Here is a 54,799-nt window from a genome sequence, read left to right on the forward strand (position 1 = left end):
CTGGGCGCCGACCGGCCGCTGCGCGTGGCGGTGCTGGGCGGCTATTTCGACCACTGGGCCGGCCCCGAGGCGCGCCGCGCAGTGCGGCTTGCCGCGCAGGCGCTCGCGGCGGCCGACACCGTCGAACTGGCCGGCGCCGAACAGGCCCGCGCCGCGGCCTTCATCATCACCTCGGCCGAAGGCGGCGCCCTGCACCGCCGCCGCCTGATCACGAACTACGACGACTACGAGCCCTACTCGCGCGACCGCCTGGTCGCCGGCAGCCTGGTGCCCGCGGCCTGGGCCCAGCAGGCCCAGCGCATCCGCCATCGCGTCTATCGCGAGGCGCTGTCGCTGTTCGAACGCTACGACGTGCTGATCGCGCCCGCCACGCCGGTGCCGGCCACGCCCATCGGCACCACCAGCCTGACGCTGGCCGGCCAGACCCTGCCGGCGCGCGCCAGCATGGGCCTGCTGACGCAGCCCATTTCATGCATCGGCCTGCCCGTGTGCGCCGCACCCGTGTGGCCCGGCATCGGCGCCGACGCGCACCTGCCGCTGGGCGTGCAATTGATCGCCGCGCCGTGGCGCGAGGCCGACTGCCTGCTGGCCGCGCAGCGGCTGGAACAGGCCGGCGTCGCCCTCGTCCGCCCCGTCTAGTCCATTCATCGAGGCCAGCCATGGACTCCGCATTCGCCGTCATCGACACGCCCCGCAGCCTGGCCGATTCCGCCTACGGCACGCTCAAGCGCGACATCCTCGATTTCCGCCTGGCGCCCGGCGACCGCTTCACCGAGACCGAGATCGCCGAGCGCCTGCGGGTCAGCCGCACCCCGGTGCGCGAGGCGCTGTTCCGGCTGGAACGCGAGGGCTACCTGGAGGTGCGCCAGCGCAACGGCTGGCTGGTCAAGCCGCTGGACTTCGACACGCTCGATCATTTCTACGAGCTGCGCAGCGTGCTGGAAATCGCGGCCGTGCAGGCCCTGTGCGCGCCCGGCCAGGTGCCGGACCCAGTGCGCGCCCTGCAGCCGCTGGTGGACCTGTGGCTGGTGGACAGCGCCCGCCAGTCGCACGACGGCGAGTGGCTGGCGGGGCTGGACGAGCGCTTCCACACGGACCTGGTGGCCGCCGCCGGCAACCCCGAGATCGCCCGCGTGCATCGCGCCGCCACCGAACGCATCCGCATCGTGCGGCGGCTCGACTTCACCCAAGCCGAACGCATCACCCGCACCTACGCGGAACACGGCGCCATCCTGCAGGCGATCCTGCGGCGCGACGCCGAACAGGCCACCGCGCTGCTGCGCGCCCACATCGGCGACAGCCAGGCCGCCGTGCGCAAGATCACGCTGCACCGGCTGTACGCCAGCCGGCGCGCGCAGGCGGCGTAGCCGGCATGGCCGCGCCCCGGCGCCCGCCCGCGTCAGCGCGGCCGCAGCCAGCGGCCCAGCCGCCGCGTCACGAACGGAATGCAGACGAACACCATCACCGGCGTCATGGTCACGCTGGTGATCAGCGCGCGCCAGAACACCGGCAGCGCGCTGAGGTGTTCGCTCACCAGCAGCGTGAACGCCAGCAGCACCGGAAAGTACGCCAGCCAGATGCTCACGGCCTGCTTCCAGCGCGGCGGCGCGCCGGTGCCGCCCTGCGGGCCGAACCAGCTGTCCATGCCGCTCACGCGGCGCGCATGGCTGGCCCGCACCAGCGCGGCGCCGCGCTCCAGCCACATGCGGCGCGGCAGCGATTGCTCCCAGCGGTTGAGGCTGGCCTCGTCAACGAAGCGCAGCACGATCTGGTACTGGTCGCCGCCCTCGGGCGGTTGCAGCACGCCCGAGCCGAGAAAACCGGGAAAGCCCGCGGCCAGGATCTCGCCCTGGCGCATCCAGGACAGGAAATCGCTGTAGCGTTCGGGCGTGATGTGCCGGGTGACCAGCATGGTGACCGGGGCGGGAACGGCGGAACTGGACATGGTGAAACTCCTGGGGCGGCGTGCAGCGTGTTATGTGGTGTAAACCCTAGCAAGCCGCGTGCCAGCCTTGCACCGCAGCATCCGCCCGTGCGCAGCGTGATGGCCGCCCGCTGTCGCCGGATTTGCGCACCGCAACACACACCATATTGGTGATTACCCTAAATAACGCACCATCGTGGTGCATTCAACCCGGAGCCCGCCGCCCGCCATGGATATCAACCTGCCCGACGTCGTCGCCGAAGTCACCGTGGCCTTCGCCCGCTATGAGGCCGCCCTGGTCGCCAACCACGTCGAGGTGCTGGACGAACTGTTCTGGAACAGCCCCCACACGCTGCGCTACGGCGCCGGCGAGAACCTCTACGGCTACGACGCCATCCGCGCCTTCCGCGCCGGGCGTTCGCCGCAGGGCCTGGCGCGGCGCGTGCTGCGCACCGCCATCACCACCTATGGCCAAGACTTCGCCACCACCAACATCGAGTTCCAGCGCGACGGCAGCGACCGCATCGGCCGCCAGAGCCAGACCTGGATGCGCACGCCGCAGGGCTGGCGCGTGGTCTCGGCGCACGTCAGCCTGATGGGCGCGTGACCATAACCTTATGGGGCCGCCGCCATTGAGCCGTCATGAGGACAGGTCTACACTGGGCCTTCCCCCGTCCCCAGGAGCACCCGCCCCATGAGCACCTACAAGATCGCTGTCTTCGTCGGCAGCCTGCGCGCCGCGTCGATCAACCTGCGCCTGGCCCGTGCGCTGGAAAAGCTGGTCCCCGCGGACTTCAAGTTCGATTACGTCAGCCTCGGCGATGTGCCGCTGTACAACCAGGACAACGAGAACAACCTGCCCGCCCCGGCCGCCAAGCTCAAGCAGCAGATCCTCGACGCCCAGGGCATCCTGTTCGTCTCGCCCGAGCACAACCGCTCGGTGCCCGCCGCCATCAAGAACGCGATCGACTGGGGCACCCGTCCGTGGGGCCAGAACTCGTGGGCCGGCAAGGCCGTCGGCATCCTCGGCGCCTCGCCCAGCGCCGCCGGCACCGCGCTCATGCAGCAGCACCTGCGCAACATCCTGGCCGCCGAAGGCGCCAATGCCCTGACCACGCCGGAAGTCTTCCTGCAGTACACCGATGGCCTGGTCGATGACCAGTACAACATCACCAACGAAGGCACGCGCAAGTTCCTCCAGGGCTGGATCGACCGCTACGTTGACTGGGTCAAGAAGTTCAATAGCTGATCGCCGCCGTTGCCGGGTCAGGGGCGCCTCCCCGCCCGGCACCGATCGCCCGTCTACCTCCGGGCGATCAAGCCCTCCGGCTCAAGCCGGAGGGCTTTTTTTACGCGCGAAGCCCGCACCATCAACACCCCGATCCCTGCGCCAACGAAAGCGCCCACCCTCCGCAAAAACAGCCGCCCGGCCGCCCGAAGGCCGGGCAGCCCCCTCGGGGGGCAGCAAGCGCGCAGCGCGCCGCGTGGGGGCCCACATATCCCCGGCAACTGTGGAGAAGCTTGAGGACAGCCATGGGGAAGCTGCAAAAAAACCCATGGCAACAAGCACTTGCGGAATGCGGTCAAAAAATGCGCAATCCACCCGATGGATGATTTTTGGCGCACTTATCCACCGTCAAAGGGCGCAAACCGACGGTTCCCGGACGGCCGGCGCCACCGCCCGGCGCGCTTGTGCATTTGTCCCAGCATTCTGTGGACAAGCATGAGGACAGAATGAGGGCAGGTCCGCTTTTCCCTTTCGCATCAATGACCTGCGAGGGGTGGTCAAGAAAGGCCCAACGCGGAGAAAAGCGGCGCCGGGTTGTCCCCGGGAAATGTGGATAAGGCTGAGGACAGCCTGCGGGCAGCCGCAAAAAACCCTTTGCCGCCAAGGCCTTGCGGGCGGCGGGCAATAAACGCCCAGGTCCGCTCCGCCGGCGCAGCCGCCGGGGCGGACCGACGCGGACCCTTCGGGACCGCCGGGTTTGTCCCCACGAAATGTGGACAAACCTCTGAACAGTCTCATGACAAGCTGAAAAAAGCCTTATCCGGCAATCACTTGGAAGGGCCGCTCAAAAAAGGAGCAAAGACCTCAGACGTCGTTGCCTTCCAGGCGCATGCCGATCTTCAGGCCGACCTGCCAATGCGCCACCTTGCCGTCCTTGATGTGGCCGCGCACCTCGGTGACCTCGAACCAATCCAGGTGCCGCAGCGTCTCCGATGCGCGCTCGATCGCCTTGCTGATGGCATCGTCGGTGGACTTGGTGGAAGAACCCACCAGCTCGATCTGCTTGTAGACGTGATTCGACATGGCTCATCTCCGTTGAGGGGGAAGCGTTGCGAATCGTCGGCCGCGCACGATGTTCCGGCGCTTACGACCGGCAATCCATTCGAACACACAGGATACCGCGTGGGGCATAGAGTGGTGTTACGAGTTCCGTCCACGCGGCCTCGGCCGCGGCCCGGAACCCGCTTTCCGCAACGCAAGCCAGGAGGTTGTCATGCCTGAACGAAAAACGCTGCAACGCGCCGAGCGCGACAGGAAGCAAGGCAAATCCGCATCCACCCAGGCGGGCGAATTCGTCCGCGAGGAAATCGAACACGTGCGCGAGGGCAAGCATGGCGTGCGCTCGACCAAACAGGCCATCGCCATCGGCCTGTCGAAGGCGCGCCGCGCCGGCGTCGATCTGGCGACACCGAAAAAGGCCAGCGCGTCCACCCGGCGCAAGGCCGAACAGGACAGCGAGGCCGCGCACGACGGCCATGCCAAATCCGCCACGCGCGCCCGCGCCACCACCCGCGCCCTCAAGCGTGAAAGCGCCAAACCGGCATCCAAATCCGCGCTGTCGCGGCATGCGTCCAAGACCGCCGCCACGCGCACGGCCGCGGATCGGTCCGCCGCCGCGAAGAAGGCCGCCGCCACCAAGGGCGCGGCGGGACGCTCGGCCGCGGCCAAGAAGGCCGCCCGCACCCGAGCAGCCAACCGCGCCGCCGCGCACCACTGAACGAGGCGGTCCGACGCGGAGTGACCTGCGCCTCAGGGCGCGGCGGCGCCCGCCTCGAACTCGCGCAGACGTGTCTGCAGGAATTCACGCAGGCGCTTGACCGCGGGCGACAGCAGCATGCGGTGCACGCACAGCAGGTACAGCGGCGAAGGCTCGCCGGTGTAGTCGGGCAAGGCCTGCACCAGCCGGCCCGCGCGCAGGTCGCTCAGCACGTCGAAGCGCGACTTGTAGGCCACGCCATGGCCGGCCAGCGCCCAGCGCCGCACCAGGTCGCCATCGTCGCCCACCCGGTCGCCCTTGACCGGCACGGTCAGCGCGCCGCCCTCGTGCTCGAAGGCCCAGCGGTCGTGCAGCGATTCGCCCAGCACGAAGCACAGGCAGTTGTGGCGCCGCAGGTCGGCCGGTGTGCGCGGCATGCCGTGGCGCGCGAAATAGGCCGGCGAGGCGCACACCACCCGGCGGTTGTGCTCGCTCAGCGGCAGCGCCACCAGGCCGGAATCGCCGGGCGTGCCGTAGCGCAGCGCGATGTCGACGGGCTGCCGGTACAGGTCCGCCAGGCGGTCGCTGATGCGCACCTGGAAGTTCACGCGCGGATGCTGCTGCTGGAAGTCGTCCAGCCACGGCAGCAGCACATGGCGCCCCAGGTCCGACGGAATCGCCACCGACAGCGTGCCGGAGATCGCCGTCTTGTCGCGCGCCAGCGCGCTCTGCCCGGCCTGCAGGCTCGACAGCGCGGCGCGCGCATACTCCAGGTAGCGCTCGCCATCGCCGGTCAGCCGCAGGCTGCGCGTCGAACGCACGAACAGGCGGGTTTCGAGCGACAGCTCCAGCCGCTTGAGCGCGGCGCTGGCCACCGCCGGCGTCAGGTCCAGCTCGCGCGCGGCGGCCGAAAAACTGCCGTGGTCCGCCGCGGCGACAAAGATGCGCAGGTCTTCAAACCGAACCATGGGCAACCCATTTTCAAAGAAATATTGAAACTGAGTCCGATGCTAGCCGGTTTTTCATCGTCCGCCACTGGGTAATGATGGCGTCATCCCCGCAACGCTTTTGGAGTCCCCCATGAAAATCGAACTCGACGGCAAGAAAGCCCTGGTCACCGGCTCGTCCGGCGGCATCGGCCTGGCCATCGCCCAGGGCCTGGCCGAGGCCGGCGCCCAGGTGGTGCTGCACGGCCGCAACGCCGACAAGCTCAAGCAGGCCGCCGACACCGTTGCGCGCCAGCATCCAGGCGCCCAGGTCCACACCGTGCAGGCCGACCTGTCCACCGCCGACGGCGCCGCCTCGATCTGCGCCGCCCATCCCGACGTCGACATCCTGGTCAACAACGCCGGCTACTTCGCGCCCAAGTCCTTCACCGAAATCACCGACGACGACTGGCGCTACATGCTCGACACCAACGTCATGAGCGGCGTGCGCCTGTCGCGCTATTACCTGCCGCGCATGCTGGCCGCCGACTGGGGCCGCATCGTCTTCATCTCCAGCGAATCGGCGCTGCACATTCCCGCCGAGATGATCCACTACGGCGTCAGCAAGACCGCGCTGCTGGGCGTCTCGCGCGGCCTGGCCGAGCTGACCGCCGGCAGCGGCGTCACCGTCAATGCCGTGCTGCCCGGCCCGACCCGCTCCGAAGGCGTGGTCGACTTCTTCGCCGAAATGGCCAGGGAACAGGGCCTGCCGCAAGAGCAGATGGAACGCGACTTCATCGCCCAGCACCGCCCCAGCTCGCTGCTGCGCCGCCTGGCGACGGTCGAGGAAGTGGCCAACATGGTCGTCTACTCCTGCTCGCGCCAGTCGTCGGCCACCAACGGCGCCGCCCTGCGCGTCGACGGCGGCGTGGTCCGCACCATCGCCTGATCCCCTTTTCCCGTCCAGAGATCCCCCATGAAAGCCATCGCCTACTTCCAGAACCTGCCCGCCACCGACCCGCAATCGCTGCAGGACATCACCGCGCCCGAGCCCGTGCCCGGCGACCACGACCTGCTGGTCGAAGTCAAAGCCATTTCCGTCAACCCGGTGGATGTGAAGATCCGCGCCAACCGCAAGCCCAAGGACGGCCAGCCCGAGATCATCGGCTGGGACGCCGCCGGCATCGTGCGCGCGGTCGGCGCCAAGACCAGCCTGTTCGCGCCCGGCGACCGCGTCTGGTACGCCGGCGCCCTGACCCGCCCCGGCGCCAATAGCGAACTGCACGTGGTCGACGAACGCATCGTCGGCCGCATGCCGCAGAGCCTGGACTTCGCCCAGGCCGCCGCGCTGCCGCTGACCACCATCACCGCCTGGGAGCTGCTGTTCGACCGCCTGCGCGTGCTCGACAACGCCGCCCCCAGCCAAGGCACGCTGCTGGTCGTCGGCGCGGCCGGCGGCGTCGGCTCGATCCTGGTGCAGCTGGCGCGCCAGCTGACCGGCCTGACCATCATCGGCACCGCCTCGCGGCCCGAGACTCAGGCCTGGGTCACCGAGCTGGGCGCGCATCACGTCATCGACCACACCCGCCCGCTGGCCGAGGAACTCAAGCGCATCGGCCATCCGCAGGTCGGCTTCATCGCCGGCCTGACCCAGACCGACCAGCACTTCGCGCAACTGGCCGAGTCCATCGCGCCGCAGGGCAAGATCGCGCTGATCGACGACCCCTCGGCCATTGACGTGCGCCTGCTCAAGGGCAAGTCGGCCTCGCTGCACTGGGAATTCATGTTCGCCCGGCCGCTGCACAACACCCCCGACCTGATCGCGCAGCACGAACTGCTGAACCAGGCCGCGCGGCTGATCGACAACGGCACCCTGCGCACCACGCTGGGCGAACACTACGGCCGCATCAACGCCGAAAACCTGCGCCGCGCCCACGCCTTCATCGAGAGCGGCAAGGCGCGCGGCAAGGTGGTGCTGGAAGGCTTCTGAGGCGCCCTCCCCGTCCCCCGAAAAAATTGGGACGGGCGTCTCGCATTACAGCGAAGAAAGAGGTAAAAACTCGACTGCGCGCCGCGGGCTGCCAGCCCGCCGCCGCGCTTTCGGGAGTTGGCTCTGATTTCTCACCTGTTCGAACAAGCGCTGGAACCGATGCTCTGGGGCATGGTGGCGGTCGCCCTGCTGATGCTGCGGCTGGTGCCGCTGCAAGGCTGGAAGGCCGTCATCGTCGCCGGCATCACCGCCGGGCTGGTGTTCGACACCATCCAGTTCCGGGTCGGCCCGCCGCGCCTGTGGGATGCCCTGGTGCTCGGCTCGATCCTGGCCGCCTTGCTGGTGGCCGCGGTGCAGGAACTGCTGGTGCTGGTGGCGCGGCGCGTGCGCGCCGCCCTGGCGCGCGCCCGGGCCGGCGCCTGACCCCTCCCCGAGCCGCCGTTACATCCTGTCGGCGCCGCTCTACGTTTCTTCACACAGCTCGATCAAATGGCGCGAAGCCTGGCGCGCCGCTGGCGCCAGAATGGCACGTGTCCGGCCGGCCGGCGGCCCGCGACGCCTCCAGGAGATCGATCCATGAAAGTAGCCAGAGCAGCCATGCTCATGTCGATGGCGGCCCTGTGCGCCGGCTGCGCCGACGGCACCGCCATTCCCACCGGCAACCGCCATGCGCCATCGCTGGCGTCGGCGGTCAGGTTCTATTCTGATCCGCCGCATGCGCCGTATGAGGTGGTCGGGCTGGTCAAGGCCGAGAGCTCGGCCGGCCTCACCGCCCAGGAATCGATGGAATACGCCATCGAGGAACTGAAGAAGCAGGCCGCCAGCCTGGGCGCCAACGGCGTGCTGCTGACCGGCAACGGCGCGCGCACCACCGGCACCGACATCACCTACAACAAGGACTCGGGCCAGATCTCCAGCAACAGCACCACGGCGCAATTCGTCGAAGGCCGCGCCATCCTCGTCAAATAGGCATGGCATCCTCCGCGGCAACGCCGCCGCGCCGCCAGCTCAGGCCGCGGGCAGCCCGGGCAACACCAGGTCGTCGACCTGATAGGTGTGGAATTCGCTGGTCGATACCGCATCGAGCTTGCGGAATTTCTCCAGGAACACCGGATCGGAAAAGAATTCGTCCACCTTGCCCGCCCCCGAGATCGCCTCGATGTTCACCACGGTCTTGCCGTCCGTGCTCTTGGCCAGGTTGCTCCACAGGAAACCCGGCTTGGTGCGCGCGACGTAATGCACCACGTCCTGGATCGCCTGGAAGGCGTCCTCCTGCCGGCCCGGATGGGCGTGGATCACATTGACGATGAATACCGTGCCATCCGGCGCGGGCTTGAAGGTGGCGGAAACGGGAAAGGCCATGTCGGCTCCTGCGGTGAAAAACAGGCAACACTATGGCCCGGCGCGACGCCGCGAAAAAGAGGCCGGCGGGCGCGAGAGTACGGACATGGCCGTCCGCAATCGCGCAGCGTCCTTGCCAGGCCTCCCGGCCCGGATCAGGCGTTCCCGTCGCGCTTGGCGCGGGCGTGCGGATCGCGGATCTCGTCTTCCAGTTGCGCGATCAGCCACGCGAACCAGCCGTTCTCGGTGCGGGCATACACCGCCGCGGCCGGCGTCTTGCCGTCGCGCCAGCCCGGCTGGTGCGCGTCCATCCAGGCCGACAGGCTCTTGTGCGGCGCCAGCAGGCCCGACAGCCACGACCAGACATAGTCGGGCACGGTCCGCCGGAAGCCCTTGGCGCTGGCGTAGATGGTCGGCTCCAGCGGCAGGCTGCCCGAACGGGCCAGCCTCGCCTGCACCCGGCGCAGCGTCTCGGCGGCCGCCTGCAATTGTTCGGTGCTGAGCTTTTTCACGTAACGACTCCTGGATTGGGTTTTGCCGGATTATCGCCGGAGCGTCCGGCCGTTGCCAGCGGCGCGCGCGCCTGCCTCAACGCCGGCCTTGGCCCGCCTCAACGCGCGCCGCGCGGCGGCCGCAGCGCCAGCAGCAGCGTCGCGCTGAAACGCTCGCCCGGCGCCAGCACCTGCAGCCCGGTGCGGGTCTCGCCCGCCGCCGCCAGATTGAAGGCATCGGCCACGTTGGTCACCGGCTCCACGCACAGGAAATCCGAGCCCGGCGCGGTGTAGACCACCAGGTGCGCGAACGCCGCATCGGCGTGCAAGGCCAGTTCGTGCCCGTCCGGCCAGTGCAGCGTGGCGCGTCCGCCCCACTGCGATAGATAGGTATCGCAGCCTTCGGCCGACTGCCCCAGCTCGCGCACGTGCGTGGTCTGGCTGGCGCCGGGCAGGCCATCGGCGTCGGTCGGCCAGATGCGCCGCGCGTGCAGCGCCACGCGCGTGGCGGTGAAATACGGATGGATGCCGCAGCCGAACGGCATCGGCGTCTCGCCCTGGTTGATCATCAGCAGCGTGAGCGACAACCCGCGCGAATCCAGCCGGTAGCGCTGCACGCATTCATACGGCCAGGGCCAGCCCAGCACGCCGGCCGGCTGCTGCAGCACCAGGTCGACCGCGTCGTCGGCCGCGTGGCGCACCTGCCAGGCCTGGTACAGGCCGCCGCCATGGATCGCCTGCGGGCGTCCCGGCAACGATTGCAGCGCATGGCGCGCCCCCTCGAAGGCGAACACGCCATCGCGCACCCGGTTCGAGTACGGCGTCAGCGGGTACGATCCGGCGCGCGGCCATTGCGCCGGCGGCCAGCCGGTCTCGGCCAGCGGCACGATCCAGTCATGCTCGCCAGTCGACAGCCGCGTCAGGCGTCCGCCCCCGCCCGGCGCGAACTCGGCGCGGTGGGAACCGTGGGCAATGGTCACGCGTTCGCTGGCGTCCAGCGTGGCGGGAAAGGGCAAATCAGGCATCGGGCGCTCCCGCGGCGCTGCAAACGGCCGCGTGGCGCCATTGTGCATGGCGCGGTCCGGCGCCAGCAAGCCGCGCGCGCCGGAGCCCGCGTCAAGCCGTGGCGGGCATCGCCGGCAGCGCTTGGGGCAGGCACCCCAGTCCGCGCAGCGTCGCCTCCACCGCCACGTCGAGCGGCGTGTGCGGCTCGGCGCCCAGCACCCCGACCAGGCGCGCGTTGTCCATGCGCAGCGGCTGGCGCCACAGGTAGCGCATCTGCATCAGTTCGCGCAGCGTCTCCGAGAACGGCGCCGCCAGCCACAGCAGTCCCCACGGAAACGCGCCCACCCGCGGCGCGGCCCCATGCCGGCGCGCGACCCGCACGATCGCCTCGGCCATCCGCGTGCCGTCCGCATCCCAATGCCCCGCCATGTGGAACGTCGCGAACGGCGCCAGCGCCTCGCGCCGCCCCAGCAGTTCGACCAGCGTCCGGCCCACGTCCGGCAGGTAGCTCCATTGATGCCCCACGCCGGGCGCCCCCGGCACGCTCACCCGCCGCAGCGGCCGTCCCGGCTTGACCAGCCCTTGCGAGAACCAGTTGTTGCCGGCGCGCGGCCCGAAGAAATCACCCGCCCGCAACACCACGGCGCGCGCGCCCTGCGCGCTGGCCACCTGCAGGCGGCGTTCGAGCTCGACCCGGATCGCGCCCTTGCGCGTCAGCGGCTGCTGCGGCGAGGTCTCGCGCAGCAACGGAAAGGCGTCCGGCCCGTAGTTGTAGATCGTGCCCGGCAGCACGATCGTCGCGCCCTGCGCGGCCGCCACCGCGATGGTGTTGTCGATCATCGGCAGCACCAGCTCGCCCCAGCGGCGATAGCCCGGCGGATTGACGGCATGCACGATCACCTCGCACCCCAGCGCCGCCCGCGCCACGTCCTGGCGGTTCATGGCGTCGCCGCGCAGCCACGTCATGCCGTCGCGCGCCGCAGTCTCGGTTTCCAGCCCGCGCGCCAGGGCGCGGATGCCCCAGCCCGCGTCACGCAGCTGGCGCGCCGCCTCGCCCCCCACGCCACCGGTGGCGCCCAGCACCAGCGCGGTGCCCGGCCGGCTCGATTCGATCGTCGTCATGGTCATCTCCCGTGAATCCATGACGCCCATTCTGGCGCTGCGGCCATACAAAATAAATTGCCGAACTCAGCCTTGCAGCTATATATTTATGCATGACCAAACCGATCGGTTGGGAACTCTACCGCAGCTTTCTCGCCGTGCTCGCCGAAGGCTCGCTGTCCGGCGCCGCGCGCGCGCTCGACATCACCCAGCCCACAGTCGGCCGCCACATCGCGGCGCTCGAACGCGCCCTGGGCCAGGTGCTGTTCACCCGCTCGCAGACCGGCCTGCTGGCCACCGACGCGGCCCGGTCGCTGCGCGGCTACGCCGAAGCCATGCACAGCCACGCCGCCGCCCTGGAACGCGCGGCCGCCGCGCAGGGCCCGGGCGTCGCCGGCACCGTGCGGGTCTCGGCCAGCGAAGTCATCGGCATCGAAGTGCTGCCCCCGGCGCTCGCGCGCCTGCGCCAGGAACACCCGCGCCTGACCATCGAGCTGGCGCCCACCAATCGCGTGCAGAACCTGCTGCTGCGCGAGGCCGACATCGCCGTGCGCATGGCCCCGCCCCGGCAGGAACAACTGATCGCGCGGTCGGTCGGCCAGGTCGAGATCGGCCTGTACGCCCGCAAGGACTACCTGCGCCGCTGCGGCACCCCCGCCACCCTGGCCGACCTGGCCAGCCACGCCCTGATCGGCTACGACACCGAGACGCCCTTTCTGCGCGGCGCCAGCAAGCGCTTTCCGATCCCCTGGGGCCGCGAACGCTTCGCCCTGCGCGCCGACAGCGACCTGGCGCAACTGGCCCTGATCCGCGCCGGCGCCGGCATCGGCGTCTGCCAGGTGGCGCTGGCCCGCCGCGACAGGCAGCTGGTGCGGGTGCTGCCGGACCAGGCCGCGTTCCAGCTGGACACCTGGATCACCATGCACGAAGACCTGCGCGCCAGCCCCCGCTGCAAGACGGTCTTCGACGCGCTGGTGGCCTGTCTGCTGGCCCATACCGGCGCGGCAGGCTAGCGTTCCCCCCAGACCCGCAACGATGCGACATTCCCGACGGGAATCGGTCCGACGTTCGGATATACTGTTCATCCATACAGTTATCCGACCGCAAGGGAACCCCGCCCCATGACCAGTCTGATCAATTCCCCGCCCAGCCGCAGCATCTGGCTCAGCGCCTTTCCGCGCCTGTCCGGCGTCAAGAACGGCGACTACCTGCCCCTGGACCGCCTGTGCGAAGCCACCGGCCTCGAAGGCGGCCAGAAGCTGCGCGAGGTCCTGGCCGCCGCCGAGCGCGAAGGCCTGCTGCTGATCGACCGCGGCGCCACGCCCGCCAGCTACCGGGCCACCTACGCGCTCGAGCGCCAGGTCACGCTGTTCGCGGCCGACTAGGGCCTGTTCAGGGAACGGCGTCCCGCCCCGGCTCCTGCGCCGAGCGAGTGCTAACGATCCCTTGCAATGCTGTTACATCTGGGGAAATAGAATTTCCCCGGAAATGCACGACACGGAGAAAAACATGCAAGAAGACACCGCCAAGCCCGAACCCACCCGCCGCCGCTGGCCCTTCGGCTACGGCCAGGAAGCGTAAGACCGGCGCCGCTGGCGCCCTTGCCGCCCCGGGGCACCGGAATTCCTCCCGTCCCCCGCCTGCCTCCCGCTCGTAGCAGACCCTGTCGAAGAACTTATGTCGGCTGCCGCGGGCCCCCCCTCCCGCGATCAGGTGCAGGCGCAACAGGCCGTACAGGCCCTTCTGCTCCTGGCCCCACGGGTCATAACGCGTGGTCAGCGGCACATTCATGTCGGGATTCCAGGCATTGCGAGACGCGTGTGGCGGCGGCGGTTCCGCTACAGCATCTCGTCCCGCGCCTTTTCCGCGCGCGAAGCGCCAATGGCGGTTGCGACTTTTTTGACTTCCTCGGGCGGCGGCAGCACCGCCGGAAAGCCCAGTGCTTCGATCCACAACTCCCGCGTCCACCCTTTCGAGTGATACAGGTGGTGGTCTTCGTCCTGTTCCACCGCGTCGTGGGCCTTCTTCAGGATCTGCGCCACCTTTCCCGTCAGCTTTTCCGCCACCAGGCCGATCAGCTCCCAATTCTGGTGATCTTTGGTTTCGGCAAGCACGACGCATTCGCCCGCCGCGATCTGCGCGGCCGCGGGATCGCTCCCGCTTTTCGCCAGCGCGATGGCCGTGACCAGCGATTCCCCGTGGTGCCGGACCACGTGGCGGCTCGGCACGTACGCCATGGCGTCCAGGCCCAATTCTTCAAAAACGGTAAGCAGGACCTGCTTGTGGGTTTTGGTTTCCTCGAGATAGCCACGCCATTCCTTGGCCAGGTCCTCGTTGCTCGCGCAGGCGATTGCCGCGGTGTAGACATTGATGCCGCCTAGTTCGGTCTCCAGGGCCTGATACAGCAAGTCATGGATCATCTCCATGTTTCCCTTCGCGTTTGCAGCCATTTGTGGCTCCTCGGTGTGATGCGTGGGCGCGCGTCCAGGAACAGGACGCGCGCGCTGTCCCGGCGTCAATCCGTCCGCTGGTTGGCGGCCGGATCGCCGACAGGCTCCTCGGGCTCGAGGTCCTCCAGGTCCTGCTGCGCGTCTTCGTCCGCGTCGGGCGCGAGCGGCGTCGTGCCGGGTTGCTGTCCCGGCGGCTGGGTCGAATCGGACCGCGGGTCCTTGGGGGGCCGGTTGGTCTCCGGCAACGTGGATTGCGATTGCGATTGCGTCATGGCATCACCTTTAGACGGCCACCTGGCCGCCTCCCCTTACCGCAAGTGCCGCTCCCAAAACAGCGCCCGATCCAGGCACCGCGCGGCCTCCGCCCCGCGGCGGCGCGGCCGCGCCGGCAAGCAGCCTGCGGGGGGTGGCGGCGCACGGGTGCGCCTGGTATGGCCACACTATTGCGGCGCCCGCGCACGCGCCGCATACTGGTTCAACCAAAACCTTCCGGAGTCGCCATGCGAGAAGACCTGCGCAAACTCGGCGCCGACGCCGCCCGCCAGGGGCTCGGTCTGCTTGATTGCCCCTATTTCCGGGCAGGGGCCATGCCGGCACACACCGGTGAATCCATCTCAGAATGGTCGCGATGCGTCCAGGCCTGGGAAATGGGCTGGCGCGAAGCCACCGCCCAACGCCTGGCTCGCTGCGATCGCGCGGCAATGCTGGGCGCGCTGACACACAACCACTGACGTTCCGCCTGCATCCGTCGCGCCGATGGCGCCGACGCGACGGATGCCCCTTTGCCGCCCGCGCCATCGGCCCGCCGAAACCGTCCGGTCGTTCCCCGCCGGGCGCCCCGCCCCCGCCCCGGCCCGATACAATCACGGGCATGAATTCCGCAACACAGACCACCGCCGCCGAGGCCCACGCCGGCCATACCCCCATGATGCAGCAATACCTCCGCCTGAAGGCGGAGGCCGGCCCCTTGCTGCTGTTCTACCGCATGGGCGACTTCTATGAAATGTTCTATGAAGACGCGGAACGCGGCGCGCGGCTGCTCAACCTGACGCTGACCAAGCGCGGCTCGTCCAACGGCACGCCGATCCCGATGGCCGGGCTGCCGGTGCACGCGATGGAGCAGTACCTGGCGCGGCTGGTGGCGATGGGCGAGTCCGTCGCCATCTGCGAACAGATCGGCGATCCCGCGGCCTCCAAGGGCCCGGTCGAACGCCGCATCGTGCGCATCGTCACGCCCGGCACGCTGACCGACGACGCGCTGCTGCCGGCCAAGGCCGACCGCGCGCTGGCCGCCGTGTTCGTGTCCGGCAATGCGCGCGCGCCGCGCGCCGGGCTGGCCTGGCTGAACCTGGCCAGCGGCGACTTCCGCGTCACCGAATGCGCGCCGGCGCAGCTCGAATCCGAACTGCATCGCGTCGCGCCGGCCGAGATCGTCTGCGCCGACAGCGCCGAATTCGACTTCCCGTTCGAAGGCGCCCGTTCGCGCGTGCCGGACTGGCACTTCGAAAGCGACGGCGCCCGCGCGCACCTGCTGGCGCATTTCAAGACCGACACGCTGGCCGGCTTCGACATCGAAGACATGCCGGCCGGCATCTGCGCCGCCGGCGCGCTGCTGCGCTACGCCGCCCGCACCCAGTCGCAGGCGCTGGCGCACGTGCAGAGCCTGTCGGCCGAGCGTCCCGGCCAGTTCGTGCTGCTCGATCCCGTCACGCGCCGCAACCTCGAACTGACGCAGACGCTGTCGGGCGAGGATTCGCCCACGCTGTTCTCGCTGCTGGACGGCTGCCGCACGCCGATGGGCAGCCGCCTGCTGCGCCGCTGGCTGCACCATCCGCTGCGCGAGAACGAACAGGCCCACGCCCGCCAGCAGGCCATCTCGACGTTGCTGGCCGGCCGCATGGACGTCGAACAGACCTTCGGCTCCGCGGGCCTGCTGGAAACGCTGCGCGGCGCGCTCAACGCCTTCCCCGACATCGAACGCATCGCCGCGCGGCTGGCGCTGCGCTCGGTGCGTCCGCGCGAACTGGCCAGCCTGCGCGACGCGCTGGCCGCCCTGCCCGCGCTGCGCGACCTGGTCGCGCCGATGGCCGCCTCGCCGCGCCTGAACGACCTGATCTCGCACCTGTCGGTGGACCCGGCGCTGGCGGCCCTGCTGGTGCGCGCCATCGCCGCCGAGCCGGCCGTGGCGATCCGCGACGGCGGCGTGCTGGCCGCCGGCTTTGACGCCGAACTCGACGAACTGCGCGGCCTGGCCGCCGACGGCGGCGACTTCCTGGTGCAGCTGGAAGCGCGCGAACGCGAGCGCACGGGTATCAGCAACCTGCGCGTCGAATTCAACCGCGTGCACGGTTTCTACATCGAGGTCACCAAGGGCCAGACCGCCAAGGTGCCCGAAGACTACCGCCGCCGCCAGACGCTCAAGAACGCCGAACGCTACATCACCCCGGAACTCAAGACCTGGGAAGACAAGGTGCTGTCGGCGCAGGACCGCTCGCTGGCGCGCGAGAAGTGGCTGTTCGAGCAGTTGCTGGACGTGCTGGCCGAACACGTGCGCCCGCTGTCCGACTGCGCCGGCGCGCTGGCCGAACTCGACACGCTGGCGGCGTTGGCCGAACACGCGCGGCGCCACGACTGGATCGCCCCCGAACTGTCCGAGCAGGCCGACATCGATATCGACGCCGGCCGCCACCCGGTGGTCGAGCAGGCCATCGAACGCTTCACGCCCAACGGCTGCCGCCTCGATCCGGCGCGCCGCATGCTGCTCATCACCGGCCCCAACATGGGCGGTAAATCGACCTACATGCGGCAGGTGGCCTTGATCGTGCTGCTGGCGCGCATCGGCAGCTTCGTGCCGGCGGCGCGCGCCCGCATCGGCCGCATCGACCGCATCTTCACCCGCATCGGCGCCGCCGACGACCTGGCGGGCGGACGCTCGACCTTCATGATGGAGATGACCGAGGCCGCCGCCATTCTCGCGGCCAGCACGCCCAACAGCCTGGTGCTGATGGACGAGATCGGCCGCGGCACCTCCACCTACGACGGCCTGGCGCTGGCCTGGGCCATCGCCTGCCGCCTGCTGGCGCACAACCGCGCCCTGACGCTGTTCGCCACCCACTACTTCGAACTGACGCGCCTGCCGGCCGAGCAGCCCGCCTCGGCCAACGTGCACCTGGCCGCGGCTGAATCCGCCGGCGGCATCGTGTTCCTGCACGAAGTGCGCGAAGGCCCGGCCAGCCGCAGCTACGGGATCCAGGTGGCGCAGCGCGCCGGCGTGCCCGCCGCCGTCATCCGCCAGGCCACCCGCGAACTCGAACGGCTCGAAGCGCAAGGCGCGCCCACGCCGCAGCTGGGCCTGTTCTCGGCCGCGGCCGACGCCGACGCGCAGGCCTACGCCGCAGCCGATCGCGCCGACGCCATCGAGGCGCTGGACACGCTGCGCGAGGAACTCGCCGGCATCGACCCCGACAGCCTGACCCCGCGCGAAGCGCTGGACGCCCTCTACCGCCTGAAAAAGCACCTGCAATGAACCTCGACCATCCCCTGCCGCTGTTGGGCGACCAGAGCCCCAACGACTTCATGCGCCGCTACTGGCAGAAGAAGCCGCTGCTGATCCGCCAGGCCATCCCGAACTTCAAGCCGCCGGTGACCATCGCCGCGATCAAGAAGCTGGCGCGCCGCGACGACGTCGAATCACGCCTGATCTGGCGCGAGAACGGCGAATGGCAGATGGAGAACGGCCCCTTCGCCCGCCTGCCCAAGGACAACGAAGGCGACTGGACCCTGCTGGTGCAAAGCGTCGACCTGCACAGCGACGCCGCGGCCGAGCTGATGCAGCAGTTCCGCTTCATCCCCGACGCGCGCCTGGACGACGTGATGATCAGCATCGCCAGCCACGGCGGCGGCGTCGGCCCGCACTTCGACAGCTACGACGTGTTCCTGCTGCAGGCCGCCGGCGAGCGCGAATGGCGCTACGGCCGCCAGAAGGACCTGTCGCTCGAGCCCGGCCTGCCGCTCAAGATCCTCAGCCACTTCCAGCCCGAGGAACAGGCCGTGCTGGCGCCGGGCGACATGCTCTACCTGCCGCCACAGGCCGCGCACGACGGCATCGCCGCGGGCGACGGCTGCATGACCATCTCCATCGGTTTCCGCGCCCCCACGCAGGCCACGCTGGCGCGCGGCCTGCTCGAAGCCGCCGCCGACCAGGTGATGGCGCGCGTCGGCCTGCTGGGCGGCCCCTATGGCGAACCGGCGCTGCCCGGCCCCAAGCTGTCGGCCGTCTACCGCGACCCCGCGCAGGCCGCCGTGGCCACGCCGGCGCAGGTGCCGGACGCGCTGGTCGAGGCCACGCTGGAGACGGTCAGCAAGCTGCGTTTCGACGACGCGCTGGCCTCGCGCTTCCTGGGCTGCTGGCTGACCGAGCCCAGCAACCTCAGCGTGTTCGACGGCCCTGAAGGCCTGGACGTGGACCTGGAAGAGGACTGGCCCGCCCACGGCAAGCTGGTACTGGACCGCCGCAGCCGCATGCTCTATCGCGGCAAGCAGCTCTTCATCAACGGCGAGACCGCCATGACGCCGGCCTCGCCCGCCCTGTGTAAGCTGGCCGACGCGCGCAGCCTGGACTGCGCCGATCCCGCCTGCGCGCGCCTGTCCGATGAGGCGCGCTCATGCCTGGCCGACTGGCTCGACTCCGGCTGGATCCATTACGTCACCTCGTAGTATCCCGACACCTGCGCGTATCCAACTTGCACAGAACGCAATGAGGTCTATGCGCAGGGTCACATAAAGCAAGACATCACACCGCGCGGAAAGGTTTGTTGCCGTTGGGATGCGACCTTTTTAATTTCCACACTCGCATCGCTGACGGGTTCCTGTAGCCTGGGTTCTGGTTTCCCCTGAAGGGGTTTCAAGAGTCGTCATCTACAGGAGTCCAAAAATGATGAGCAAAACCTTGATTATTGCGTCGGTGCTGGCCGTCTCGCTCAGCGCCTGCAACAAGAAGGAAGATGCCCCGGCGCCCGCGAACAACCCCACGCCGGGCGCCAGCACGCCCGCGCCTTCGAGCACGCCGCCGGCCACCTCGCCGGCGCCCGCGCCCACCCCTGGCACCACGCCCGGCGGCGGTTCCACCACCCCCGGCGGTTCGACCACGCCCGCGTCCTGATCGTATCGTCATCAGCGAATCCCCCCGCCGCTGATCACGAAAAAAGCCCTGGCCTCGCGCCAGGGCTTTTTGTTTGCGCGCGTGCCGGCGCAAAAAGAAAAAGGCCCCGTGGGGGCCTTTTCGTACTGTCGCGAAGCGCCGGGAGGCGCCTCGCGGCGGACACCTTACATCTTGTCCTTCAGCACGCTCAGCAGGCGCTGGGCGGTGGCGCTGTTGTCGCGCTCGCCCTTGGCGTCGAGCACCGTCACCGTGGTCTGCTCGCCGCTGGCGGTCAGGTGGATGCGGTACTGCGGCGCCTCGGCCTTCTTGTCGCCCGAGAACATGCGGCTGAAGAAGCCCGGCTGGTCGATCTTCTCGCCGGTGTCGGTGTCGACGTAGCGCACGAAGTAGTCGCCGGCCGAACGATCGCGATCGTCCACCGAGAAGCCGCCGCCGTCCAGCGCCACGCCGACACGGCGCCAGGCGCGGTCGAACGATTCGCTGACGATCAGGGCGGCGCCCTGTGCACGGACATCCTGCTGCACCGCGGGCTTCTGCGGCGCGGCTTCCGCCTGCTGCACCAGCTTGCGGGCGTTGTCGACGTCGGTGCCCAGATAGACCATCATGCGCGCCAGCATGGCGGCGTTCAGGCCCGGATCTTCCTTGCCGTTCTGCCACTGCACTTGCGAGCCGTCGCCGCCGACGCGCTTTTCGAGCATCTGGCGGTGGCTGACGTAGATTTCGGTGTGGCCGTTGACGCGTTCGACGCGGGTGCGGAATTTCTCGCGCTCACCGCTGTCCCAGGCCGATTCCAACACCGCGCCCAGGGCCTGGCGCAGCCAGCTTTCCGGGATCTTGGCGCGGTTTTCCGCCCAGTCGGTTTCGATCAGGCCGGCGCCGGGGTTGTTGCTGGCGACCGTGAAGCCGTTTTCGGTCCAGAAGTCGACCAGGCGCGGGAACACGTCCTCGGGCGCGCGGTCGACCACCAGCCAGCGCAGGTCGCCGTCGCGTTCGACGCGCATGTCCTGGCGGCCGGGCAGCACGTTGCTGGCCTTGGGCGCGGTGGCCTGGGCCTGGCCCTGCTGCTGGAATTGCGAATAGGTGGTCGAGCCCGACGCCGGCGCGCGGTAGCGCGGATCGCTGGCGGCCTGGGTCAGGTCGGGCGGAATGCTCAACGGCTCGCCACGTTGCGTGACGGCGCTCTTGTAATTGACGGATTCTTCATTGCCCAGGAATTGGTTGACCTCGCTGCAGCCGGCCAACAACACCAGAGACATCAATGCCGACAAACCGGCATGACGCTTGTTCATACGTATCCTCACGATATTTAGAGCAGGCCCGTTTCCTGGAGCACGCGACGCACCGTTTCGTGGTGCTGCGCGCCCAGTTCCACCAGCGGCAACCGGTAGCCCAGTGCGGTGCGGCCCATTTCGGCCAGCGCCCACTTGACGGGAATAGGATTGGCTTCAACGAACAAAGCCTTGTTCAGACGGGCCAGGTGCGCATTAAGTTCACGCACCTTCGGCACGTTGCCCGCCAGGGCGGCGGCACACAAGTCGCGCATCAGCTTGGGCGCGACGTTGGCGGTCACGGAGATGTTGCCGCGCGCGCCCAGCAGGATCAGGGCGGCCGCGGTGGGATCATCGCCGCTGAAGACCTGGAAGCTGGCCGGCGCTTCGCGCAGCAGCAGGCCGCCGCGCGCGATGTCGCCGGTGGCGTCCTTGATACCGATGATGCCCGGCACCTGCGCCAGGCGCAGCACCGTTTCGTTGCTCATGTCGGCCACGGTGCGGCCCGGCACGTTGTACAGGATGGTCGGCAGCTCGACGGCTTCCGCGATGGTGCGGAAGTGGCGATACAGGCCTTCCTGCGACGGCTTGTTGTAGTACGGCACCACCGACAGGCCAGCCTGCGCGCCCACCGCCTTGGCGTGGCGCGTGAGGTGGATGGCTTCGTCGGTGGAGTTGGCGCCCACGCCGGCGATGACCGGAATGCGGCCGGCGGCATGCTCGACCGCCACGCGGATCAGCTCCGCATGCTCTTCCATGGAGACCGTCGGCGATTCCCCGGTGGTGCCCACCACCACCAGTGCATCGGTTCCTTCCTGGATATGCCAGTCGATCAACGACCGGTAGGCAGCGTAGTCAAGGCTGCCATCGGGCTGCATCGGGGTGACGAGGGCCACCATGCTGCCCTGGAAATTAACGCCTGCGGCGGTTGCAGGGGATGCCATAAATGAGGGGCTCCAAAGCCCGGTGGCGGGATGCCTCAGGGCCAGAATCAGTGAAACCGCTGAGTTTAACGGATATTGGCCAAAATCCTACAGAAACCACTGAACGATTGCCGTTCCCAACGCCAATACCGGACGCATCAATATCCAGAGTACGTCGGTCACCAGCAGCACCACCACGATCACCAGGCCATACGGCTCGATTTTCGAGTATTGCCAGGCCAGGCGGTTGGGCAGCAGGCTGAAGAGGATGCGTCCCCCGTCCAGCGGCGGAATCGGCAGCAGGTTCAGCGCCATCAGCACCAGGTTGACCTGCACGCCGGCCATCGCCATTTCGAACCAGAAACTCTCCTGCATGCCGGTTTCGAGAAACAGGCGCAGGGAAAACACCCACAGGATCGCCATCAGCAGGTTGGCGGCGGGACCGGCCAGCGCCACCCACAGCATGTCCTTCTTGGGGCGGCGCAGCCGGCCGAAATCGACCGGCACCGGCTTGGCCCAGCCGAACAGCATGCCGGGGCTGCCCAGCAGCTTGGACATCAACAGGATCACCGCCGGCACCAGCAGGGTGCCGACCGGGTCGATGTGGCGCGCCGGGTTCAGGCTGATGCGGCCCGCCTGGTACGCCGTCGGATCGCCGAACATGCGCGCGACATAGCCGTGCGCGGCCTCGTGCAGGGTGATGGCGAAGATAACCGGTATCGCGTAGACCGCGATCGTCTGGATGATGTCATTCATGGCGAAGCGGATTGTAGAGGAGCCGCGTGACGAACAGTGCGGCTAAATGAGGAGCGGCGCCATTGCGGCCGTCGCGGCGGCCGCAATGGCGCCGCCGCGTGAACGGGCGCTCAGCCGCGTCAGGCCAGGCCCAGCGTGGCGGGATCGCCGCGCCCCACCCGCACCACGACAGGGTCGTCGCCGGTCAGGTCGATCACGGTGGTCGGCGAATGCGGGCAGGCGCCCGCGTCGATGATGGCCGCCAGCTCATGGTCGTAGCGCTCGCGGATGGCCTCGGCATCGTTCAGCGCGTCGGTCTCATCCTTCGGGATCAGCGTGGTCGACAGCAGCGGCGCGCCCATCTGTTCGAGCAGCCCCAGCATCACGGCATGGTCCGGCACGCGGATGCCGATGGTCTTGCGCGACGGATGCGACACGCGCCGCGGCACTTCCTTGGTGGCCTCCAGGATGAAAGTCCACGGCCCCGGCGTGGCGGCCTTGAGCAGGCGGTACTGGCGGTTGTCGACGCGCGCGAAGTGGCCGATCTCGGCCAGGTCGCGGCACAGCAGCGTGAGATGGTGGCGATCGTCCAGGCCGCGCAGTCGGCGCAGGCCGTCGGCGGCGTTCTTGTCGTCCAGGCGCGCGACCACCGCGTAGCTGGAATCGGTGGGCACCGCCACCAGGCCCCCGTCGTTCAGCCATTGGGCGGCCTGCTTGAGCAGGCGCGGTTGGGGATTCGCGGGGTGGATATCTAAATGAAGGGCCATGGGATTATCCTAACACTCTTGAAGGCCGCATCGTCAACCGCGGCCGACGCAACACATGGCGGCGCCAGCCGCCCGGAGACACAGTATGCGCCTGGACGATTCCCGCGAAAGCGACAACGTGGAAGACCGCCGCGCCAGCGGTCCGCGCATCGGCGGCCGAGGCACCATCGGCATCGGCACCATCGTGCTGGCCCTGGTGGCCATGTATTTCGGCGTCGACCCCAGCGTGGTGCTGCAGATGGCCGAGGGCCCCGCCACGCAGCAACAGCAGGCTCCCGCCAGCCGCCCGCCCGCCAACGACCCGCAGGCGCGCTTCGTCTCCAAGGTGCTGGGCGAGACCGAGGACACCTGGAGCGCCATCTTCCAGAAAGACCTGAACCGCCCGTACGTGCCGCCCAAGCTGGTGCTGTTCCGCGGCGCCACGCCCACCGCCTGCGGCACCGGCCAGGCGGCGATGGGGCCGTTCTACTGTCCCGGCGACAGCAAGGTCTACATCGACCTGGCGTTCTTCGACGAACTGCAGAACCGCTTCAAGGCCCCCGGCGATTTCGCCCAGGCCTACGTCATCGCGCACGAGGTCGGCCACCACGTCCAGCACCTGCTGGGCATCTCCGATCAGGTCGACAACCTGCGCCGGCGCAACCCGTCGCAGGCCAACGCGCTGTCGGTGCGCATGGAACTGCAGGCCGACTGCTTCGCCGGCCTGTGGGCGCAGCGCGCCAACGCCGCCCGCAACATCCTCGAAAGCGGCGACGTCGAGGAAGCGCTGGCCGCCGCCACCGCCATCGGCGACGACCGGCTGCAGAAGCAGAGCCAGGGCTACGTGGTGCCCGACGCCTTCACCCACGGCTCGTCGGCGCAGCGCGTGCGCTGGTTCAAGCGCGGCCTGGACAGCGGCGATCTCAAGCAATGCGATACTTTCGCCGCCAGCTCGCTGTAGGACGCTGGCCGCGACGCGATGACCGCTGTATATCCATACAGCCAAAAGCCGAGACCGTCTTCATCTTGTAAGATTACGCCCCCGCGCACTCCCGCTGCGCGGGCCAGAGCTCCCCAGCGAGGGGGCTTTTCCCGTTGGCCGGCCCGACGGGAAAAGCGTGCTCCCGCCCCGCGCGCCCTGCCGCGGCGACAGGGGTGGCACGGCGCATTTCCAGTTACTAGATCCGTTCCATGGCCAACAAGTTCGAACCGTTAATCACCGTTGATGAGGTGCAAGAGATCCTTGCGGAGCCCAAGGAAACGGTCAAGCAGATCACCTGGATCCCGAAGCCGGCCGCCACCAGCATCCAATGGATGGAGTTCGCCAGCCCGTGCCGCGTCAAGGGCGAGGTGCGCGACGACGTCATCTTCCGCGCCATCTACCGCGGCGCCCGCACCGTGGTGCACGGCCAGGCCACCATCTTCCTGGCCGAGGCCTTCTGCGCCAGCCTGTTCGTCGGCCCGCACCGCGTGTTCGGCGTCGATACCGACGACTCGTTCCACACCAGCCTGGTGGGCGAAGGCCGGCCGCAGTACCGCAAACCGCTGGCGGACCGCAGCCATGAACACATCTGGGTGGACGAAGGCGAAGGCTATGCCGAGCCCATCGTGCCCGCCCTGCACACGGTCGCCGAGCTGATGCAGTATTTCCTGCCGAGGGCCAACCTGGCCCTGACCGGCGGTTTCGCGCATCCCCTCAAGGGCCGTCAAATCGAACTGATCCTATGAGCAATTTCCTGGAAGCCTCCGGCTGGACCGTCCTGCCGGCGGGCGAACACGCCATCCGCGCCATCTCGCCGATGACGCTGGGCCTGGACGGCCAGCACGCCGCGTTCTTCATCGCCTACCCGGACGACGCCACGTTCTATCTCACCGACGCCTGTGAGACGTCGATGCATGCCTCCAGCTACGGCATCGAGCTGGCGCCCAAGCGCATCGACATCCTCAATGAAACGCCGGGCGTGAGCCTGGCGCACTTCGACAAGTCGGGCGCCATCGTCGCCACGGGCCCCAACGAGCAATTGCAGGAAGCCCTGTGGGACGCGGTCAAGCTGGCCATGGCGCTGTCGTTCCAGTGCGCCAAGTGGATGCCGCGCTTCAGCCAGCTGCGTTTTCGCGCCCAGGTGGGCCGGGCGCTGGCGGCCGGCGTCGGTCCCAACCGCATGGTCAAGGGCGCGCGCGCCAAGGGCAGCAGCGGCCACACCGCCGACTTCGCCTTCGGCGTGCGCGCCGCCGGCAGCACCGCGCTGACGTACATCGAACCGATCGCGCTCAAGGCCGGCAAGAAAATGGACTGGACCCAGGTCTACCAGACCCACGGCAAGATGTCGGACGTGAAAATGGCCGATGCGCGCAACTCGCGCATGGTGATCCTGGAAGACGGCGCGTCGGCCGAGGAACTCAAGAAGGCCGTGGCCATCCTGGAACAGTCGGCCAGCGTGCTGACGCTGGCCAAGACGCGCGACTGGAAGGCCGTGTTCGCGGCCGAGTGAATACGGCCGCCGCCGGGCGGCGCATCATGGCGACCGGCGCGCCGCGGCAGGGGCGCCGTGGAAATTCCCTCGCCGTCAGGCGTCAGGATGGCACGTGGGTCAGGCCGTCGACGATCTCGCGCCCGTGCAGGATGGCGGCATGCACCGCCTCGCGCGGGCTGTAGACGAAGCCGCCTTCGGCAAAGCGTGGCACGGGGTATTCGTCGCCGCCTTCCAGCACGGCGCCCGCCTGGACCACCATGATCGATGCGATGAAAACGGGGCCGCTGGGCAGCGTCTGAACCTCTTCGCCCGCGCCCCGGGACACCTTGGCCGTCAGCCGGTATCCCTTGTAGATCAAGTTGTTCTGATGCACTTCGGATGCCCTCTTTCTGCGGACCAGCATACCCCGGCTGTTCATGACAGTTCGGATAAGTTTTGTAACCTCGGCATTCGATAGAAACATTGTTGCAATGCACGAATTGCGTCCCCGTTTCCGCCGGACGCGGGGTACAGGCCGGACAGGCAGGCGGTGCGCGGCTGACAGCCAGATGACACTCGATGACACTGTCATCTGGCCGCCGCCGCGCTGATCCGTCCCGGGGATTTCCCCTATGACTGTTGCGAAAGCGCACTTTCGGGCGCCTGCATGCCGGTCGCCCGCAGGTAGTCGGGCCGGGTCCAGCCCCGTCCCAGCAGGAACATGCGGGTATGCAGGTCGCCCAGCACCGGCGGCGTCACCGTGGCGCCCAGATAGGTCAGGCGCTTGCGCCGCAGGTCGACGTAGCCCAGCTCGTAGTCGCGGGCCAGCCCCAGCCACAGGCGATGGGCGCCGGCCGACTGGCGCGCGCCGCTCATGATGCACAGGCCGGCCTCCAGCCCCCAGCGATAGACCGCGGTGGCCAGCCCCATGCCCTGGTAGGGCGCGGCGTACTTCGAGTGCGGCGCGCGCACGTAGGGATCGGCGCGCCGCCCCACCTCGATCAGCCGGTTGAACACCGTATAGCCCGCCAGCCGGCCGCGCCGCGCGTCCACCACATACACGTAATACTCGCCATCGGCTTCGCGGTAGCGAAGCACCATGCCAGGGATGTCGGTTTGAACCTCCGGCAATCCATACAAGCGGTCCGAAGGACGATTCATGCGGTCGTGGATGGCATCGAGTTCCGTCTCCACTTCATGCGGAGCATGGTTGACGTCGATGCGCAGTTCCGTCGCGATTGGCAGAGTGCGGCGGAAAGCGTGCAGGGCCAGCGTAGGCAAGGCCACCTCCTGTGCAGGGCAAATGCCCGATGAAAAAAGCGGTGCGTGCGCCGGCCCGGCCTGCCGGCCAAGGGGCGACGCGTGATGTCGATGGGGTCGTGCGGAAACCGCCGCGGCCTCTCGTCCGCGGCAAAGCGATTTCATGACGGGCTAGGCCGCGGCGTGGCCGCCGCTACGGCGCCAGTCCGCGCTATCGCCGGAGGCCTCGTCGGGCATGCCGAAGAACGCCGGAAACTGGCGCGCGCCCTTGCGTGTGACCGACAGCGCGCGCGAATCCAGGTCCTTGTCGATCCAGCCGCGCGCGAGCAGCGCCTCCAGCAACGCGGCGCCGAGCGCGCCGCCCAGATGCGAGCGGCGCTCGCTCCAGTCCAGGCACGGGCAGGCGAAGCGGCGGCGGCGCTGGCGCGCCTGCGCCACGTCGACCCCGACCTGCGCCAGCGAGGCCTCGCCCAGCGGCGTCAGCGCGTAGTCGCGGCCATCGGCCGCCAGCCACTGGCGCGCCAGCATCGCGTCGTGGATGCGCACGGCCAGCGTGCCAGCCATGTGGTCGTAGCAGGTGCGCGCCTCGCGCAGCGCCGACGGCGTGTTGGGCTTGAACGGCGTGCGCTCGGCGCCCGCCACCACCAGCAGCGCCTCCAGCGCGCGCGCGACTTCGGCATTGGCCAGCCGGTAATAGCGGTGCTTGCCCTGCGCCGCCTGCTCCACCAGCCCCTGCTCGCGCAGGCGCTGGAAATGGCTGCTGGCGGTGGAGGCGCCGATCTCGGCGGCCGCGGCCAGTTCGGTGGCGGTGCGGGCGCGGCCGTCCAGCAGCACGCACAGCATGCGCGCCCGCGCCGGATCGGCGATCGCGCCGGCAACGGCCGACAGGTTGATATCGGCGAACTCGGATTCCATGATTCGGTCCCGGCCAAAGTGTTGTCTACAGGGCCAAGCATACTGCGAGTCATCCCAACAAAACAGCCGGCGCCATCGCCAGCCGCTTGCCATGCACACCCCACTGCGTTTTTTCGGCCGGAAAGTCCTTTACGCCACCTTCGTGCTGGCCATCTTCGGCTGGGGCGTCGGCTTCTATGGCCCGCCCGTGTTCCTGCACGCGGTGGTGCAGCGCACCGGCTGGAGCGTGGCGCTGGTGTCGGCCGCGGTCACCCTGCACTTCCTGTGCGGCACGCTGATCGTGGCCAACCTGCCGCGCCTGTACCGGCGCTGGGGCGTGCCGGCGGTCACCCTGGCCGGCGCCATCGCGCTGGCGCTGGGCGTGTCGGGATGGGCCCGCGCGGCCGCGCCATGGCAGCTGTACGCGGCCGCGCTGTTCTCCGGCATGGGCTGGGTCACGCTGGGCGCGGCGGCGGTCAACGCGCTGATCTCGCCCTGGTTCGTCAAGCGCCGGCCGGCCGCGCTGGGCATGGCCTACAACGGCGCCAGCATCGGCGGCGTGGTGTTCTCGCCGCTGTGGGTGTTCCTGATCGCGGGCTACGGCTTCGCGCAGGCGGCCTGGTGGGTCGGCGCGGCGATGGTGCTGGTGATCGCGGTGCTGGCGCGCAAGGTGTTCGCCGTCACGCCGCAACAGCTCGGCCAGCATCCCGACGGCGTGCCGCCGGACGCGCCGGCGCAGGCCGCCGCCGCCGCGCTGGCGCGCGTGCCGCGCCTGTGGCGCGACCGCGCCTTCCTGTCGCTGGGCGCCGGCATGGCGCTGGGGCTGTTCGCGCAGATCGGCCTGATCGCGCACCTGCTGTCGCTGCTGGCGCCGCTATTGGGCGCGCAGACCGCCGGCATCGCGATGGGCCTGGCCACCGCCAGCGCCATCGCCGGCCGCAGCCTGGTGGGCTGGCTGATGCCGGCCTCGGCCGACCGCCGCCTGATCGCCTGCCTGTCCTATGGCGCGCAGATCGCCGGCTCGCTGGTGCTGATGCTGGCGGTGGACCATGCCTGGGCGGTGTGGGCGGGCGTGCTGCTGTTCGGCGCCGGCATCGGCAACGCCACCTCGCTGCCGCCCTTGATCGCGCAGGCCGAATTCGCGCGCGAGGACGCGGCGCGGGTGGTGCCGCTGATCGTGGCCATGTCGCAGGGCGCCTATGCCTTCGCGCCCGCCGTGTTCGGCGTGCTGCGCACGCTGTCCGGCCAGGAGCAGCATCCGCTGTTCTGGTTCCTCGCGGTGGCGGCGGCGCTGCAGGCGGCGGCCATCGCCTGCCTGGCGTGGGGCCGCGGCGCCGCGCGCCAGCGGCGCCTGCAGGCGGCTAGCGCGGCCTGATCGGGCCGCCTGCAGGCCTCGATCGGTGTCGGTCAACCCGTGTGATTCCAGCCGTGGCGTGCAACCGCCATGCTTCATCCGCCGCGATGCAGCGCCCGCCGGTCACGCCAGCCCGCCGCGACGCGCCACCAGTCCGGCCATCACGGCGTCGCCCTGTTCATCGGCCAGCCCCGCCGCCACGCCCTGGCGGTCGGCCACGGTGCGGTTCTGGCTGACCTTCCATTTGCCTTCGATGCGCGTGATCGCGATTTCGACGCCGACGATGGCGCGCATCTGCGCCGCGATGAAATCCTCGGGCGCATCCTCGACGCGCCAGGGCTGCACCCGCGCCTTTTCCTGCGCTTCGGTCAGCGCGCCGATCTGCGCGCGCACCCAGACGGGATCGTCGTGCACCGTCGGCGTGCCCCACACATGCACGGCGACGAAATTCCAGGTCGGCACGACCTTGTGCGTCTCGGCCTTGGTGGCGTACCAGGACGGCGTGATGTAGGCCTGCGCGCCATGGAACACCAGCAGGCAGTCGCCGCCGGCGGCCAGTTCCTTCCATTGCGGATTGGCGCGCGCCATGTGCAGCCGCAGCACCCCGTGCGGCCCTTCCGGATACAGCAGACAGGGAATGTGGTTGGCCATCAGCCCGCCCTCCCCGCTGGTCATCAGCACCCCCAGGGGATGCGCGCGGATGAAATCGTGCTGGACCTCGAGGGAATCTTCACGGAAGGCGGACGGCAGGTACATGGCGGAATAGGCGCGGGAAAGGGAAACACACACCATAGCGCCGCGCTGGCTCCATTGCCAGAGCCATATAACCCTCAATTCATGGAGCCACAATGCGCGTGGCTCCCCGGCGACGGCGCCGCCGGCAGCCGATCACATCAACGGATCGCACCCGCGCATCCCGCCACCGCCCGCCGGATCACGCCAGCGCTTTCACCAGCAGCACCGTCGTGAAACCGCTGTCCCATTCCTCGTCGGGATAGGTGTCGACCTCGGCATAGCCATGCTTGGCGTAGAACGCGCGGCTCTGCGTATTGAAGGTGTCGGTCTCCAGCCGCGCCTCGCCGAAGCCGGCGGCGCGCATGCCATCCTCGGCCAGCGCCAGCAGCGCCGCGCCGACCCCGCGCCGCTGCTGCGCCGGATGCACGTGCAGGGCCCAGATGAAGTTCTTCTCCCAGTCCACCATGCCCGCCACGCGGCCGCCGGCCTCGCACACCTGGAAGCGCGCGCCGCGCTCGGCGACGTATTGCGGGATCTTGCCGCTATCCAGGAAGTGCTGGTACTTCTGCGGCGTCATCTGCGGCCGCCAGGTGCCTTCATAGGTTTGCGTCAATATGTCCTCCAGCGCCGCCACATCGTCGGGGCGCGCCGGTCGGATCGTCAGGGAAGTCCGGGTTTGCGTCATGCGCGGCAGTGTAGCAACCGCGCGCGCGCCCTATCGTCGGACGCGTTCGTAGGCCTGGTTCATGCGCTCGCGCGCGGCCGTTTCATGCGCATAGGCGCGGTCGTAAGTGGCCAGGCAGGCCGCCGTCGGATCGGGCCATTTGATCGCGGCGACGGCCGCGGTCAATTCGTCGCGCGCGCGCTGCCATTCCTTGACGGCGGCGTACCATTCCTTGGTCGTGTCCATAGTTCCCTCCCTATGTGCACGGCCCCATCGTAGTCCCGCCCGCGCCGGCCGCGACTACTGCTTTCAGCGACGCAAATGGATGAGTCCGACCCCGCGCCGGATGGCGACTTTGCGCCGCATCGAGCGCGCTGTTCGCCCGCCAGGCCAGGGCGCCGCGCGGCCAAGGTAAAATGATCGGATGCAACCGGGACCAGCATCGCGGCAGGCGCCGCGGCGGTCCCTTGCATGGATGCCGCGGACGCGGCTTCCCGCCAGCGCCGCCATGACGCCGCGGCCCGCACGGGCCATTCACGCAATGCGCTCATGCGGCGAAATCCAGACACAACGCCTCCAGAAATGAACGCTGCGCCGCCGCGGTGGTCGTAGGGTAGCCGGCCCGCCGCGCCATCGCCCGCCGCACCGCACCCGCGGCGCCGCGCCCTCCGCTTTCCTCATATCACGATGTGATGAATATTGACGTCAACCCTCACTTACTCACGGCCACGGCAAATGCTACTGTTCCGCCTGTGCAAGGAGTACAAGCAATGGATCAGAAAACGAAACCCTGGGCCTTTCCCAAACCCCATCCGGAAAACACCCCGCGGGGCGAACGAAACAAACAGGAGTTCGACACGCCGCCGGTGAGCGAAACGCCCGCGGCCAAGCCGCGCGGCAAGAAAAGCGCCACCACGGCCGCCGCCGCCAAATCATGACGCGTCATTGACGGCCGTCCACCCATGCGCCCGCCCGCCACCGCGCCGATCCCCGCCGCCTTCGCGCGGCCGGTGCGCGGCCCGCGAGGCCTGAATCCGCCGCGCGCCCCGGGACGCCGGCCGCATCAATCATGAACGCGTTCATGAATCCGGCGCTGCGGGGCGCCGGCCGGATCACCGGCGTGTTCTTCCACCCGGCCGGCGACATCGTCGCCGTGGCCTCCGCCTTTCCCCTCCTGATCAATCCGCCTGCGCGCGCCGCCTATGGCGGCGCCGCGCTGCGCTACCGCGTCGGCCTCTACCGCCGCGGCGATCCCGTGCCGTTCGCGGCCTGCGACGCGCCGCGCCTGCCCATCAACGACGTCGCCTTCCATCCGGACCAGCCCGTCATCGCCATCGGCGCGGGCAGCTACGACGGCGGCTATCTGTTCGAGGGCGAACTGATCGCCTGGAATTGGCAAAGCGGCGCCAGCCGCCGCCCCTTCCTCAACGTGCCCGAAGTGGTGCGTTGCCGCTACCTCGACGACGGCCGCATCCAAGCCTGGGTGCGCCCCTGGGATGAATCGTGGGACGAGCAGGACGGCGACGTCCCGCCCGCTTTCGAAACGCTGCTGCCGGTATGGGCCGAGGCCGACGCCGCGCCCGTCACGCCGGACCTGGACCCCGCCGCCGCCGTCCTCGACCCGGCCATGCCACGCGATGACGGCGACCCGGCCTCGCGCCTGGCGCAATGGCTGGGCCTGCCCGACCTGGGCCTGCGCGGCGCCATCTGGGACCTGGCGTGGCTCGACGCCGACACGCTCGCCGCGGTCCACGACGGCTGCCTGCTCGAGCGCTACCGCGCCGACGGCGCGTTGCTCGCGCGTCACGACGGCGGCGGCCGCGGCGCCGAGATCCTGCGCACCACGCCGCTCGTCGTGCACGCGATCGCCCCGCCCGATCCCGCCGACCGCTTCCGCCGCGACTCGCGCTTGTACGCGCTGCGCGACGGCGAGCTGACGACGCTGCGCGACGAGGATGGCCAATACACCTTCTGCGCCAGCGCCGACGGCCGCCTGCTCGGCCGCCGCGACCGCATCGATGCGCGCCGCCGCGGCGCCGGCGACGTCCTGCTCGATGCCACGCTGACCGACGCACGGCGTCTCGATCTCGGCCACTACGACTGCTTCAACCACTACATCGGCATCAACGGCGCGCCCGATCTGTTCACGGTGCAGGGCACGCCGCCCGATTCGCACGAAGGCAAGCACCTGTGCCGGGTCCACGCCGATGGTCGCCTCGAACGCCTGTGGCCATTGCTCAAGCCGGACGGCACGCCCGCCAGCCACGCCATGGAATGCCGCGGCGCCTACGTCGATGACGCGCTCGGCGCCGGCCTGGTGATCGCCGGCAAGCACTACTCGCCCACGGTCGGCAACGCCTATCGCGGCTTCATCTACCGCAAGTCGCTGGCGCGCGGCCAGGAACGCTGGCGCCATGCCACCCCGGCCTCGGCCAGCGCCATCGTCGTGGCCGACGGCCTGGTGCTGGCGGCCTTCCTCGACGGCACCCTGATGCTGATCGACGCGGACAGCGGCGACCTGCTGCTGGCGTCCCGGGTCCGCATCGGCGGCATCGCCACCGTGCTCTACGCCCTCGCCGCGCACGGCGGCAGACTGGCCGTCGGCGCCATCGACGGCCGCATCGCGCTCGTCGACCTGGCCGCGCTGGCCGCCCTGCGCCCGACCCGCGGCGGCATCGATCTGGCATGATGGGGCCATCGCGGGCATCGCCGCCCGCCCCCCTTGAACCGATCGCCCACGCCCATGCACTACACCCAGGACCCCGCCACCCCGCCCGCCCCCACCGTCAGCTTCGACGACTTCATGAAGGTCGACATCCGCGTCGGCACCATCATCGCCGCCGATCCCTTTCCCGAGGCGCGCAAGCCGGCCTACAAGCTGACCATTGATTTCGGCGCCGGCGTCGGCGTCAAGAAAAGCTCGGCGCAGATCACCGGCCGCTACACGCTCGAGCAACTGCCGGGCAAGCGCGTGCTCGGCATCGTCAACTTCCCGCCGCGCCAGGTCGGCCCGGTGCGCTCGGAAGTGCTGGTGCTGGGGCTGGCCGACGCCGCCGACCAGACCGTGCTGGTCACGCCCGAGCTGGACGTGCCCAACGGCGCCCGGCTGACCTGAACCTGAAAATTTCGCCCCGGCGCCCCGCGCCCTTTGCTACACTGCAAGCCTCCCTGGGGAGTAGCCTCTTCCGGCCCCGTCCGGAAGCGCCCGCGTCAACACTCTTGGCCCTTCTGGCCATGGCGCCGGCAACCGACACGGTTTGGCGAGACCACGGACTTTTCCATAGCTTCTGACCGGGCGATATGGAAAGTCTGTGTGTTTCGCCCGGTCGGAGCCTCTCCCGCATGAACGCCCTTTCCACCCTCATCCTGGCCTTCGCCATGTCCACCGACGCCTTCGCCGCGGCGGTCGGCAAAGGCGCCGCCCTGCACAAGCCACGGCTGTCCGAAGCGCTGCGCACCGGCGTGATCTTCGGCGTGATCGAAGCCATCACGCCCGTGATCGGCTGGGCGCTCGGCTCCATGGCCGCCCGCTTCGTGCAGGACTGGGACCATTGGATCGCCTTCGGCATGCTCTGTATCCTGGGCGCGATGATGATCCGCAACGGCCTGGGCGCCGACCACGAAGAAGCCGCGCCGGTCGGCCGCCATTCGTTCTGGCTGCTGGCCGCCACCGGCTTCGCCACCAGCATCGACGCCATGGCCGTCGGCGTCAGCCTGGCCTTCATCGACAACAACATCGCCGTCACCGCGCTGGCCATCGGCCTGGCGACCATGCTGATGGTGACCCTGGGCGTCATGATCGGCCGGCTGGTCGGCAACGTCGCCGGCAAGCGCGCCGAGGTGCTGGGCGGCCTGGCGCTGATCGGCATCGGCGCCACCATCCTGTACGAGCACTTGAAGGCGTAAGACGCGCGCCCGCCACACGCGTGGCGGGCGCGCCGATCTCTCGGAAAATAGCGGACGGAATGACCCCGATCGCGCCGTGGGATCGGGCTATCCTCACACGCTTGTTGCAGCGCATATGCATGATCCGCCCCTGCCCGGGCGCATCGGCGCGCCGCAGCGCCCGCCCGCGCGCCGGGCCGGGAACGACGCGAACAGGATGCTCCCCCCATGGCCTTGAAACACTACCGCGACCTCGACGTCCACGAAGCCGCGAAGGCCCGCATCCGGCTGGTGTTCCAGCACTTCGAGCGGGTCTGCGTCGCCTTCTCCGGCGGCAAGGACAGCTCCGTCACCCTGCACCTGGCGCTCGAGGTCGCGCGCGAAATGGGACGCGGCCCGGTGCACGCGGTCTTCATCGACCTCGAAGGCCAATACCAGGCCACCATCGCCCACGTCACCGCCATGTTCGATCGCGCCGACGTCCACCCCTGGTGGATCTGCCTGCCGATCAACCTGCGCAACGCCTCGAGCCTGCGCGAACCCTACTGGTGCGCCTGGGAGCCCGGCCGCGAGGCCGACTGGATCCGGCCGCTGCCGCGGCATCCGTCCGTCATCAACGATCCCGGCTATTTCCCGTTCTACCGCCATCGCATGGAATTCGAGGAATTCGTGCCCGAATTCAATCATTGGCTGGCGCGCGACGCGACCACCGCGTTCCTGGTCGGCATCCGTTCCGACGAATCGCTCAACCGCTATCTCGCCGTCAAACGCCGCACCAAGAAATGCGCCTGGACGCCGCCCGGCGCGCACAAGCCGCTGGCCTGGAGCACCCGCGACAAGCAGCGCGACAACGCCGTCACCTTCTTCCCGATCTACGACTGGAAGTTCGAAGACCTGTGGCGCTACACCGGCGAAAACGGTCACGCCTACAACCGCCTCTACGACCAGATGCTGCGCGCCGGCGTGCCGTATTCGCAGATGCGCATCTGCCAGCCCTACGGCGACGACCAGCGCAAGGGGCTGGACCTGTTCCACAAGCTCGAACCCGCCACCTGGTTCCGCACGGTCAAGCGCGTACAGGGCGCCAACTACGCGGCGCGCTATTGCCGCCAGCGCTTCCTCGGCTATCGCGGCGGGCTGGGCCTGCCGCCCACCTTCGACACCTGGCGCCAGTACAGCCAGTTCCTGCTCGCCAGCATGCCCGTTGCGCTGCGCCAGGTGTACACGCGGCGCATCGACGTCTTCATCGCCTGGTGGGAACAGCGCGGCCATCCGCTGGCGATGTGGCCCGACGCCGGCATCCCCGACCTCGAGAATCGCAAGGTGCAGCCCTCCTGGCGCCGCATCGGCCTGTCGCTGCTCAAGCAGGACATGGCGCGCTCGCTGTCCTTCGGCCCGGCGCGCCGCGACATCGACAGCCTGCTTCCCGACCCGCACCGCTCCGCGCCATGACGCATCCCCTGAAACACTACGATTTCCTGCTGCTGCGCTCATACGACGACGAGCCCGCCTTCTTCGCGCAGATGGGCCGGTTCTTCGCCAGCGCCACGGTGCGCCGCGACTGCGGCGGTTATCCCCTGAACGACAGTCCCCGGCACCGCTGGTTCATCGTCCGGCGGCATAACCATGCGCGCGTGCTCGGCTTCATCAGCATCGAACTGCAAAGCGGCACGGTGCGCATCCGCGACGGCTACATCCGCCCCGAAGCGCGCCAGCTCGGCCTGTTCCGGGCGCTGCGCCAGCGCGTGCTCGACTACATCGACGACCTGGACCAGCCCTGCACCCTGCGCGTGCCCTGGCTCAGCGCCGCGCTGCTGCAACCATACGGCTTCCAGCCCCACACCAGCCGCGGCAACTGGACCACCTTGAAAAGGAATGCGCATGCCACTTCTCGACAGCCTGGAGAACCGGGCCAGGATGCTGTTCAACGAACTGGACAGCCTGCCGATCCGGCAACGGATCGAAGCCATCAACCGGATCCGCCTGTGCCTGCATGAACACAGCCCCTTCGCCGCCGAGCCGGTCGACTGCGTGCAATGGATCCCCGGCGAGGCCGTCGAAGCCAACGACTACAACCCCAACAGCGTCGCGCCGCCGGAAATGCGGCTGCTGGAGCTGTCGATCGAGGCCGACGGCTACACCCAGCCGATCGTCGCGCACCAGGCCGGCCCCGACCGCTACGTCGTCGTCGACGGCTTCCACCGCCAGCGCGTGGGCAAGAAGAAGGGCCCCATCCGCCAGCGCCTGCAGGGCTATCTGCCCATCGTGGCGATCCGCCCCGGGCGCGCCGGCGCCGCCGACCGCATCGCCGCCACCATCCGCCACAACCGCGCCCGCGGCGTGCACGGCGTGATGCCCATGACCGACATCGTCGTGCGCCTGCTCCGTGCCGGCTGGAACGAGGCCGACATCGCCCGCCAGCTCGGCATGGACGACGACGAGGTCCTGCGCTTCAAACAGGTGTCGGGCCTGCCCGAGCTGTTTCTCGATCATCGCTATTCGCGCTCCTGGGACTGACGCCGGCGGCCAGCGGCACGCTCAGGCGGCAGCGCAGGCCCGCGCCCGGCGCCGACTCCAGCGCCAGCGTGCCGCCGTGGCGTCGCGCGATGGCGGCCACGATCGACAGCCCCAGCCCCGCGCCCTCGCCCTGGCGCCCGCCGCGCCAGAAAGGTTCCACCGCCTGCGCGCATTGCGCCGGGGTCAGCCCCGGCCCGCGGTCGCGCACCGTCACCACCAGGTCGGCCGCCACGACCGAGACGCGGACCTCGACCTCGGCCTGCGCCGGCGAATACTTGAGCGCGTTGTCCACCAGATTGCGCACCGCGCAATCCAGCAGCGCATCCGGCAGCGCCGCCCAGGGCTGGCCGGCGGGCAGGTGCCAGCGCACCCGCGCGGGCTTGCGGCTGGCCACCCGCGCCAGCACCGCGAGCGCGTCGCAGGCCGCGTCGGCGCCGTCATCGTCGGCGCGCGCCAGCATCAGCAGTTGCTCGATCAGGCGCTCCAGCCGCGCGGTGCCCTGCAGCGCATGGGCCACCGCCTGGCGGCTGGCCGCGTCCCCGACGGTCGCCGGCAAGCGTTCCAGCACCTGCAGGTGCGCCTTGATGGCCGTCACCGGCGAACGCATCTCGTGCGCCGCGTGGTCCGAGAAATGCCGTTCGCGCAGCAGCATGTCCGCCATGCGCCGCGACAGGCGCGCCAGGCCCTGGCCGACGCCGAACCACAGCAGCCCGACCCCCACCAGCAGGCCGGCCACGCCGGGCAGCAGCGCCATCCAGGCCATCTGCCGGTGCAGGGCCGCGCGGATGTCCATGCGGCCGGCCGTGGCGATGCGCACCCCGTCGCGTTCGATGGCGTAGGTGCGCCACGGGCCGCCAGCGTGCGCGAGCAGGCCGAACCCCAGCGGCGCGCCATCCAGCGCCGGCCCGCCCGGCGCCCGCGCCCGCGCCGGCGCGTCGCCGGCAGGTCCGCTGACTTCGCAAGCCAGGCCATCGCACAACGGCAGGCCGACCGCGGCCGCCATCTCCACGGCGTCTTCCCGCGGCGCGCGCGGCCATTGCGTCATCAGCCGCGCCACCATCACCGCCGATGCCGCCAGCCGCGAATCCAGGGCCGCGTCCAGCTCGGCGCTGGCATGCTGGAACGCCCACAGCGTGACGGCGCCGCCGAACACCAGCCAGACCGCGCCCAGCAGCAGCAACAGGCGGGCGCGCAGGCTCATGGCGCCGGCATCCCCAGGCGGTAGCCCCAGCCGCGCACCGTCTCGATCAGGTCGGCGCCCAGCTTGCGGCGCAGCTTGTGGATGTGCACGTTGACCGCGTTGCTCTCGACCCGGTCGTCAAAGCCATACAGGCTGTCGCGCAGCTGGTCCATGGTGAGGATCTGCCCGGGATGCTGCAGCAGGGTCTTGAGCAGCGCCAGCTCGCGCCGCTGCAGCGTGACGCGCCGGCCGTCGCACAGCACTTCGCCGCGCGACAGGAACAGGGTCAGGCGGCCGTGGTCGATGCGGTCGGCGCCATGGCCGGCGGCGCGCCGTATCAGCGCCTGCAGCCGCGCGCCCAGTTCGTCCAGGTCGAACGGCTTGAGGACGTAGTCGTCGGCGCCCGCGCGCAGGGCGCCGACGCGCTGCGCCACCCCCGACCGGGCGCTGAGCACCAGCACCGGCAGGTTCTGGCGCCGCGCGCGCCATTTCGCCAGCAGCGTCACGCCGTCGCCGTCGGGCAGGCCCAGGTCCAGCACACAAGCGCTGACGTGGGAGGTCTGCACCGCCAGGTCGGCCTGCCGCAGATCGCCGACCGCATCGACCACGAAGCCCTGCAACCCCAGGCCGGCCTGCACCGCCAGGGCGATGGAGGCGTCATCCTCGACCAACAAAATCCGCATGGCGGGCTCTCCGTTCCGGCGCGCTATACTTATTTGAAGTAATAAGCTAATTGCCAAAAGTAATTAATCATGATGACCGCGACCCTGCTGGGACTGTGCATCGGTGTCTCCCTGGGCCTGACGGGCGCCGGCGGCGGCATCCTGGCCGTGCCCGCGCTGATGTTCGGACTGGGCCTGACGCTGACGCAGGCGGCGCCGGTGGCGTTGATCGCCGTGGGCATCGCGTCGGCGGTCGGCGCCCTGCAGGGCCTGATGCGCGGACTGGTGCGCTACAAGGCCGCCCTGTTGATGGCCGCGGTGGGCGCGCTGACCGCACCGGTGGGATTGTCGCTGGCGCGCCGCTTGCCGGCGCATTGGCTTAGTCTGACTTTTGCGGCGGTGATGCTGCTGGTGGCCGCGCGCATGGTGCAGCAGTCGCGCCGCCAGGCGCCGGCCCCGGGCGCGGCCGACGCCCCGCCCAAGGCCTGCCGCCTCTCGCCCGAGACCGGCCGCTTCGTCTGGAACCGCCTGACGGCCGCCACGCTCGGCGGCATCGGCGCCGTATCCGGCCTGTGCACCGGCATGCTCGGCGTGGGCGGCGGCTTCATCATCGTGCCGGCGCTGACGCACTTCAGCGACGCGCGCATGATCAGCATCGTCTCGACCTCGCTCATGGTGATCGCGCTGGTATCGGCCGCCACGGTCAGTTCCGCGCTGCTGCACGGCCTGACGCTCTCGGCCGCGCAATGGGCCTTCGTGGCGGCGGCCATCGCCGGCATGGCGGCCGGCCGCACGCTGGCGCCGCGCGTGCCGCAAGCGGTGCTGCAACGGGTGTTCGCCGCGGTCTGCGTGGTGGTCGCCGCCGTGCTCGCCTGGCGCGCCTGACGCCCGTCCGGCGCCCCACCCGGGCGCCCTGCGGCGCCCCGGGATCGCCCGCGCTTTCCTGACACCGCTTCCCCGAGCGCCCCGCCTGGGCGCCGCGCCCCGGCACCGCCGCGGCTTCCGATCTGATGCGAGTTAACGCTCAGATAATCCGGACCATGCAAGATGGCCAGCATGACGGAAATATCTCATATCCCTCTGCACGCGTGGCGCTCGAGCGCGGCCCCGCCCGCCTGGCCTGGCTTCATGCTCGCCTCGCCGCATCCGCGCCCGCCGCCCGCGTTCACGCCACCCTTGGCCGACCCTTGTTCCGCCGCGTGAACAAGCGCCCCCACGCCGCGAGCGGCACATCCGCATCGCCGTCCCCGACGAACCGCGAAACGCCTCGACATTCCATGCGAATGAAATAGATCCCCTTTCGGGCGGAAGAAAAACCGGCGCCAAGCCGACCCATAATTTTCTGCGCCCGGCGCATCCGTTTTTTTCAACCACTGCGCGGCATCCAGCGCAGGCAAGCCCCCCCTCGGATATCAATAAGGACTATCCATGTTTAAGAAGACGCTCCTCGCCACCGCAACCACCGCCGCCCTCCTGGGCCCGGTCGCGGCGTTCGCCGCTGGTGATTTCGGCCAAGGCACCATCACGTTCACCGGCTCGGTCACCGAAGCGCCTTGCAGCATCACGGCCGCGGATTCCAACCTGGCCATCGATCTGGGCCAGGTCTCCAAGAAAGACCTGACCACCACAGGCAAGTTCTCCACCTCGGTGCCGATCAACGTCCACCTGATGGGGTGCACGTTTGACACGGATACCGGCACTAGCCCGAACCCGAACGGCAAGCTGTCGAAGATTGGCGTGACGTTCACTGGCGCCTCGACCACCCCGGCGTCGGGCTATCTCACCAACACCGGCAATGCCGCCAACGTCGTGGTCCAGCTGCTCGACAAGGACAACAACACGCCGATCAAGATCGGCACCGCCCCGACGGCGGCGACCGCACAGCAGATGACGACTGGCAACGGCAACGTGCTGAACTTCTTCGCCCGCCTGATGGCGACCGGCGTGGGCGCCGCCGGCTCGGTCAACAGCTCGGTGACCTATACGTTGACGTATTTCTAAGCGGCCCGCCGCCGCGACTCCCCGCGCCCGAGAACCCCGCCGCCCACGCGGCGGGGGTATCCGACGCCCTCCATTCCGTACCGAGGTGGCCGCGCCGCCACATCGCTGCCGAGGTTTTCCGGCAATCCCTGAGGCCGGAGATACGGCAAAAGACATCATGATCCTGGCCCGCTTGGCATCACTCATGGCAATCAGTACCTTTGTGCTGTCGGCACAGGCCACGGAATTCAGCAGCGGCTTTCTCAATACCAAAGACAAGCGCAACATCGACCTGTCGAGCTTCAGCCGCGACGGCTACCTCGCGCCCGGCAGCTATCTGGTCGACTTCTACCTGAATCAGCGCCTGATCCAGGGCCAGTACCTGGTCAAGGTGGTGCCGGTGATCGACGACGGCAGTGTGTTCTGTATCACTCCGGCGATGCTCGACATGCTGACGCTCAAGGACGACGCCGTGGCGCGGCTGGCCAACGTCAACACCGAGGCCGGCCCCTGCATCGACCTGGACACGCCCGACAGCAAGGTCGAGTACCGGCCCGACAGCCAGTCGCTGACCGTGACGCTGCCGCAGGCCTGGCTGCAATACCAGGACCCCGACTGGGTCCCGCCGGCGCGCTGGAGCGACGGCGTCAACGGCGTGATTCTCGACTACAACCTGCTGGCCAACCGCTACATGGCGCAGCAAGGCGGCAACACGAGCAGCTACACCTTGTACGGCACCGCCGGCGTGAACCTGGGCGCATGGCGCCTGCGCAGCGATTACCAATACAACCGCTACGACAGCCGAGGAGCCTCGCAATCCAGCTTCAGCCTGCCGCAGACCTACCTGTTCCGGCCGCTGCCGCAGTGGGGCGCGAAGCTGACGCTGGGCCAGACCTATCTGTCATCCTCCATCTTCGACTCGTTCCGCTTCGCCGGCGTCACGCTGGCCAGCGACGAGCGCATGCTGCCGCCGTCGCTGCAGGGCTATGCGCCGCAGGTGACCGGCATCGCCAACAGCAACGCGCAGGTGACGGTCAGCCAGAACGGCCGCCTGCTGTACCAGACGCGGGTGTCGCCGGGCCCCTTCGTGCTGCCCGCGCTGAACCGCAACATCAGCGGCAACCTGGACGTGACGCTGCAGGAAAGCGACGGCAGCACCCGCAGCTGGCAGATCACGACGGCCAGCGTGCCGTTCATGACGCGCAAGGGCAACCTGCGCTACCAGGTGTCGGCCGGACGGCCGTTGTTCGGCGGCCGCGCCAACAACCAGATAGCGGCCCCCGGCTTCGTGATGGGCGAGGCCACCTGGGGCGCGTTCAACGACACCTCGCTGTATGGCGGCGTGATCGCCACCAACGGCAACTACCAGGCGCTGGCGCTGGGCGCCGGCCAGAACCTGGGAGTGCTGGGCGCACTGTCGGCCGACGTGACCCGCTCGGATGCAAAACTGCCGTTCTCGAACGCGCCGCGCCGCATCGGCTACAGCTACCGCGTCAACTACGCCAAGACCTTCGACAGCCTGGGCAGCACCATCGCCTTCATGGGCTACCGGTTCTCGGGGCGGCACTTCCTGTCGCTGCAGGAATACATTTCGCGCGCGGCCATGCGTGGCGAGTACTTCCGCGACGAGAAGCAAAGCTACACGGTGGCGTACAGCCAATACATCCGTCCGCTGGAAATGAGCGTGTCGCTGTCGCTGAGCCGGCTGAACTACTGGAACGACGGCGCCACCAACAACCACTACATGCTGTCGCTCAACAAGAACGCCAGCTTCGGCTGGCTGCGCAACGTCAACCTGTCGCTGTCGTTCGCCCGCACCCAGAGCTTCTACGGCGAGACCGAGAACCAGATCTACGCCATGGTCAGCATTCCCCTGGGCGACAACCGCCAGGCCAGCTATGGCTACCAGAACAGCGGCAACGGGCGCATGCAGCACACCGCCAGCTACACCGACTTCAGCAGCGCGGACACCACCTGGAACCTGAGCGCAAGCGACGAGCGCAGCGGCGCCGCCCAGCGCCAGAACGTGAGCGGCAACATCCAGACCCGCACGCCCTATGGCCGCGCCAGCGCCGACTTCACCATGCAGCCCGGCCAATACCGCAACGTGGGCCTGAACTGGTATGGCTCGCTGACGGCCACGGCCGCCGGCGCGGCGTTCGGCCAGCCGGCCGCCGGCAACGAACCGCGCCTGATGGTCGACACCGACGGCATTGGCGGCGTGCCGGTGGACAACGGCAGCGGCGTCACCAACCGCTTCGGCATCGCCGTGGTCAACAGCGTGTCGAGCTACCACGAAAGCAGCGTGGCGGTGGACGTGAACGCCCTGCCCGACGATGTGGACGTGGCCGACTCGATCATCAGCCAGGTGCTGACCGAAGGCGCCATCGGCTACTCGCGCGTCCGCGCCAGCCAGGGCGAGCAGGTGCTGGGCCACGTGCGGCTGGCCGACGGCCACAGCCCGCCGCTGGGCGCCCTGGTGCTGTCCACCCGCACCGGCAGGACAGCCGGCATGGTGGGTGACGACGGGCTGGTCTATCTGACCGGCGTGGCAGCGGAAGACCGCGACGCGCTCACCGTGACCTGGGCCGGCGAAAAGGAATGCCATCTGACCCTGCCCGACCCCGCGGCCTTGGCCGAAGGCCCGCAGCCCCTGCCCTGCCGATGAGGCGAGGCCTCCCCGCATCCCACGACGACTCCCTTGAAAGCACAGACATGAAAATCAGCCATATGTCCGGACCGATTCTTGGCGCCTTGCTGGCTCTGCCCGCAGCTGGCCAGGCCGCGGTCAACGTGGACCGCACCCGCATCATCATGGGCGCCGAACAGAAATCGGTGTCGATCGTCCTGACCAATGAAAGCACCGATACGCCTTACCTGGCGCAGTCCTGGATCGAGGACCACGACGGCAAGATGACCAACGACCTGCTGGCGCTGCCCCCGCTGCAACGCATCGACGCGAGCAAGAAGGCGCAGGTGCGGATCATGCAGATGAACGCCGCCGCCAAGGCGCGCCTGCCGCAGGACCGCGAAACGCTGTTCTATTTCAACGTGCGCGAGATTCCGCCGGCGCCCAAGGACAAGAACGCCAGCATCCTGCAGCTGACCACACAGAGCCAGCTCAAGCTGTTCCTGCGGCCGGCCAATCTCGCCGAACGCGGCGAGGCGGCGCCGGAGCAGGTCTTGCAGGCGCGCACCGACGGCCACACGCTGACGCTCAAGAACGCCTCGCCCTACTACGCTACCGTGATCTGGCTGGGCCAGACCGTCAAGCAACGGCTGCCCGGCTTCGATGCCCCCATCATGCTGGCGCCGTTCTCCGAGCAGACCCTGAAAGCGCAACTGCCCGCGAGCGCCACGGAACTGATGCTGGGCAATGTGGACGACTACGGCGGCCTGCGCATGAACCGCTACCGCTGCGCGGCGGGGGAATGCGTGTTCAAGGAGCGGATAAGTGAATAGGCGAAGACGGCGTGGCCCCGCCTGCCCGCCGCCTCGCCCTCAGCGTCGACAGACCCAGTAGGCGATGGCCAGCATCCCGACCAGGGTCCAGCCAATGGCCATCGCGGCGTGTTCGCCCTGATGCGAGCCATGGAGGTACAGGCCGCAGACTGCCGCGGCGGTGAACACGATCAGCACCCCAAGCACGAAGGGGCGCCAATGCGTGCGTGCGGCGCGTAAGCGCCCGCTCGATGCAACTCGGGGTTTGCGCATGGACTGGGAAATTGTTTTGCCGGAGTTACATTCCGCCAAATTTCCCATGAACGGAACAGTGTGTTCCGTTATTCGCACTAATGAGACGATTCACTCTTATTTCGCCGCCGGCAGCGCGGGCAGCGGACGCACCGCCAGGACCCGCGCGCCGACGGTCGCATCGACCTGGAAGCGCCGGACCAGTTGCGTCAAGCGGCCGGCCTGCTCGCGCAGGCTGGCGGCCGCGGCGGCGGCCTGTTCCACCAGCGCGGCGTTCTGCTGGGTGACGCCATCCATCTGCGCCACGGCCTGGTTGACCTGGCCGATGCCGGTGGATTGTTCGGCCGAGGCGCCGGCGATTTCGCGCACCAGCGTCACGGCCTGGCCGACGCTGGCCACCACTTCGCGCATGGTGCGGCCGGCGGCGTCGGCCTGGCGCGCGCCGTCTTCGACGCGGCTGGCGGACTCGTTGATGAGGGCGTTGATCTCCTTGGCGGCCACGGCCGAGCGCTGCGCCAGGGTGCGCACCTCGCCCGCCACCACGGCAAAGCCGCGGCCCTGCTCGCCCGCGCGCGCGGCCTCGACCGCGGCATTCAGGGCCAGGATGTTGGTCTGGAACGCAATGCCGTCGATCACGTTCGTGATATCGGCGATGCGGCGCGAGCTGTCGGAGATGGCCTCCATGGTGCGCACCACGCCGTCGACCTCGTTGCCGCCGCGCACCGCCACGGCCGAGGCCTGGGTGACGAGCTGCTCGGCCTGGCCGGCATGGCTGGCGTTCAGTTGCACGGTGCCGGTCAGTTGCTCCATAGAGGCGGCGGTTTCCTCCAGTGAGGCGGCTTGTTCCTCGGTGCGCTGCGACAGGTCGGCGTTGCCCTGGGCGATCTCGGAGGAGGCCGAGGCGATGCCCTCGCAGCCGTCGCGCACGTCGCGCACGATGCCCGCCAGGTTGTGGTTCATGGCCTGCAGCGCGGCCATCAGGTCGCCGGTCTCGTCGCGGGTAGCGACGCGGATGTCGCCGGTCAGGTCGCCGGCGGCCACTCGCCGGGCGGCGTCGACGGCCTGGCCAAGCGGGCGCACGATACCGCGCGTCATGAGCCAGCCCAGCAGAAGACCGAGCACGACGCCGGCGATCGACAGCGCGATCATGAAATCGCTCACGCGCTGGTACAGGCCAGACGCTTGCGCGACCGATTCCGCCGTGACCTCTTCCTTGTTGGCCGCCAGTTCGCTCAAGAGCGCATCCAGCTTCTCCGAAGACGCGATCACGTGTTGCTCGATCTCGGCGGCGCGCGGGTCCTTCTGTATCGGCGGCAGGGCGCTGGCGGCGGAGAAGAAGGCCTCGGCGTCACGCTTCCAGGCGTCTTCAAGCTGCTTGAAGCGGCTCAGCAACTGGCGCCCCCGCGGGGTGTGGTAATAGCCGTCGGCGCGTTCGCGCAGCCTGTCCAGGGCTTGCACGGCATCGTCGAACTGTTTGCGCACGGCCTGGCGTTCGCGCTCGGTGGAGGCCGCCAGGTAGCTGTTGCGGGCGCGGCCGGCGTAGACCAGTTGTATGTTGGCCTCCCTCATTTCGGACAATCCGCGCAGCTCGACGTCATAGAGTTCGCTGTTCATGGCGTTGATATGGGCCATGCCCCAGACGCCGAAGGCGCCGATCGCCCCCCCAAGCACCGCCACCAACAGGAACGCCGCCGACAAGCGGGCGCGAATACGCAAACCAGAGAACAGCCGAAACATGCTTACTTCCTATATCTGCCCCGGCGGAATGGCGCATGGCCTCTAGCTCTTGTCCGGGGCGGTGTTGAACCGGACCAAGAATCGTGATTCTTGGTGGTAGCCAGGGATCCCCCTGGGAACGTCTGACTTGTCAGACCGTTCAACCGAATAAATAAAGCATTTTCTTAATGACATTATGGATTTCATTAATAAGTAGGACTCCACGTAAGACTGAATTTCCAGGCATACGGCATTCGCACGACGGCGAGGACGGCGCCGTTCTGGCGTCCGATATTGCGACGGCAAACCGCGCCATCGCTCGCTGCTAATGGCGGGTTAATGCAGGGCAACGAGCATTGCTGCGAAGGTGTCCATGCGTGCGCAACGCGTGGGCATTCTTATTGCGTCAAAGGTTCCCGATGGTCGGCAGCCACGACGCTCGAGGAAGCTCCACCGCCATGCGTCACCCGCCGTCCCTCCCGTTCGCGTCCAGACTCGCCGTCTCGATCCTGAGCCTCGCCATCCTGGCCGCCTGCGGCGGCGGTGGCGGCGGCGATCATGACCATGCCGGCGGGAGCCTGCCAGGGGCGGGAGGGACCGGTGGGGGTAGCGGTGGCGGCGGTAGTGGCGGCACGGGTGGCGGCGGCGGGACCGGCTCGGTCGGCGCGCCCGTTCCGCCTGTCGCGCCTGTCAACCCCGTGCCGCCCGCCGTGCCGGTCGATCCCGTCAATCCCGCTCCGCCGGCGACACCACCTGATCCCGTCACGCCCACTCCGCCCGCGACACCGCCTGATCCCGTCACGCCCACTCCGCCCGCGACGCCGCCTGATCCCGTCACGCCCACTCCGCCAGCGACGCCGCCTGACCCCGTCACGCCCACGCCGCCGGCAGCACCGCCTGACCCGGTTCCGCCCGCGACGCCGCCCGATCCCGCGGACCCCGCTCCGCCCCTGGCCCCGATCGATCCCGACGCCCCGGTCGATCCCGGCGGCGCCGGCATCGCTGGCTGGCGGCCCACCTCGCCCACGCCGGTTGCGCCGGCCGCGGCAGCCTTCGATGGCGCCGGCGTCAACGTCGGCGTGATCGACAATGGCTTCCCTGCCGATCCCACCACGGACCACCACCAGGCGGCGATTGCGGGCGTGCTGCGCCGGGTCATCGCGCCCGAGGCCGCCGAAGCCACCGACGAGCACGGCGCCATCAAGACGCACGGCGCCATTGTCAGCCGCATCATCGGCGGCCAGGTCGTGGCTGGCGACAGCTTCCCCAAGGGCTCGGCCACGGGCATCGGCCTGTACCAGGCGAATCTGCCGTCCACGTTCAATGCCCTGGTGCTGCATGCCCGGTTGACTTCCCTGACCGCGAGCGGAGTCACTATCGTCAACAACTCCTGGTCCTTCGCCACCGAGCCCGAATACGCCTTGCCTGGCGGCGACCAGGCCAAGGCCGATTCACCGATCGTGATGAGCTTCTTCCCGATCCTGGACACCGCCGTGACCCGCAATGGCCAGCTGCTGATCTGGGCCAACGGCAACGAATCCCAGCCCAACCCCTACCTGCTGGCCGGCGCGCCCTATGTCGCGCCGCCGCTCGAACGCGGCTGGCTGACGGTGGCCCAGCTGCTGGCCGACGGCAACCTCGCGCCATGGTCGAACGCCTGCGGAGTGGCGGCGAACTGGTGCATCAGCACGCGCTCGCCGGACGACGCCAAGCTGACGGGCACCTCGTTTGCCGCCCCGGTGGTCGCGGCGACCGCGGCGCTGGTGTCGCAGGCCTACCCCTGGATGGACAACAGCGCCTTGCGCCAGACCTTGCTGTCGACCGCCGACGACATGGGCGACCGCGCGCGCTTCGGCTGGGGCCGGCTGAACCCGGACCGCGCGGTGCGCGGCCCGGCGCTGTTCGACACGCGCCTGACGCTGAGCGGCGATTTCGTGGCCGACTTCAATGCCCGGCAATCGGCCTTCTTCAATGACATCGGCGGCAATGCCGGCCTGACCAAGAACGGCACTGGCGAGCTGGTCCTGTGGGGCGCGAACCACTATGCCGGCGCCACGACCATCAACCGGGGCACCCTCACGCTGTACGGCAGCGTCGCCAGCGACATCGCGATCCAGGCGGACGGCGCGCTGGGCGCCGACGGCGGCGTGGCGGGCGGGTCAGTGCGCAACAACGGCGCGCTGGCGGCCTACGGCAACGGCCTGCACATCATGCGGGACTACGACGCCCTGCGTCCGGAGGCGAAGCTGACGATCCAGCTCGGCACGACCGTCACGATCGACGGCCAGGCAGCCCTGAACGACTCCGGCCTGGTGATCGCCAAGCCCGACGATTCCTACCTGGTCCGGCATCGCGAAACCGCCCTCAAGGCAGGACAGGTCGCCGGCCGCTTCGGCACGGTGGCCGGGTCGGCGGGCCTGCTGTATTCGGTCAGCCCAAATTACTCCGCGACCCAGGTCGACCTGGACGTGGCGCGCAACAACGTGGCCACCGTGGCGCACAGCCTGTATGCCGGCCAGACCAGCCGCCTGGCCGCCGCGCAGGCCGTCGAGACGGCGTTCCAGGCCGCCGACGCGACTGCGCTGGGCGACGACGCGAACGTCAGCGATACCTTCATGCGGGCGGCGGCGAAGCTGCAGGCCGTCGGCGACGCGGCGGCGCTGGCCACGGCGCTGGACAGCCTGAGCGGACAGATCCACGCCTCGTCGCAGGCGCTGACCTTCCAGCAGTCGCAAGCCGTGAACCGCGTGCTGTCCAACCGCGTCGACGACCTGTCCCTGCCGGGCGCCCGGACCGGGCCCTGGGTCGACATGGCCGGCGGCAACGGCCGGCTCAGGCAGGCCGGCTTTGCCGGCGCCGACACGCGCCTGTTCGGCGGTCAGTTCGGCGTCGACCAACGCCTGGGCGATGCCGGCATCGTCGGCGTGGCGTTCAACTGGTCCGAGGCCAAGGCGGACTTCGACCGCTACGGCGGCCGCGCCAGGAGCCAGGGCACCGGCCTGTCGCTCTATGGCCGTTACGGCGCTGACGGCGGGCCGTATGTGGCGGGCCGCGCCGGCCACGCCTGGATCCACGCCGACATCCAGCGCGACATCCTGGCCGGCGGCGCCGACCACCTGGACAGCGGCCGCGATGACCGCCTGATCTCGCTGTATGTCGAGGCGGGCCATGCGTTCGACCTGGACGGCACGCGCCTGACGCCGTTCGTGGGCCTGTCCCACGACCACCTGCGGCGCGGCGCGATCCATGAGCGCGACAGCGCCTTCGGCCTGAAGGCCGACGCCAAGTCCTACGGCCAGAGCGCCGCGCTGCTCGGCCTGCGGCTGCAATCGTCGCCGCTCGACTGGGCCGGCGGCGCCACCACCTTCAGCGGCTATGGCGCGTACCGCTATGGCAACGCGACGCCGCTCGATTTCACCGCTGCGTTCGCGGGCGCGCCCGACGCGTCATTCCAGGTCCAGGGCATCGGGCTGCCGCGCCACACCGGCTGGCTCGGCCTGGGCGCCCACTCGCTGCTGGGCAACCGGGTGTCGTGGTTCATCCAGGGCGATCTGCAGTTCGGCCAGGGCGGCCTGGCCAACACGGTGTTGTCGACGGGGCTGCGGTACTGGTTCGATTGACGCGGGCCGGCCTGCTCCATCGACACGGCAAGCGCCGGCGGCGCCAGGGCGTTGATCAGGTTCATCGGCAAGGCGATGGCGGCCATCGCCGCCGCATAGCCGGCCTTGTCGAAGAACACCAGCGGCATGGTGGCCCGCGCCACCGCGAAGGCGCCGCTGCCGACCCCGAACAGCAACAGGTAGCCGACGACCGGCAGCAGGCCGGCGCCGCCGATCCAGATGGCGACCAGCCCCAGCGGGATCACCGCGCCCGCGGCGATGCCGGTGGACAGCCCGTCCCAGCGTCCTCCGCCCAGCAGGTCGAGCACGCGCCCGCCGACCTTGAAAACGCCCAGCAGCGACGCGACCGCGACGGCGCGCGCCAGGTCCATGCCCATGGCCTGCAGCAGCGGCACGCCCACGGCCTGGATGCCGAACGTGACGAAGCTGTTCAAGGCAATCGCGGCCACCAGCAGCACGAAGATCCTGCCATGGGAGCCGGCGCCGCGCCGCGCGGCCACTGCCGCCGTCGCTTCGGTCGCGGGCAGGCCGAACCAGAGCAGCGGGCCCACGGCCAGCGCCATGACGGCGGCGTACACGAGCAGCGCATCGCGCCAGCCGATCAGGTGATCGAGAAACGCCGTGACCGGCAGGAACACGCTGCCCGCCAGGCCCGTCACCAGCATCAGCGTGCCGATGAGGCCGCGCGCCTGTTCCTGCGCATATTCCACGACGTAGGCATAGGCGGCGGTCGTCAGGAAGGCGGCGCCCGCCTTCCCGCCGCGCGCCGGCCTAGCGCCCCTTGTCCATCGACAGCGGCACGCCCCAGATCGGATCTTCCATGCCCTGCTTGCCCAGCGGCGTGATCTGCATGGGCTGCAGCTTGGCCAGCAGCGCCTGGTGCTCGGCGCTCAGGGTCCGCTGCGCCAGGTACTTCTGCGCGAACTCCATCGGCGCCGGGCGGGTGTAGACGGTCAGGTCCTCCAGCGGGCACTCGATCATCTTGGGGTCGACCGCGCGGCAGGCCGACTGGCGGAACTTGTAGCTGGGCGTCTTCAGGTGCATGCGCTGGCTCAGCACCAGTTGACCGCCCTGCAGCGTGAAGCTGGCCAGCGCCTGCTTGGGCGGGATGCGCGCCTGCACCTTGATGGCGGGAATATCGCGCGAATCGGTTTCCTCGTAGTAGCCCGCCGGCATCCCCGCCGAGGTCTCGGTGTATTGCTGCTCGCCCCAGCTCACGCAGGCGCCCGAAGCCACGTGCACGGCCGTGCAGACCTGGCGCGTCTTGGTCTCGCTGTGGGTGGTGGCGTCGCGCCACGCCTCCTGCCTGTAGAACTCGCGATAGAGTTCCGGCGAAAGATAGGCGGTGCCGTTGGCGCCGCGGCCCGATCCCTCCGGCCCGCGCTTGGCCCCGACCTGATCGAGCAGCGCATTCAGCTTGTAGTCGTCGCCGCCGGTCAGCAGGTATTTGCCGGGCGGCAGGATATGCACCTCGAACGCCTGGAACAGGTAGGTTTCCTTCGGGTCGCGCTTGAGCGCATTGGTCTGGAACTTGCGGCTGAAGGTCACCTGCGGCGCCTTCTCGTGCATCCAGATCACGGTCGGAGTCCACTGCGTCATGGTCAAGGCGTCTTTCAGCGTCGCGTGCGGCATCAGGTCGGCCACCAGCACCACGGCCATGTCCGATTTGAGCGCCTCGTTGATCAGGTCCAGCAGTTGCCCGTAGCGCGGATCGTCGCGGGTGCCGTATCCGTTCGAGGACGGCATGTTCACGCACCCCGACAGCGCCAGCGTAAGCGTCAGGAGGGACAAGGCAAGGCGCGGGCGCGGCAAGGTCATGGATCGGTCCTTAAATGAGGCAGAATCGTTCTGAGCGCGCATGCTACTGGCTGGCGGCGGAATGGCAATGGCCGCGTGCTCGCCTGAAACATAAGGCCGCGTTGTCCGTCTGGCGGCCTGGGCCGTCCGTCGCGCGCCACGGACGGCGCAACACCTGCAATGGCGCGGCCCGGGGGCAGCATGGCGGGTCAGGATCGAGCATCCGCGGGCCGGCCGGACCGGCCGCCCGATGACAATTATTGTTGCGATTGTTTCCTGTTGAGGCCGCCGCGCATGATCAATGGTCCGCGCCGTTCTATCTGTCCCAGGTCGGCTTTCTGATCCTGGTGCTCTGCCTCGCACCGATCTCATTGCGAGGGACGCCTCGCAAATATCAGACTAACAGTAAGACCAGAGAGCGCGTTTTCCGACACGAGCAAATCTAGAATCGGATTGGCATCGTTTCCGCGATGCGCCGCGGGAAGCGCCCAGGCCTGTCCTCCCCGCGGTCGACGCAATCCGTGGCCAGGGATGACCAGTGCAGGTATGCGCGTTCTTGTCGTTGAAGATCAGCCGGAATGGGCCGAAAGCGTGTCGAACCACATCGCCGGCCTCGGGCGCACGGTGCAGGCCTGTGGCACCCTGCAGGACGCGCTGGCCCACATCAGGCAGGACGCGCCCGGCATCCTGGTGACGGCGGCATCGCTGCCTGACGGCGACATGCTCGACCACATCGCCTCGCTGCGCCGCACGTTTCCCGCCATGGGCATCATCGTGCTGACCGACAACGTGCGCATGCCTGCGCAGCTGCAAAGCCTGAGCGACGGCGCCGACCATTACCTGATCAAGCCGATCCAGCTCGCGCTGCTGGCCGCCACCGTCTGCGCGCTCGAGCGCCGGCTCGTGACCGCGATGCCCGGCGTCGACACACGCCGCAACTGGACCCTGAACGTGCAGTCGCGCCAGCTGCGTTCATCGGACGGCGAACAACTGGAACTGACCGCCAAGGAATCCATCATCCTGGCGTCACTGATCCAGAGTCCGAAATTTCCCATCAGCCACAAGCGCATGTCGCAGAATCTCGGCTACCCGGAAGTCATCTACGACCAGCACCGCATCGACGCGCTGCTCTATCGGGTCCGCAAGAAACTCGCGACCCTGCGCGACGCGCCCATGCAGATCCGCAATATCTATTCCGAAGGGTCCTTGCTGGTGATGCGCGAAAGCACGATCCGCATCGCCACGCATTCCTGATCGACGCGCCGCCTTGTTCGACAACGCCGACAACGCCGACAACGCCGACAACGCCGACAACGATAGGACCCTGGCGGCTCGCGATTGTTGCGCCGTCGAGTATTTATGAGTTTTCAGCAACGCGAAACGCCTACACTGCAGGTGTCTTGCAACTTTCCCCAAGAGAGACAAGGCCGAAGGCCCCACCCGCTTATCCGCGTGTGGGGCCTTCTTCTTTTGCGACGGCAAGCATGCGTCTTCAGCCCGCGATTTCCGCATCAAATCTCATAAAAAATCATAAGACTGCCGTTTGCCCGGCAATCATCTAAAGATCATTTTCGCCATGTCGTAGTCCTGGCAACGGACGAACCTGAACGCTGATTCTCAGTTCATCACGTTGGCAATCGGGCAGCTCCCTGCCCGGTGCGATCAAGCCTTTCTCTGCTAGGAGCTAACACATGGCCGCAGTCATCAATACCAACTATCTGTCGCTGGTCGCGCAGAACAACCTCAACAAATCGCAGTCGGCGCTCGGCACCGCGATCGAGCGCCTGTCCTCGGGCCTGCGCATCAACAGCGCCAAGGACGACGCGGCCGGCATGGCCATCGCCAACCGCTTCACCGCCAACGTCAAGGGCCTGACGCAGGCGGCGCGCAACGCCAACGACGGCATCTCGCTGGCGCAGACCACCGAAGGCGCCGCGGCCGAGATCAACACCCACCTGCAGCGTGTGCGCGAGCTGGCGGTGCAGGCCGGCAACAGCAGCTACTCGCAAGAGCAGCGCAATTCGATGCAGGACGAAATCAACCAACGCCTGTCGGACATCGACCGCATCTCGGAACAGACCGACTTCAACGGCGTGAAGGTGCTGTCGGCCAAGGCAGAGCCCCTGACGCTGCAGGTCGGCGCCAACGACGGCGAAACCATCAGCCTGAACCTGTCGGAAATCAGCATCAAGACGCTGGGCCTGGACGGCTTCAACGTCAACGGCTCGGGCGTGACCCAGAACCGCACGGCCACGGTGACCGACCTGACCGCGGCCAACGGTACCCAAACGGGCAACGACTGGGTCGTGCAGACCAACCACGCCTCGGCCACTGCGGACCAGGTATTCGGCAAGCTGGAAAACGGCAACAAGGTCACGCTTGGCGCCGTCGTGCCGTCGTCCGCCACCACGTACACCTACGACGCCGCCAACAACAACTTCTCGTTCGTCGACAAGTCGGCCTCCGACGCAGCTTCCGTCACGGCCCTGGCCAACTCGCTGCGCCCGCCCACCGGCACCGCCACCGGCACCTACGTCCATGCCAACGGCACCGCGTCGACCACCTTCGAAGTCGACGCCACGGGCGCCATCAAGGTCAATGGCTCGGCGGCATACCTCGACGCCGGCGGCAACATGACCACCAACAGCGCCAGCGGCACGGCGGCCACGCTCGACACGGTGATGACGGCCGTGTCGAACAACACCGCCGCCGCCGGTAACTCGTCGCTGTCCATCGGCGGCAAGACGTACCAGAACATGGGGGGCGCCGCCTCCGCCGCGGCCCATGTCACGTTCATCAGCACCTCCTCGTCCGATGCATTGCTGGCCAAGGCCAAGGCCAACGCCACGGCCAACGACGTAACCGTCACGCTGGGCTCGGGCATCGCCTCCGCCACCGTAAGCTTCACCAGCGGCACGTCGACCAACACCTACGTCGATGACAAGGGCGCATTCACGACCACCGCGAACTTCCAGACGAACTACCACGTCGACCCCACCTCGGGCCAAGCCACCGTGACGGGCGGCACCGGCACGGGCGACTACGCCCCCAAGACGGGTTCGCTCGCCTACGTCAGCGCGTCGGGCAAGCTGACCACCGATACCACCAGCAAGGGCACGCTGACCGCCGATCCCATGAAGGCGCTGGACGCCGCCTTCACCAAGCTGGACAAGATGACCGGTGAACTGGGCGCCGTGCAGAACCGCCTGGAATCGACCATCGCCAACCTGAACAACGTGATCAACAACCTGGCCAACGCCCGCTCGCGCATCCAGGACGCTGACTACGCCACGGAAGTGTCGAACATGTCGAAGGCCCAGATCCTGCAACAGGCCGGCACGTCG

General features: G+C 68.8%; 57 protein-coding genes, 1 pseudogene and 1 riboswitch (1 of these 59 cut by a window edge). Of the genes and pseudogenes, 33 read left to right on the top strand and 25 right to left on the bottom strand.

Annotated elements, in window-relative coordinates:
- Positions 1-639 (top strand): amidase family protein (locus tag H0523_RS10645; RefSeq protein ID WP_257225091.1); only part of this gene is annotated, 639 nt, incomplete at its 5' end.
- Positions 640-659: 20 nt separating this feature from the next.
- Positions 660-1,367 carry a GntR family transcriptional regulator gene (locus H0523_RS10650; protein ID WP_054431534.1) on the top strand — a complete coding sequence of 236 codons (708 nt, stop codon included), beginning with the start codon at positions 660-662 and terminating at the stop codon, positions 1,365-1,367.
- Positions 1,368-1,399: 32 nt separating this feature from the next.
- Here H0523_RS10650 and H0523_RS10655 read toward each other — a convergent pair whose 3' ends face one another.
- Positions 1,400-1,945: an antibiotic biosynthesis monooxygenase gene (locus H0523_RS10655; RefSeq protein ID WP_054431535.1), complete on the bottom strand. Its 546-nt coding sequence runs from the start codon at positions 1,943-1,945 to the stop codon at positions 1,400-1,402.
- Between the two features lie 208 nt (positions 1,946-2,153).
- Between H0523_RS10655 and hpxZ the strand changes: the two genes are divergently transcribed.
- Positions 2,154-2,531, top strand: coding sequence for an oxalurate catabolism protein HpxZ (gene hpxZ / locus H0523_RS10660; RefSeq protein WP_054431536.1), 378 nt, complete (start codon positions 2,154-2,156; stop codon positions 2,529-2,531).
- 87 nt (positions 2,532-2,618) lie between these two features.
- Positions 2,619-3,173 (top strand): NADPH-dependent FMN reductase, encoded by a 555-nt coding sequence (locus tag H0523_RS10665; protein ID WP_054431537.1) that lies wholly within the window; start codon positions 2,619-2,621, stop codon positions 3,171-3,173.
- A gap of 843 nt (positions 3,174-4,016) precedes the next feature.
- On the opposite strand, the gene H0523_RS10670 is transcribed toward H0523_RS10665, so the two are convergent.
- The gene (locus H0523_RS10670; RefSeq protein ID WP_054431538.1) at positions 4,017-4,235 is read right to left on the bottom strand and encodes a dodecin; all 219 of its coding nucleotides are present in this window, start codon (positions 4,233-4,235) and stop codon (positions 4,017-4,019) included.
- Positions 4,236-4,425: 190 nt separating this feature from the next.
- Between H0523_RS10670 and H0523_RS10675 the strand changes: the two genes are divergently transcribed.
- Positions 4,426-4,929, top strand: coding sequence for a DUF6496 domain-containing protein (locus tag H0523_RS10675; RefSeq protein ID WP_054431539.1), 504 nt, complete (start codon positions 4,426-4,428; stop codon positions 4,927-4,929).
- Between the two features lie 32 nt (positions 4,930-4,961).
- On the opposite strand, the gene H0523_RS10680 is transcribed toward H0523_RS10675, so the two are convergent.
- Complete coding sequence (locus H0523_RS10680) at positions 4,962-5,876, bottom strand: LysR family transcriptional regulator (protein WP_054431540.1); 915 nt, start codon at positions 5,874-5,876, stop codon at positions 4,962-4,964.
- Between the two features lie 112 nt (positions 5,877-5,988).
- Here H0523_RS10680 and H0523_RS10685 point away from each other — a divergent pair, with 112 nt between their 5' ends.
- From H0523_RS10685 to H0523_RS10700, 4 genes are all read left to right on the top strand, one after another.
- Positions 5,989-6,783: an SDR family NAD(P)-dependent oxidoreductase gene (locus H0523_RS10685; RefSeq protein ID WP_054431541.1), complete on the top strand. Its 795-nt coding sequence runs from the start codon at positions 5,989-5,991 to the stop codon at positions 6,781-6,783.
- A gap of 27 nt (positions 6,784-6,810) precedes the next feature.
- Positions 6,811-7,824, top strand: a complete 1,014-nt coding sequence (locus tag H0523_RS10690) for a zinc-binding alcohol dehydrogenase family protein (RefSeq protein ID WP_054431542.1) — start codon at positions 6,811-6,813, stop codon at positions 7,822-7,824.
- 117 nt (positions 7,825-7,941) lie between these two features.
- Positions 7,942-8,247: a hypothetical protein gene (locus H0523_RS10695; RefSeq protein WP_231689775.1), complete on the top strand. Its 306-nt coding sequence runs from the start codon at positions 7,942-7,944 to the stop codon at positions 8,245-8,247.
- Between the two features lie 153 nt (positions 8,248-8,400).
- Positions 8,401-8,793 carry a DUF4156 domain-containing protein gene (locus H0523_RS10700; protein ID WP_156333167.1) on the top strand — a complete coding sequence of 131 codons (393 nt, stop codon included), beginning with the start codon at positions 8,401-8,403 and terminating at the stop codon, positions 8,791-8,793.
- 39 nt (positions 8,794-8,832) lie between these two features.
- On the opposite strand, the gene H0523_RS10705 is transcribed toward H0523_RS10700, so the two are convergent.
- From H0523_RS10705 to H0523_RS10720, 4 genes are all read right to left on the bottom strand, one after another.
- Positions 8,833-9,186, bottom strand: coding sequence for an antibiotic biosynthesis monooxygenase (locus H0523_RS10705; RefSeq protein ID WP_054431545.1), 354 nt, complete (start codon positions 9,184-9,186; stop codon positions 8,833-8,835).
- 134 nt (positions 9,187-9,320) lie between these two features.
- Positions 9,321-9,677 (bottom strand): hypothetical protein, encoded by a 357-nt coding sequence (locus tag H0523_RS10710; RefSeq protein WP_054431546.1) that lies wholly within the window; start codon positions 9,675-9,677, stop codon positions 9,321-9,323.
- A 98-nt stretch (positions 9,678-9,775) separates the two neighbouring features.
- A complete protein-coding gene (locus tag H0523_RS10715; RefSeq protein WP_054431722.1) occupies positions 9,776-10,681 on the bottom strand; it encodes an aldose epimerase family protein in 906 nt (301 codons plus the stop codon).
- Between the two features lie 91 nt (positions 10,682-10,772).
- On the bottom strand, positions 10,773-11,783 hold the full coding sequence (locus H0523_RS10720) for an NAD-dependent epimerase/dehydratase family protein (RefSeq protein WP_054431723.1): 1,011 nt from the start codon (positions 11,781-11,783) through the stop codon (positions 10,773-10,775).
- 92 nt (positions 11,784-11,875) lie between these two features.
- Here H0523_RS10720 and H0523_RS10725 point away from each other — a divergent pair, with 92 nt between their 5' ends.
- Together H0523_RS10725 and H0523_RS10730 are read left to right on the top strand one after the other, a co-directional pair.
- Positions 11,876-12,775: a LysR family transcriptional regulator gene (locus tag H0523_RS10725; protein ID WP_054431547.1), complete on the top strand. Its 900-nt coding sequence runs from the start codon at positions 11,876-11,878 to the stop codon at positions 12,773-12,775.
- 108 nt (positions 12,776-12,883) lie between these two features.
- Positions 12,884-13,147 carry a hypothetical protein gene (locus H0523_RS10730; protein WP_006390414.1) on the top strand — a complete coding sequence of 88 codons (264 nt, stop codon included), beginning with the start codon at positions 12,884-12,886 and terminating at the stop codon, positions 13,145-13,147.
- Between the two features lie 453 nt (positions 13,148-13,600).
- Here the strand turns inward: H0523_RS10730 and H0523_RS10735 are convergent, their stop codons facing one another.
- Together H0523_RS10735 and H0523_RS10740 are read right to left on the bottom strand one after the other, a co-directional pair.
- Positions 13,601-14,212, bottom strand: a complete 612-nt coding sequence (locus H0523_RS10735; RefSeq protein ID WP_054431548.1) for a hypothetical protein — start codon at positions 14,210-14,212, stop codon at positions 13,601-13,603.
- 65 nt (positions 14,213-14,277) lie between these two features.
- On the bottom strand, positions 14,278-14,484 hold the full coding sequence (locus H0523_RS10740; RefSeq protein WP_054460502.1) for a hypothetical protein: 207 nt from the start codon (positions 14,482-14,484) through the stop codon (positions 14,278-14,280).
- A 228-nt stretch (positions 14,485-14,712) separates the two neighbouring features.
- Here H0523_RS10740 and H0523_RS10745 point away from each other — a divergent pair, with 228 nt between their 5' ends.
- The 4 genes from H0523_RS10745 (at position 14,713) to H0523_RS10760 (ending at position 19,373) form a co-directional block, all read left to right on the top strand.
- Complete coding sequence (locus H0523_RS10745; protein WP_156333165.1) at positions 14,713-14,943, top strand: CrpP-related protein; 231 nt, start codon at positions 14,713-14,715, stop codon at positions 14,941-14,943.
- Between the two features lie 140 nt (positions 14,944-15,083).
- The gene (mutS, locus tag H0523_RS10750; protein WP_054431550.1) at positions 15,084-17,738 is read left to right on the top strand and encodes a DNA mismatch repair protein MutS; all 2,655 of its coding nucleotides are present in this window, start codon (positions 15,084-15,086) and stop codon (positions 17,736-17,738) included.
- Positions 17,735-18,928 (top strand): ribosomal protein uL16 3-hydroxylase, encoded by a 1,194-nt coding sequence (locus tag H0523_RS10755; RefSeq protein WP_054431551.1) that lies wholly within the window; start codon positions 17,735-17,737, stop codon positions 18,926-18,928. The genes mutS and H0523_RS10755 overlap by 4 nt, the downstream gene beginning before the upstream one ends.
- A gap of 217 nt (positions 18,929-19,145) precedes the next feature.
- The gene (locus H0523_RS10760) at positions 19,146-19,373 is read left to right on the top strand and encodes a hypothetical protein (RefSeq protein ID WP_006386500.1); all 228 of its coding nucleotides are present in this window, start codon (positions 19,146-19,148) and stop codon (positions 19,371-19,373) included.
- 164 nt (positions 19,374-19,537) lie between these two features.
- Here the strand turns inward: H0523_RS10760 and bamC are convergent, their stop codons facing one another.
- The 4 genes from bamC to H0523_RS10780 all read right to left on the bottom strand — a co-directional run bounded on the left by bamC (position 19,538) and on the right by H0523_RS10780 (position 23,066).
- Positions 19,538-20,662: an NlpB/DapX family lipoprotein gene (gene bamC, locus H0523_RS10765; RefSeq protein ID WP_054431553.1), complete on the bottom strand. Its 1,125-nt coding sequence runs from the start codon at positions 20,660-20,662 to the stop codon at positions 19,538-19,540.
- 17 nt (positions 20,663-20,679) lie between these two features.
- Positions 20,680-21,585 (bottom strand): 4-hydroxy-tetrahydrodipicolinate synthase, encoded by a 906-nt coding sequence (gene dapA, locus H0523_RS10770; protein ID WP_054431554.1) that lies wholly within the window; start codon positions 21,583-21,585, stop codon positions 20,680-20,682.
- Positions 21,586-21,672: 87 nt separating this feature from the next.
- A complete protein-coding gene (locus H0523_RS10775) occupies positions 21,673-22,320 on the bottom strand; it encodes a site-2 protease family protein (protein ID WP_006390425.1) in 648 nt (215 codons plus the stop codon).
- Positions 22,321-22,439: 119 nt separating this feature from the next.
- A complete protein-coding gene (locus H0523_RS10780) occupies positions 22,440-23,066 on the bottom strand; it encodes an L-threonylcarbamoyladenylate synthase (protein ID WP_006390426.1) in 627 nt (208 codons plus the stop codon).
- 85 nt (positions 23,067-23,151) lie between these two features.
- On the opposite strand from H0523_RS10780, the gene ypfJ reads away from it, so the two are divergent.
- From ypfJ to H0523_RS10795, 3 genes are all read left to right on the top strand, one after another.
- Positions 23,152-24,006: a KPN_02809 family neutral zinc metallopeptidase gene (ypfJ, locus tag H0523_RS10785; protein ID WP_054431555.1), complete on the top strand. Its 855-nt coding sequence runs from the start codon at positions 23,152-23,154 to the stop codon at positions 24,004-24,006.
- Positions 24,007-24,236: 230 nt separating this feature from the next.
- Positions 24,237-24,773, top strand: a complete 537-nt coding sequence (locus H0523_RS10790; RefSeq protein ID WP_054431556.1) for a hypothetical protein — start codon at positions 24,237-24,239, stop codon at positions 24,771-24,773.
- Positions 24,770-25,537 carry a hypothetical protein gene (locus H0523_RS10795; RefSeq protein ID WP_054431557.1) on the top strand — a complete coding sequence of 256 codons (768 nt, stop codon included), beginning with the start codon at positions 24,770-24,772 and terminating at the stop codon, positions 25,535-25,537. Before H0523_RS10790 ends, H0523_RS10795 begins: the two co-directional genes overlap by 4 nt.
- 82 nt (positions 25,538-25,619) lie before the next feature.
- Here the strand turns inward: H0523_RS10795 and H0523_RS10800 are convergent, their stop codons facing one another.
- The 3 genes from H0523_RS10800 to H0523_RS10810 all read right to left on the bottom strand — a co-directional run bounded on the left by H0523_RS10800 (position 25,620) and on the right by H0523_RS10810 (position 27,673).
- Positions 25,620-25,892: a hypothetical protein gene (locus H0523_RS10800; protein WP_006390430.1), complete on the bottom strand. Its 273-nt coding sequence runs from the start codon at positions 25,890-25,892 to the stop codon at positions 25,620-25,622.
- Between the two features lie 236 nt (positions 25,893-26,128).
- Positions 26,129-26,779 carry a hypothetical protein gene (locus H0523_RS10805; RefSeq protein WP_054431558.1) on the bottom strand — a complete coding sequence of 217 codons (651 nt, stop codon included), beginning with the start codon at positions 26,777-26,779 and terminating at the stop codon, positions 26,129-26,131.
- Positions 26,780-26,929: 150 nt separating this feature from the next.
- The gene (locus H0523_RS10810; RefSeq protein WP_054431559.1) at positions 26,930-27,673 is read right to left on the bottom strand and encodes an ArsR/SmtB family transcription factor; all 744 of its coding nucleotides are present in this window, start codon (positions 27,671-27,673) and stop codon (positions 26,930-26,932) included.
- A 91-nt stretch (positions 27,674-27,764) separates the two neighbouring features.
- Here H0523_RS10810 and H0523_RS10815 point away from each other — a divergent pair, with 91 nt between their 5' ends.
- The gene (locus H0523_RS10815; protein ID WP_054431560.1) at positions 27,765-29,027 is read left to right on the top strand and encodes an MFS transporter; all 1,263 of its coding nucleotides are present in this window, start codon (positions 27,765-27,767) and stop codon (positions 29,025-29,027) included.
- Positions 29,028-29,129: 102 nt separating this feature from the next.
- Here the strand turns inward: H0523_RS10815 and H0523_RS10820 are convergent, their stop codons facing one another.
- The 3 genes from H0523_RS10820 to H0523_RS10830 all read right to left on the bottom strand — a co-directional run bounded on the left by H0523_RS10820 (position 29,130) and on the right by H0523_RS10830 (position 30,651).
- Complete coding sequence (locus H0523_RS10820; protein WP_054431561.1) at positions 29,130-29,762, bottom strand: FMN-binding negative transcriptional regulator; 633 nt, start codon at positions 29,760-29,762, stop codon at positions 29,130-29,132.
- A gap of 178 nt (positions 29,763-29,940) precedes the next feature.
- Positions 29,941-30,426: a GNAT family N-acetyltransferase gene (locus H0523_RS10825; protein ID WP_054431562.1), complete on the bottom strand. Its 486-nt coding sequence runs from the start codon at positions 30,424-30,426 to the stop codon at positions 29,941-29,943.
- 30 nt (positions 30,427-30,456) lie between these two features.
- Complete coding sequence (locus tag H0523_RS10830; protein WP_054431563.1) at positions 30,457-30,651, bottom strand: hypothetical protein; 195 nt, start codon at positions 30,649-30,651, stop codon at positions 30,457-30,459.
- Between the two features lie 446 nt (positions 30,652-31,097).
- On the opposite strand from H0523_RS10830, the gene H0523_RS10835 reads away from it, so the two are divergent.
- The 7 genes from H0523_RS10835 to H0523_RS10865 all read left to right on the top strand — a co-directional run bounded on the left by H0523_RS10835 (position 31,098) and on the right by H0523_RS10865 (position 36,807).
- Positions 31,098-31,343, top strand: a complete 246-nt coding sequence (locus tag H0523_RS10835; protein WP_139122249.1) for a hypothetical protein — start codon at positions 31,098-31,100, stop codon at positions 31,341-31,343.
- A gap of 131 nt (positions 31,344-31,474) precedes the next feature.
- On the top strand, positions 31,475-33,094 hold the full coding sequence (locus H0523_RS10840; RefSeq protein ID WP_054431564.1) for a PQQ-binding-like beta-propeller repeat protein: 1,620 nt from the start codon (positions 31,475-31,477) through the stop codon (positions 33,092-33,094).
- A 54-nt stretch (positions 33,095-33,148) separates the two neighbouring features.
- Complete coding sequence (locus H0523_RS10845; protein ID WP_054431565.1) at positions 33,149-33,520, top strand: tRNA-binding protein; 372 nt, start codon at positions 33,149-33,151, stop codon at positions 33,518-33,520.
- 43 nt (positions 33,521-33,563) lie between these two features.
- A riboswitch (yybP-ykoY riboswitch) is annotated at positions 33,564-33,743 on the top strand.
- 4 nt (positions 33,744-33,747) lie between these two features.
- A complete protein-coding gene (gene mntP, locus H0523_RS10850; protein WP_054431566.1) occupies positions 33,748-34,311 on the top strand; it encodes a manganese efflux pump MntP in 564 nt (187 codons plus the stop codon).
- Positions 34,312-34,518: 207 nt separating this feature from the next.
- Positions 34,519-35,742 (top strand): DUF3440 domain-containing protein, encoded by a 1,224-nt coding sequence (locus H0523_RS10855; RefSeq protein WP_054431567.1) that lies wholly within the window; start codon positions 34,519-34,521, stop codon positions 35,740-35,742.
- On the top strand, positions 35,739-36,287 hold the full coding sequence (locus H0523_RS10860) for an N-acetyltransferase (protein ID WP_156350090.1): 549 nt from the start codon (positions 35,739-35,741) through the stop codon (positions 36,285-36,287). The genes H0523_RS10855 and H0523_RS10860 overlap by 4 nt, the downstream gene beginning before the upstream one ends.
- Positions 36,172-36,807, top strand: a complete 636-nt coding sequence (locus H0523_RS10865; RefSeq protein ID WP_054431724.1) for an IbrB-like domain-containing protein — start codon at positions 36,172-36,174, stop codon at positions 36,805-36,807. The genes H0523_RS10860 and H0523_RS10865 overlap by 116 nt, the downstream gene beginning before the upstream one ends.
- Here the strand turns inward: H0523_RS10865 and H0523_RS10870 are convergent.
- Both H0523_RS10870 and H0523_RS10875 read right to left on the bottom strand, forming a co-directional pair.
- Positions 36,743-38,008 carry a sensor histidine kinase gene (locus tag H0523_RS10870; protein ID WP_054431569.1) on the bottom strand — a complete coding sequence of 422 codons (1,266 nt, stop codon included), beginning with the start codon at positions 38,006-38,008 and terminating at the stop codon, positions 36,743-36,745. The two genes, H0523_RS10865 and H0523_RS10870, sit on opposite strands and share 65 nt — an antisense overlap.
- Positions 38,005-38,670, bottom strand: a complete 666-nt coding sequence (locus tag H0523_RS10875; protein WP_054431570.1) for a response regulator — start codon at positions 38,668-38,670, stop codon at positions 38,005-38,007. The genes H0523_RS10870 and H0523_RS10875 overlap by 4 nt, the downstream gene beginning before the upstream one ends.
- Before the next feature lie 72 nt (positions 38,671-38,742).
- Here H0523_RS10875 and H0523_RS10880 point away from each other — a divergent pair, with 72 nt between their 5' ends.
- The 4 genes from H0523_RS10880 to H0523_RS10895 all read left to right on the top strand — a co-directional run bounded on the left by H0523_RS10880 (position 38,743) and on the right by H0523_RS10895 (position 44,091).
- Positions 38,743-39,534: a sulfite exporter TauE/SafE family protein gene (locus H0523_RS10880; protein WP_369815768.1), complete on the top strand. Its 792-nt coding sequence runs from the start codon at positions 38,743-38,745 to the stop codon at positions 39,532-39,534.
- Positions 39,535-40,077: 543 nt separating this feature from the next.
- On the top strand, positions 40,078-40,650 hold the full coding sequence (locus tag H0523_RS10885) for a fimbrial protein (RefSeq protein WP_054431572.1): 573 nt from the start codon (positions 40,078-40,080) through the stop codon (positions 40,648-40,650).
- Positions 40,651-40,834: 184 nt separating this feature from the next.
- Positions 40,835-43,297: a fimbria/pilus outer membrane usher protein gene (locus H0523_RS10890; RefSeq protein ID WP_231689774.1), complete on the top strand. Its 2,463-nt coding sequence runs from the start codon at positions 40,835-40,837 to the stop codon at positions 43,295-43,297.
- 47 nt (positions 43,298-43,344) lie between these two features.
- Positions 43,345-44,091, top strand: coding sequence for a fimbria/pilus periplasmic chaperone (locus tag H0523_RS10895; protein ID WP_054431574.1), 747 nt, complete (start codon positions 43,345-43,347; stop codon positions 44,089-44,091).
- A gap of 39 nt (positions 44,092-44,130) precedes the next feature.
- Here the strand turns inward: H0523_RS10895 and H0523_RS10900 are convergent, their stop codons facing one another.
- Both H0523_RS10900 and H0523_RS10905 read right to left on the bottom strand, forming a co-directional pair.
- The gene (locus H0523_RS10900) at positions 44,131-44,277 is read right to left on the bottom strand and encodes a hypothetical protein (protein ID WP_156350092.1); all 147 of its coding nucleotides are present in this window, start codon (positions 44,275-44,277) and stop codon (positions 44,131-44,133) included.
- 162 nt (positions 44,278-44,439) lie between these two features.
- Complete coding sequence (locus H0523_RS10905; RefSeq protein ID WP_054431575.1) at positions 44,440-46,059, bottom strand: methyl-accepting chemotaxis protein; 1,620 nt, start codon at positions 46,057-46,059, stop codon at positions 44,440-44,442.
- Positions 46,060-46,748: 689 nt separating this feature from the next.
- Between H0523_RS10905 and H0523_RS10910 the strand changes: the two genes are divergently transcribed.
- Positions 46,749-49,658, top strand: coding sequence for an autotransporter family protein (locus H0523_RS10910; RefSeq protein ID WP_231689792.1), 2,910 nt, complete (start codon positions 46,749-46,751; stop codon positions 49,656-49,658).
- Positions 49,659-49,708: 50 nt separating this feature from the next.
- On the opposite strand, the pseudogene H0523_RS32450 reads toward H0523_RS10910, so the two are convergent.
- Together H0523_RS32450 and H0523_RS10920 are read right to left on the bottom strand one after the other, a co-directional pair.
- Positions 49,709-50,473: pseudogene (locus H0523_RS32450) on the bottom strand (MFS transporter); the annotation flags it as partial.
- A complete protein-coding gene (locus tag H0523_RS10920) occupies positions 50,430-51,476 on the bottom strand; it encodes a hypothetical protein (protein ID WP_054431577.1) in 1,047 nt (348 codons plus the stop codon). The pseudogene H0523_RS32450 and the gene H0523_RS10920, both read right to left, overlap by 44 nt.
- Positions 51,477-52,001: 525 nt before the next feature.
- On the opposite strand from H0523_RS10920, the gene H0523_RS10925 reads away from it, so the two are divergent.
- Together H0523_RS10925 and H0523_RS10930 are read left to right on the top strand one after the other, a co-directional pair.
- Positions 52,002-52,709, top strand: coding sequence for a response regulator transcription factor (locus H0523_RS10925; RefSeq protein WP_054431578.1), 708 nt, complete (start codon positions 52,002-52,004; stop codon positions 52,707-52,709).
- Positions 52,710-53,146: 437 nt separating this feature from the next.
- Positions 53,147-54,799, top strand: the 5' portion of a protein-coding gene (locus tag H0523_RS10930) for a flagellin N-terminal helical domain-containing protein (RefSeq protein ID WP_054431579.1). Its footprint extends 54 nt past the window's final position; the window shows 1,653 of its 1,707 coding nt (coding positions 1-1,653); it begins with the start codon at positions 53,147-53,149; the stop codon falls past the right edge of the window.

Origin of the sequence: Achromobacter insuavis, assembly GCF_902859645.1 — a bacterium.
Lineage (GTDB): Bacteria > Pseudomonadota > Gammaproteobacteria > Burkholderiales > Burkholderiaceae_B > Achromobacter > Achromobacter insuavis.

Coding starts and splice junctions, on each gene's coding strand:
- H0523_RS10860 (WP_156350090.1), top strand. CDS start 35,739: ATGACGCATCCCCTGAAACACTACGATTTCCTGCTGCTGCGCTCATAC.
- H0523_RS10740 (WP_054460502.1), bottom strand. CDS start 14,484: ATGACGCAATCGCAATCGCAATCCACGTTGCCGGAGACCAACCGGCCC.
- H0523_RS10700 (WP_156333167.1), top strand. CDS start 8,401: ATGAAAGTAGCCAGAGCAGCCATGCTCATGTCGATGGCGGCCCTGTGC.
- dapA (WP_054431554.1), bottom strand. CDS start 21,585: ATGGCATCCCCTGCAACCGCCGCAGGCGTTAATTTCCAGGGCAGCATG.
- H0523_RS10745 (WP_156333165.1), top strand. CDS start 14,713: ATGCGAGAAGACCTGCGCAAACTCGGCGCCGACGCCGCCCGCCAGGGG.
- H0523_RS10760 (WP_006386500.1), top strand. CDS start 19,146: ATGATGAGCAAAACCTTGATTATTGCGTCGGTGCTGGCCGTCTCGCTC.
- H0523_RS10830 (WP_054431563.1), bottom strand. CDS start 30,651: ATGGACACGACCAAGGAATGGTACGCCGCCGTCAAGGAATGGCAGCGC.
- H0523_RS10670 (WP_054431538.1), bottom strand. CDS start 4,235: ATGTCGAATCACGTCTACAAGCAGATCGAGCTGGTGGGTTCTTCCACC.
- H0523_RS10730 (WP_006390414.1), top strand. CDS start 12,884: ATGACCAGTCTGATCAATTCCCCGCCCAGCCGCAGCATCTGGCTCAGC.
- H0523_RS10780 (WP_006390426.1), bottom strand. CDS start 23,066: ATGGCCCTTCATTTAGATATCCACCCCGCGAATCCCCAACCGCGCCTG.
- H0523_RS10895 (WP_054431574.1), top strand. CDS start 43,345: ATGAAAATCAGCCATATGTCCGGACCGATTCTTGGCGCCTTGCTGGCT.
- bamC (WP_054431553.1), bottom strand. CDS start 20,662: ATGAACAAGCGTCATGCCGGTTTGTCGGCATTGATGTCTCTGGTGTTG.
- H0523_RS10735 (WP_054431548.1), bottom strand. CDS start 14,212: ATGGCTGCAAACGCGAAGGGAAACATGGAGATGATCCATGACTTGCTG.
- H0523_RS10815 (WP_054431560.1), top strand. CDS start 27,765: ATGCACACCCCACTGCGTTTTTTCGGCCGGAAAGTCCTTTACGCCACC.
- H0523_RS10790 (WP_054431556.1), top strand. CDS start 24,237: ATGGCCAACAAGTTCGAACCGTTAATCACCGTTGATGAGGTGCAAGAG.
- H0523_RS10755 (WP_054431551.1), top strand. CDS start 17,735: ATGAACCTCGACCATCCCCTGCCGCTGTTGGGCGACCAGAGCCCCAAC.
- H0523_RS10865 (WP_054431724.1), top strand. CDS start 36,172: ATGCCACTTCTCGACAGCCTGGAGAACCGGGCCAGGATGCTGTTCAAC.
- H0523_RS10845 (WP_054431565.1), top strand. CDS start 33,149: ATGCACTACACCCAGGACCCCGCCACCCCGCCCGCCCCCACCGTCAGC.
- H0523_RS10855 (WP_054431567.1), top strand. CDS start 34,519: ATGGCCTTGAAACACTACCGCGACCTCGACGTCCACGAAGCCGCGAAG.
- H0523_RS10665 (WP_054431537.1), top strand. CDS start 2,619: ATGAGCACCTACAAGATCGCTGTCTTCGTCGGCAGCCTGCGCGCCGCG.
- H0523_RS10795 (WP_054431557.1), top strand. CDS start 24,770: ATGAGCAATTTCCTGGAAGCCTCCGGCTGGACCGTCCTGCCGGCGGGC.
- H0523_RS10885 (WP_054431572.1), top strand. CDS start 40,078: ATGTTTAAGAAGACGCTCCTCGCCACCGCAACCACCGCCGCCCTCCTG.
- H0523_RS10685 (WP_054431541.1), top strand. CDS start 5,989: ATGAAAATCGAACTCGACGGCAAGAAAGCCCTGGTCACCGGCTCGTCC.
- mntP (WP_054431566.1), top strand. CDS start 33,748: ATGAACGCCCTTTCCACCCTCATCCTGGCCTTCGCCATGTCCACCGAC.
- mutS (WP_054431550.1), top strand. CDS start 15,084: ATGAATTCCGCAACACAGACCACCGCCGCCGAGGCCCACGCCGGCCAT.
- H0523_RS10870 (WP_054431569.1), bottom strand. CDS start 38,008: ATGAGCCTGCGCGCCCGCCTGTTGCTGCTGCTGGGCGCGGTCTGGCTG.
- H0523_RS10720 (WP_054431723.1), bottom strand. CDS start 11,783: ATGACGACGATCGAATCGAGCCGGCCGGGCACCGCGCTGGTGCTGGGC.
- H0523_RS10920 (WP_054431577.1), bottom strand. CDS start 51,476: ATGACCTTGCCGCGCCCGCGCCTTGCCTTGTCCCTCCTGACGCTTACG.
- H0523_RS10705 (WP_054431545.1), bottom strand. CDS start 9,186: ATGGCCTTTCCCGTTTCCGCCACCTTCAAGCCCGCGCCGGATGGCACG.
- H0523_RS10925 (WP_054431578.1), top strand. CDS start 52,002: ATGCGCGTTCTTGTCGTTGAAGATCAGCCGGAATGGGCCGAAAGCGTG.
- H0523_RS10875 (WP_054431570.1), bottom strand. CDS start 38,670: ATGCGGATTTTGTTGGTCGAGGATGACGCCTCCATCGCCCTGGCGGTG.
- H0523_RS10725 (WP_054431547.1), top strand. CDS start 11,876: ATGACCAAACCGATCGGTTGGGAACTCTACCGCAGCTTTCTCGCCGTG.
- H0523_RS10820 (WP_054431561.1), bottom strand. CDS start 29,762: ATGTACCTGCCGTCCGCCTTCCGTGAAGATTCCCTCGAGGTCCAGCAC.
- H0523_RS10675 (WP_054431539.1), top strand. CDS start 4,426: ATGCCTGAACGAAAAACGCTGCAACGCGCCGAGCGCGACAGGAAGCAA.
- H0523_RS10680 (WP_054431540.1), bottom strand. CDS start 5,876: ATGGTTCGGTTTGAAGACCTGCGCATCTTTGTCGCCGCGGCGGACCAC.
- ypfJ (WP_054431555.1), top strand. CDS start 23,152: ATGCGCCTGGACGATTCCCGCGAAAGCGACAACGTGGAAGACCGCCGC.
- H0523_RS10715 (WP_054431722.1), bottom strand. CDS start 10,681: ATGCCTGATTTGCCCTTTCCCGCCACGCTGGACGCCAGCGAACGCGTG.
- H0523_RS10810 (WP_054431559.1), bottom strand. CDS start 27,673: ATGGAATCCGAGTTCGCCGATATCAACCTGTCGGCCGTTGCCGGCGCG.
- H0523_RS10650 (WP_054431534.1), top strand. CDS start 660: ATGGACTCCGCATTCGCCGTCATCGACACGCCCCGCAGCCTGGCCGAT.
- H0523_RS10905 (WP_054431575.1), bottom strand. CDS start 46,059: ATGTTTCGGCTGTTCTCTGGTTTGCGTATTCGCGCCCGCTTGTCGGCG.
- H0523_RS10655 (WP_054431535.1), bottom strand. CDS start 1,945: ATGTCCAGTTCCGCCGTTCCCGCCCCGGTCACCATGCTGGTCACCCGG.
- H0523_RS10690 (WP_054431542.1), top strand. CDS start 6,811: ATGAAAGCCATCGCCTACTTCCAGAACCTGCCCGCCACCGACCCGCAA.
- H0523_RS10840 (WP_054431564.1), top strand. CDS start 31,475: ATGAACGCGTTCATGAATCCGGCGCTGCGGGGCGCCGGCCGGATCACC.
- H0523_RS10835 (WP_139122249.1), top strand. CDS start 31,098: ATGAATATTGACGTCAACCCTCACTTACTCACGGCCACGGCAAATGCT.
- H0523_RS10880 (WP_369815768.1), top strand. CDS start 38,743: ATGACCGCGACCCTGCTGGGACTGTGCATCGGTGTCTCCCTGGGCCTG.
- H0523_RS10825 (WP_054431562.1), bottom strand. CDS start 30,426: ATGACGCAAACCCGGACTTCCCTGACGATCCGACCGGCGCGCCCCGAC.
- H0523_RS10775 (WP_006390425.1), bottom strand. CDS start 22,320: ATGAATGACATCATCCAGACGATCGCGGTCTACGCGATACCGGTTATC.
- H0523_RS10890 (WP_231689774.1), top strand. CDS start 40,835: ATGGCAATCAGTACCTTTGTGCTGTCGGCACAGGCCACGGAATTCAGC.
- hpxZ (WP_054431536.1), top strand. CDS start 2,154: ATGGATATCAACCTGCCCGACGTCGTCGCCGAAGTCACCGTGGCCTTC.